Below are 56,611 nucleotides of genomic sequence, written 5' to 3'. Positions count from 1 at the left end.
CGTGGATCACCGGATTCGAGCACCGGGTGGACTCACCGTCGTTCGGCGCGCGCGACCTGCTGACGTCTCCCTCCACAGTGGCCGCGGGCAAGGCGGCCGGTGTCGACGGTGTCGAGGTGGCGGAGCTGCACGCGCCGTTCAGCCATCAGGAGATCCTGCTGCGCCAAGCACTCGGGCTCGGTGACGAGGTCGTGCTGAACCCGTCCGGTGGTGTGCTGGCCGGCCACCCGATGTTCGCGGCAGGGCTGGCGCGGATCGGCGAGGCGGCACGGCGAGTGCACGACGGATCCGCTTCGAAGGTGCTCGGTCACGCCACGAGTGGACCGTTGCTCCAACAGAACCTCGTCTGCGTCATGGAAGGACGGGAGTAGATGCGACCGGCAGCTGTGGTCGGCACCGGCCAGACGCACCACGCCGCGAAGCGCCTCGACGTGTCGATGGCGGGCCTGTGCCGCGAGGCGATCGACCGCGCGATGGCCGACGCCGGCGTGGACTGGCCGGACATCGACGCAGTGGTGCTCGGCAAGGCACCAGACCTGTTCGAGGGCGTCATGATGCCCGAACTGTTCCTCGCGGACGCGCTGGGCGCCGTCGGCAAACCGTTGCTGCGCGTGCACACCGCGGGTTCGGTCGGTGGCAGCACCGGCAACGTGGCCGCGTCGCTCGTGCAGTCCGGCGTCCACAACCGCGTGCTTGCGGTGGCGTTCGAGAAGCAGTCCGAGTCCAACGCGATGTGGGCGCTGTCCGTGCCGACGCCGTTCACGATGCCGGTGCACGCCGGTGCGGGTGGCTACTTCGCGCCGCACGTCCGCGCCTACATCCGCCGCGCGAGCGCTCCCGAACACATCGGCGCGATGGTCGCCGCCAAGGACCGCCGCAACGGAGCCCTGAACCCTTACGCCCATCTGAAGCAGCCGGACATCACCGTCGAGTCGGTGCAGGCCTCGAAGATGCTGTGGGACCCGATCCGGTACGACGAAACGTGTCCTTCCTCGGACGGCGCGTGCGCTGTGGTGATCTCCGCCGAGCCCACGTCCTCGCGGGCCGCGTGGATCCGCGCGACGGCGATGCGCACCGAGCCGACGACGTTCGCCGGACGCGACCAGGTCAACCCGCAGGCAGGCCGGGACGCCGCACGGGCGTTGTGGAAGCAGGCGGGCATCACCGACCCGCTGTCCGAAGTGGACGCCGCCGAGATCTACGTGCCGTTCTCGTGGTTCGAGCCGATGTGGCTCGAGAACCTCGGGTTCACCGACATCGGCCAGGGCTGGAAGCTCACCGAGGCGGGCGAGACCGAGATCGGCGGCCGGCTGCCGGTCAACCCCAGCGGCGGTGTGCTGTCCTCGAACCCGATCGGCGCGTCCGGCCTGCTGCGGTTCGCCGAGGCCGCCATGCAGGTCATGGGCACCGCGGGAGACCACCAGGTGGACGGCGCGCGGGTCGCTCTGGGTCACGCGTACGGCGGTGGTTCGCAGTTCTTCGCCATGTGGGTCGTCGGATCGGAGAAGCCGTGAAGTTCACCGTTGGCATCGCCATGAGCCCGCTCGACCAGCTGACCGAGTTGGCCCAGTGCGCCGAGGAGTGCGGTTACGCGTCGATCGCGCTGCCGGACTCGCTCTTCTTCTCGGAGAAGGTTTCCGCGGACTACCCCTACACGCCCGACGGCTCCCGGATGTGGAACGCCGAAACCCCGTGGGTGGACCCGTTCGTCGCCGCCGCCGCGATGGGCGCCGTGACGTCGCGGATCCACTTCTACACCCAGGTCCTGAAACTGGGCTCCCGCAACCCGTTGCTGCTCGCCCGCCAGGTCGGGTCGGTCGCACACATGACCGGCAACAGGTTCGGGCTCGGGGTGGGGCTCGGCTGGTCGCCCGAGGAGTTCGAGTGGTGCGGCGCGCCGTACAAGAACCGCGGGCCGCGCGTCGACGAGATGATCGACGTCCTCAAGCTCGTGCTCGGCGGCGGCATGGTCGAGTACCACGGCGACTACTTCGACTTCGACCGGTTGCAGATGTCGCCGGCACCCACTTCGCCGGTGCCGTTCTACGTCGGCGGTCACTCCCCCGCTGCGTTGAAGCGCGCCGCGCGGGTCGGTGACGGCTGGACGTCCGCGATGATCACGTTCGAGGACCTCAAGTCGGTGATCGCGCAGCTCACCGACCTCGGCGCGTTCGAGCGGCCGTTCGAGATCCAGGCCGTGTGCATCGACCGGTTCGGGCTGGACGGGTACAAGCAGCTCGACGAGATCGGTGTGACCGATGTGATCGTGGTGCCCTGGCTGTTCTACGGCGTGGGGTTCGACGGCGGTTTGCAGGCCAAGAAGGACGGACTTCGGCGCTTCGCCGACGAAGTGATCGGGGAATTCGCATGACAGCGGTGACCTGGAAGGCCTCCAAGACGGAGACGCCGGCGAGGGTGGCGTCGTGGCGTTCGATGGACGCCGTGACGCGCGGGGCCAAGGACGAGTGGCTGGCGTTGTTCGCCGAGGACGCCGTCGTCGAGGACCCGGTGGGGCCGTCGATGTTCGACGCCGAGGGCAAGGGACACCACGGCAAGGAGGCGATCGCCGCCTTCTGGGACCTGGCGATCGCCAACGTCGAACGCTTCGAGTTCGCGATGCACGACTCGTTCGCGGCCGGCTCGGAGTGCGCGAACGTCGGGGTGATCAGCGCGTTCCTGCCGGGCGGTGCTCGTGTCGACACCGAGGGCGTGTTCGTCTACAACGTCGGTGAGGACGGGCTGATCAAGTCGGTGCGCGCGTTCTGGGAGACCGAGCGGGCGATGGCGACCCTGCGCACGGAATGACCGGAAGCCGAGCCCTCCGCCCCTGCCCCGGGCGGAGGGCTCGGCCGTTCACGCGTACTGGACGCGGAACTCCTTGATCCCGTTCAGCCAGCCCGACCGCAGCCGCCTCGGTTCAGCGACCTGCTTGATGTTCGGCATGGCGTCGGCGATCGCGTTGAAGATCAGGTCGATCTCCAGCCGGGCGAGGTTGGCGCCGATGCAGAAGTGCGCGCCACTACCACCGAACCCGAGGTGCGGGTTGGGATCGCGGGTGATGTCGAACCGCCTGGGGTTGTCGAACACTTCCTCGTCGAAGTTCGCGGACGAGTAGAACATCCCGACCCGCTGCCCCTGCTTGATCTCCACGCCGCTCAGCACGGTGTCGGCCATCGCGGTGCGCTGGAAGGACACCACCGGCGTGGCCCACCGGACGATCTCGTCACCGGCCGTCGCGGGGCGTTGTTCCTTGTACAGCTCCCACTGCTCGGGGTGGTCCAAGAACGCCTTCATGCCGTGCGTGATGGCGTTGCGCGTGGTCTCGTTGCCGGCGACGGCGAGCAGCAGCACGAAGAAGCCGAACTCCTCCGACGCGAGCCCGGCGCCGTCCACATCGGCCTGAACGAGCTTGGTGACGATGTCCTCACGCGGGCACTTGCGGCGGTCCTCCGCCATCGTCCACGAGTAGCCGAGCAGCTCCGTCGCCGCGGCGAGCGGTTCGATCTCGAACTCGGGGTCGTCGTAGGCGATCATCTGGTTCGACCAGTCGAAGATCTTGCGCCGGTCCTCCTGCGGGATGCCGATCAGCTCCGCGATCGCCTGCAGCGGCAGCTCGCACGCCACGTCGCTGACGAAGTCGCCGCTGCCCTTGGCCAGCGCCTCCTCGACGATCCGCTCGGCGCGCGCGGTGAGCGCGGCACGCAGGGCGTTGACCGCTTTCGGCGTGAAGCCGCGGGAGACGATGCCGCGCTGCTTCGTGTGCGTCGGCGGGTCCATGTTCAGCAGCAGGAGCCGCTGCATCTCGATGTTGTCGCGCGGCATGTCGTCCTTGAACCGGATGATCGCCGTGTTCTCCCGGCTGGAGAACAGCTCGCTGTTGCGCGAGATCTCCTTGACGTCGTGGTGCCGGGTCACCACCCAGTAGCCGTCGTCGGGAAACCCGCCCTGACCGTGCGGTTTGGAGTTCCACCAGATCGGCGCGGTCTGGCGCAGTTCGGCGAACTCCTCGAACGGCAGCCGACTCGCGTACATGTCGGGGTCGGTGAAGTCGAAGCCTTCCGGGATGCGCGGCTTGCCCACAGGCACCTCCTAGGTGGAACGCGTTCTATCCGATTCAAACACGGTTGCGCCTTGTGTTGAAGCCCCCATACGACCAATCTGGTGATGTACAGGAACGTGTTCTAGTTACCAGGAGGCTCGCGTGGGCAGTCCGGTGATCGTGGGAGCGGTGCGCACGCCCATAGGCAGGCGCAACGGCCGGTTGTCCGGCCTGCACGCTGCCGAGCTCCTCGGTGCGGCACAACGGGGTCTGCTTGACAGGACCGGTCTCGATCCGTCCACTGTCGAACAAGTCATCGGCGGCACCGTCACGCAGGCGGGCGAGCAGTCGAACAACATCACCCGCACCTCCTGGCTGCACGCGGGCCTGCCGCAGACCACCGGCTGCACCACCGTCGACGCCCAGTGCGGTTCGGCCCAGCAGTCCACGCACCTCATCGCGGGTCTCATCGCGGCGGGCGCCATCGACGCCGGCATCGCGTGCGGCGTCGAGGCCATGAGCCGCGTACCGCTGCGGTCGAACATCGGCGATTCCGGCATGCCGCGCCCCGACTCGTGGACCATCGACCTGCCCAACCAGTTCGTCGCCGCCGAACGGGTCGCGGAACGGCGTGGGATCGGGCGCGAGGAGGTCGACCGGTTCGGCGTGCAGTCGCAGAACCGGGCGCGTGCGGCGTGGGCGGCGGGCCGGTTCACGGCCGAGGTCGTGCCGGTGAAGGTCGGCGAGGACCTGGTGGACACCGATCAGGGGTTGCGGGACACGTCGCTCGAGGCCCTGGCGGCGTTGAAACCCGTGGTGCCGGACGGGGTGCACACCGCAGGCACGTCGTCACAGATCTCGGACGGCGCGTCAGCCGTGATGGTCGTGGACGAGGAGTTCGCGCGGGCGCACGGGTTGCGGCCACGCGCGAGGATCGTGACGCAGTGCCTGGTCGGCTCGGACCCGTACTACCACCTGGACGGGCCGGTGGACGCCACCGCGCGGTTGCTGGAGCGCAGCGGGATGAAGATGGCGGACATCGACCTGTTCGAGGTCAACGAGGCGTTCGCGTCGGTCGTGCTGTCGTGGGCGGCGGTGCATCGGCCGAACCTGGACCGGGTCAACGTCAACGGCGGGGCGATCGCTCTCGGGCACCCGGTCGGGAGCACGGGGACGCGGCTGATCACCACGGCGCTGCACGAGTTGGAGCGGCGGGACGCGACGACGGCATTGATCACGATGTGTGCGGGCGGCGCGTTGGCCACCGGCACGATCATCGAACGGATCTGAGGTCCTCCGCCGGGTACGGGGTCCGCCGGCTCTCGTGCTGGAAGTGGCGGTAGAAGTGCAGCCGGGGTGGAGTTCATGAACTCCACCCCGGCTGCTGTCTCCCGTTCGACCATCTCGCAGACGACTTCGAGGTCGTTCTGGCCGTTCAGTCAGTCGTGCAGGTGAGCGGTTACCGGGCTCCGTAGACCGGGGTCGGGTGATCGTCGGCGACCAGCTTGCGCACGACGCTTCCCAGCTCCTCCGGAGACCACCGTTCGCCCTTGTCGATCTCCGGACCGCGCTGCCACCCGTGCACCACGCAGACCCGCCCGCCGTCCACCTCGAACATCCGCCCTGTCACGTCCCCGGCCTCTTCGCTGCCGAGCCACACCACGAGCGGTGAGATGTTCTCCGGGGCCATCGCGTCGAACCCGTCCTCCGGCGCCGCCATCGACTCGGCGAACGTCGCCTCGGTCATCCTGGTCCGCGCGGCCGGCGCGATCGCGTTGACCGTGATCCCGTACCGGGCCAGTTCGGCGGCCGCCACCAGCGTCATCGACGCGATGCCCGCCTTGGCCGCCGAGTAGTTCGCCTGCCCGACGCTGCCGAACAGCCCGGCGCCCGACGACGTGTTGATCACCCGGCCCGACACCGCGCCACCGGTCTTGTGCACGGCACGCCAATGGGCGGCGGCGTGGTGCAGAGGGGCGAAGTGGCCCTTGAGGTGGACGCGGACGACCTCGTCCCACTCGTCCTCACCGCAGCTGACGATCATGCGGTCGCGCACGATGCCGGCGTTGTTCACGAGCACGTCCAGCCCGCCGAACGTCGTCACCGCGGCTTCGATCACGCGTGCGGCGCCGGCCCAGGTGCCCACGTCATCGGTGTTCACGACGGCACGTGGCCCGATCATGTCCGCCACTTCCTCCGCCACTGCCGCGGACAGGTCGTTGACCACGACGCGTGCTCCAGCAGCAGCGAACGCCAGCGCGTGCGCACGGCCGATGCCCCGCCCTGCACCCGTGACGATGACTACCCGGTCCTCGCAAAGCGTCATGACGAACCTCCATCGGTGTCCGCGGCAGAGAGGAACGCGGGTACCTCTCCCCCGCCGTGCACGACCAAAGTCGAACCGCTGACGTAAGACGCCAGCGGTGAAGCGAGGAACACGGCACACGCACCGACCTCGTCCGGCGACGCGAGCCGACCCAACGGCACAGTCCGGGCAACGGCAGCGATGCCTTCCTCGGAGCCGTAGTGAAGGTGGGACTGTTCGGTGCGGACCATGCCCACGGCCAGCGCGTTGACCCGCACTTTCGGCGCCCACTCGACCGCCAGCGACGCGGTCAGGTTGTCCAGCCCGGCCTTCGCGGCGCCATAAGCAGCGGTTCCCGGCGACGGTCGACGCCCGCTCACGCTGCTCACGTTCACGATCGACCCGCCGGAGGGCTGCGACCGCATCACCGCGTTCGCCGCCTGCGACACCAGCAGCGGTGCCAGCAGGTTCAGTTCGACGATCTTCTGGTGGAAGCGCGGCGAGGCCTTGTCGGCCAACGCGAACGGCGCACCGCCGGCGTTGTTCACCACGACGTCCAGCCGTCCGAAACGCTCGACGATCCCGGTCACCAGCCGGGAAACCTGGTCCGCATCACGGACGTCGCACGCCACGAAGGACGCTCCTGGCGCCTCGGCAGGACGCCGGGCGCAGGTCACGACCACCGCTCCGGCCGCGAGGAACGCGCGGGTGATCCCGAGGCCGACGCCCCGGACACCGCCCGTCACGAGGACGACTGCTCCGTCGAGGTTCAGTTCCACCAGCACCTACCCCGGTCGCTCCGGCGCTGCTAAGTTACCAAGCAATCGCTTGGTTCGGAAGGCGGCGCGATGGGAATCTCCAGCAGCCACACCGAAAACGGCATCATCGAAGTCACCATCGACTATCCACCGGTCAACGCGATCCCCTCGCGCGGCTGGTTCGAGCTGGCCGGGGAGATCACCCGCGCCGGCGAGGACCGGGAAGCGCGGGTCGTGATCCTGCGGGCCGAGAACCGCGGGTTCTGCGCGGGCGTCGACATCAAGGAGATGCAGCGCTCCCCCGGTCACGAGGCGCTCATCGCCGCGAACCGGGGTTGCGCCAAGGCTTTCGCGGCCGTGTACGACTGCGAGGTGCCGGTGATCGCCGCGGTGAACGGCTTCTGCCTCGGCGGTGGTGTCGGACTGGTCGGCAACGCGGACATCATCGTCGCGTCCGACGACGCGACGTTCGGGTTGCCCGAGGTCGACCGCGGCGCGCTCGGCGCGGCCACGCACCTGGCCCGGTTGGTGCCGCAGCACCTGATGCGGACGCTGTACTACACGGCCCGCAACGTCAGCGCGCAGACGCTGCACCACCACGGCAGCGTCGTAGAGGTCGTGCCGCGCGCACAGCTCGACGACGCGGCACGCGAGATCGCCAAGGAGATCGCGAAGAAGGACACGACGGTGATCCGCGCGGCCAAGGAAGCCATCAACGGCATCGACACGCAGCGCGTGCACACCAGCTACCGCTTCGAGCAGGGCTTCACCTTCGAGCTGAACCTCACCGGGGTGTCGGACGGCGCCCGGCAGGCCTTCCTGGACGGAAACCATGCGCGACAAGCGAATGACGGCTGACGAGGTCGTCGCCGGGATCAAGGACGGGATGACCGTCGGCATCGGCGGCTGGGGCTCCCGGCGCAAACCGATGACCCTGGTCAAGGCGATCCTCCGCAGTCAGGTCGAGGACCTGACGATCGTCACGTACGGCGGCCCGGACGCCGGGCTGCTGTGCGCGGCGGGCAAGGTGCGCAAGCTGGTCTACGGATTCGTCTCACTCGACACCATCCCGTACGACCCGTGGTTCAAGCGGGCCAGGGAGACCGGCGCGATCGAGGTGCTGGAGCTGGACGAGGGCATGTTCCAGACCGGGCTCAGGGCCGCCGCGCACCGCTTGCCGTTCCTGCCGATCAGGGCAGGCCTCGGCTCGGACGTGCTCACTTACGCGCCGGAGCTCAAGACCGTCCGTTCGCCTTATGACGACGGCGAGGAGCTGGTCGCGATGCCCGCGCTGAAGCTCGACGTGGCGCTGGTGCACCTCAACCGCGCGGACAAGCACGGCAACGCCCAGTACCTCGGGCCCGACCCGTACTTCGACGACCTGTTCTGCCTGGCCGCGGACCGGCGTTACGTCTCCTGCGAACAGATCGTGGACACGTTCGACGGACCTCCGCAAACCCTGCTGCTCAACCGGATGATGGTCGACGGTGTCGTGGAAGCACCGGGTGGGGCGGGCTTCACGAGCTGCGTGCCGGACTACCCGCGCGACGAGGCCCTCCAGCGCGAGTACGCCGCGGCGGCCGGTGACCTGGAGAAATGGCCGGCCTTCTACGAGAGGTTGCTGGGATGAGCGACATCACCAGGGCCGAGATCTGCGTGACGGCCTGCGCCGACCTGTTCGCGGGCGCCGGCGAGACGCTCGCCAGCCCGATGGGGCTCATCCCGTCCCTCGGCGCGAAACTGGCCCGCCTCACCACCGAACCGGACCTGCTGTTGTCCGACGGCGAGGCGTTCCTGCTCACGCCGGACTCCACTGTGGAGGGTTGGCTTCCGTACCGGAAGGTGTTCGACGTCGTCGCGCACGGCCGCCGGCACGTCGTGATGGGCGCGAACCAGGTCGACAGGTTCGGCAACCAGAACATCTCCGCGATCGGCGACCACGCCAGGCCCACGCGGCAGCTGCTCGGCTTCCGCGGCGCGCCCGGCAACACGATCAACCACCGCACCAGCTACTGGGTGCCGAAACACAGTCCGCGCGTGCTGGTCGAGGCCGTCGACGTGATCTCCGGCGTCGGTTACGACCACGCCGTCGGGCCGTTCCACGACATCCACCGGGTCGTCACCAACCTCGCCGTGCTCGACTTCGGCACCCCGGACCACTCGATGCGCGTCCTCTCGGTGCATCCGGGCGTTTCCGTTGACGAGGTGCAGAAGCAGACGTCGTTCCCGTTGGCAGCCGACAACGTCACCGAGACCCGGCTGCCGACCGACGAGGAACTCGAGCTGATCCGCACGAAGCTCGATCCGGACAGCAAGCGGGACAGGGAAGTCCCGTCATGAGAACCGCGCTGACCGACCTGATCGGCATCAGGCATCCGGTGGTGCAGACCGGCATGGGCTGGGTCGCCGGCCCACGGCTGGTGTCCGCGACCGCCGAGGCGGGCGGGCTCGGCATCCTGGCCTCGGCCACGATGACCTACGCCGAACTCGAAGCCGCCATCGAGGAAACCCGCTCCCGCACGTCCGAACCGTTCGGCGTGAACCTGCGCGCGGACGCCCAGGACGCACCGGAACGCGTCGACCTGTTGATCCGCGAGCAGGTGAAGGTCGCTTCCTTCGCGCTGGCCCCGAAACCGGACATGATCGCGAAGCTCAGCGACGCCGGCGTCGTCGTGATCCCGTCGATCGGCGCGGCCAGGCACGCGGAGAAGGTCGCGAAGTGGGGCGCCCACGCGGTGATCGTGCAGGGCGGCGAGGGCGGCGGCCACACCGGTGGCGTGGCGACGACCCTGTTGCTCCCGAGCGTGCTCGACGCCGTGGACATCCCGGTGATCGCGGCCGGTGGGTTCTTCGACGGACGCGGCCTGGCGGCAGCACTCGCGTACGGCGCGGCCGGGATCGCGATGGGCACGAGGTTCCTGCTCACTCAGGAGAGCACGGTGCCGGACGCGGTCAAAACCGCCTACCTGCAACGAGATCTGAACGGAACGGTCGTCACGACCCGCGTCGACGGCCTGCCGCACCGGGTCCTGCGCACCGATCTCGTCAACCACCTGGAGAAGTCCGGCAGGCTCAGCAGCCTCACGAGAGCGATCACCAACGCGGCGAGGTTCCGTCAGCACACCGGCCTGTCCTGGAACCAGATGATCCGCGAGGGCCTGGCCATGAAGCACGGCAAGGACCTCACGTGGTCCCAGGTGATCATGGCCGCGAACACGCCGATGCTGCTGCGCGCCGGCCTGGTCGAGGGCAGGACCGACGCGGGCGTGCTCGCCTCCGGTCAGGTCGCCGGCCTGCTCGACGACCTGCCCACGTGCGAAGAACTGATCACCACCATCGTCACCGACGCCGAGAAGATCATCGACAGGCTCAGAGACGTTCGATGATGGTCACGTTGGCCTGACCGCCGCCCTCGCACATCGTCTGCAACCCGTACCGGCCACCGGACCGCTCCAGCTCGTGCAGCAACGTGGTGAACAACTTCGTACCGGTCGCACCGATCGGATGGCCCAGCGCCAGCGCGCCCCCGTTGACGTTGACCCGGCCCAGATCGATCTTGAGTTCCTTGGCCCAGGCCATGGCGACGGACGCGAACGCCTCGTTGATCTCGAACAGGTCGATGTCGGAGAGCGACATCCCGGCGCGCTCCAACGCATAGCGGGTGGCGCGGATCGGCGCGGTCAGCATGTAGATCGGGTCCGAGCCGCGGGCGGACATGTGGTGCACCCGAGCCCTGGGCGTCAGCTTGTGCTCGCGCACAGCCTGTTCCGACACCACCAGCACGGCCGAAGCACCATCGGAGATCTGCGACGACAGCGCGGCGGTCGTCCGTCCACCCGGCCGCAACGGTTGCAGCGCAGCCATCTTCTCGGCACTGGTGTCCGGCCGCGGGCACTCGTCGGCCGCGACTCCGTTGACCGGCGCGATCTCCCGGTCGAACCGGCCTTCCTTGATGGCGGTGATCGCCCGCAAGTGGCTCTGCAGCGCGTACTCCTCCATGTCCCGCCGCGAGAGATCCCACCGGACGGCGATCAGGTCGGCCGCGCGGAACTGGTTGACCTCCTCGTCGCCGTACCGGTGCCGCCAGCCCTCACAACCGTCGAACGGGCTCACCGTCATCGCCGATCCGATCGGCACCTGCGACATGTTCTGCACGCCACCCGCGACCACGACGTCGGCCGTGCCGCTCATGACCGCCTGCGCCGCGAAGTGCAGCGCCTGCTGACTCGACCCGCACTGCCGGTCGACGGTCACGCCCGGCACCTGCTCGGGGAAACCGGCGGCCAGCCAGGAAGTACGGGCGATGTCGCCCGCCTGCGGCCCCACGGTGTCCACGCACCCGAAGATCACGTCGTCCACGTCGGTCGGATCGACGTCCACGCGGTTGAGCAGCGCCGTGATCACGTGCGCGCCGAGATCGGCGGGATGCACGTGGCTCAGCTCACCGCCACGCCTGCCCGCCGGGGTCCGCACAGCCTCGATGATGTACGCCTCGGCCACGAGGGCCCTCCTTCTACGTCTACGACTTCGTCCGCCGCCTGCCCGTGGCGATTCCGTCGAGCAAGATCGCGAGATACTGATCGGCGACTGCCTCCGCTGACAGTCCGCCGTCCGGCCGGTACCAGCGCACGGCCACCCACACGGTGTCGCGGATGAACCGATAAGCGAGATCCACGTCGAGATCGGCGCGGAACACGCCCGCGCCCATGCCGTCCTCCAGCAGCATCGTCCACAGCTTGCGGAACTCCACGTTGCGGTCCTCGATGTAGGAGAACCGCTCCAGCGGCATGAGGTGCTTGGACTCGTTCTGGTAGATCGCGACCTCGGCGTGCCGGGTGTCGATCGCCTCGAACGACGCCACGACCAGCGCCTTCAACGTCTGCTTCGGCTCCAGGCCGGCCTCGACGATCTCCCGGTACCGCGTGAACAGCTCGTCCAGGAAGCTCCGCAGGATCTCGTCCACCATCGACTCCTTCGAGTCGAAGTGGTGGTAGAGGCTGCCGGACAGGATGCCCGCCGCGTCCGCGATGTCGCGCACGGTCGTCTGCCCGTACCCGCGTTCGGCGAACATCCGCGCCGCCAACGCGAGCAGTTCCTGCCTGCGGCCGCTCATCGGTCGGTCCTTCCTCATGGGTGCTGACTGCTCACCGAGACGACCTCACCCGTCAGGTACGACGAGTAGTCGCTGGCGAGGAACACGATCACATTCGCGACCTCCCAGGGCTCGGCGGCGCGCCCAAAGGCCTCCCTGGACGCGAGCTCGGTCAGCAACTCCTCACTGGTGACCTTGGTCAAGAACGGGTGCGCCGCCAAGCTCGGGGCGACCGCGTTCACCCGGATGCCGTGCTCGGCCACGTCCATCGCGGCGCATCTGGTGAGCGCCATGACTCCCGCTTTCGCGGCCGCGTAATGGGCTTGACCCTTCTGGGCGCGCCAGCCGATCACACTGGAGTTGTTAACGACGACACCGCTTCGTTGGACGACCATTTGGCGTAATGCGGCCCTGGTGCAGCGGAAGGTTCCGTTCAGCGTCACGTCCAGCACCCGCGACCACTCGTCGTCGGTCATGTCCAGCATCGACTTCTCGCCGCCGAGGCCGGCGTTGTTGACCATCACGTCGATCCGGCCGAAGCGCTGCACCGTCTCGTCGATGAGCGTCTGCACGTGCTGCTCGTTGGTGACGTCGCACGGGATCGCGTGATCGGTGCCGAGCGCCTCGTGGGTTTCCTTGAGGCGGCGCTCGTGCCAGTCGCTGATGATCACCGTCGCGCCCTCTTCGAGGCAGCGTTTCGCGGTGGCCGAGCCGATGCCGGTACCGGCGGCCGCGGTCACCACGACGACTTTGTCCTTCAGCAGGTCGTGGCCGTTCACCTGTGCTCACTCCCTCTGGGCAGTCCCAGGATCCGGTGGGCGATGATCTCGCGCTGGATCTCGTCCGAACCGCCGTAGATCGTCTCCGCGCGGCTGAACAGGAACATGCGCTGCCACTCGGCGCCGTCGATCATCGACTCGGGCCCGAGGGCGTCCATCGCGAGCTCACCGAGCCTGCGGTGCCAGCTTCCCCAGAACAGCTTCAGCACGGACGCCTCCGGTCCCGGCTCGTCGTTCAGCGTTCTCAGCGTGTGCGAGCGCATGACGTGCAGTTCGAGCCACGCCCTGGTGAGCCGCTCGTCGTCCGGGGCCTTCGCCACGATCGCGTCGAGCTGCCGGCGGAAGCTCACCTGGTGACCGAGCATCGCGGTGCCGCGTTCGAAGCCGAGCGTGGCCATCGCGATCTTCCAGCCCTCGCCGGGCTGCCCGACGACGTTCTCCCGTGCCGTGACCGCGCCGTCGAAGAAGACCTCGTTGAACTCGGAGGTGCCGGTGAGCTGGCGGATCGGCCGCACCTCGACGCCCGGCTGGTCCATCGGCACGAGCAGGTACGAGAGGCCCTGGTGGCGCTGGGAACCCGGTTCCGTCCGGCACAGCACGAAGATCCAGTCCGAGTAGTGCGCGTTCGACGTCCAGATCTTCTGGCCGTTGATCACCCACCGGTCGCCGTCGAGGGTCGCCTTCGTCCGCACGTTCGCCAGGTCGGAGCCCGCGCCCGGTTCCGAGTAGCCCTGGCACCACAACTCGTCGAGGCTCCGGATCTTGGGCAGGAAGCGTTCTTTCTGCTCAGGCGTGCCGAACGCGATGAGCGTCGGGCCCAGCAGTCCCTCGCCCACGATGTCGACCTTCGCGGGCGCGTCGGCCTCCGCGTACTCCTCGTGGAAGACGACCTGCTCGGAGACGCTGCGCTCGCCGGGCCAGCCGAGGCACGTCCACCCGTGTGCAGCCAGGTGCCGGTGCCACCGCAGCCGTCCCTTGAACGCCTCGTGCTCGCGGCCGGGTCCACCCAGGCCGCGCAGCTCAGCGAACTCACCGACGAGGTTGGCGGACAACCATTCCCGCACCTCGCGCCGGAAGGACTCCATGCGCCATACTCTAACCTACCAAGCACTTGCTTTGGTGGGCCCTTGGAGGCTTCTGTGGCCAACGTTCCAAGCAGGCAAACGGTTTCAGCCGTGCTCGATCGCGCTGCTGCTTCGTACATCGACGCGGATGCGTTGGTGGACGGGGAGGTTCGCCTCACCTGGACAGAGCTGCGTTCGGCGGTGCTGGACGCGGCACGCGCACTCGCGGGAATGGGTGTGCGGCCGGGAGATCGGGTGGCCTTGTGCGCGCCGAACTCCCGTCACTGGGTGGTCGCGGCCCTTGGGGCGTTGCACGCGGGCGCGGCGCTGGTGCCGATCAACACCCGGTTCACCGCGACGGAGACGTTGGACGTGTTGCGACGCGGTGCCGCTCGCGTGCTGATCGTCGAGGGCGAGTTCCTCGGGCGTGACCGGGAGGCCGAACTGCGGGCGTTGTCGCCTGATCTGCCCGTGGTGGTGCGACTACCTGCCGAATGGGTCGCCGCCGATGTCGATCTGCCCGCTCTGACTGAAGACCAGCTCTGCGACGTCATGTTCACGTCGGGCACGACCGGGCGCAGCAAGGGAGCGATGAGCGCGCACCGGCAGTCACTCGGGGTGGCCGAGGCCTGGGCCTCCTGCGGCGAGCTGACGTCCGCCGATCGCTATCTGATCGTCAACCCCTTCTTCCACACCTTTGGTTACAAGGCGGGGATTCTGGCCTGTCTGCTGACCGGGACGGCGATCGTGCCGCAGCCGGTGTTCGACGTCGTGGAGACGATGCGGCTGATCGAACGGGAACGGATCACCGTGCTGCCGGGACCACCGACGATCTTCCAGGCGTTGCTCGACCATCCCGAACGCGGCTCGTTCGACCTGTCCAGTCTGCGGCTCGCGGTGACCGGGGCGGCGGTGGTGCCGGTGGTGTTGATCGAACGGATGCGGGCGGAGCTGTCGCTGACCGTGCTCACCGCCTACGGGCTGACCGAGGCCGTCGTCGCCACCATGTGCCGGCCAGGCGACTCACCGGAGACGGTCGCGCACACGTGCGGGGCGCCGATGGCGGGGTTCGAGCTTCGGCTGGGCAAGCAGGACGAGGTGTTGCTGCGCGGGCCGAACGTGATGCTCGGCTACCTCGACGACCCGGAAGCCACCGCCGCGGCCATCGACACCGACGGCTGGCTGCACACCGGCGACGTCGGGCGGATCGACGAACGTGGTTACCTCTCGATCACCGACCGGCTCAAGGACATGTACATCTGCGGTGGTTTCAACGTCTACCCCGCCGAGATCGAGCAGGCGCTCGCCCGGCTGCCGGGAGTCGCGGAGTCCGCCGTGGTCGGGACCTTCGACGAACGGCTCGGCGAGGTCGGGGTGGCACACGTCGTCACCTCACCCGGCGTGTCGCTGACCTCGGACGAGGTGATCGCGTTCTGCCGTGAGCGGTTGGCGAACTACAAGGTGCCGCGTGCCGTCGAGTTCCACCCGGCGCTCCCCCGCAACGCCATGGGCAAGGTCCTCAAAACCCAACTGCGCAAGGAGAACGCGTGACTGTCTCGTATGAGCGGCGGGACGCGGCCGCCGTCGTGACCATGAACCGGCCGGAGTACCGCAACGCGCAGAACTCGGCGATGACCTACGCGTTGGACGAGGCCTTCACGCGCGCGGTCGACGACGACGAGGTCAAGGTGATCGTGCTGGCCGGCGCGGGCGACCACTTCTCGGCGGGCCACGACATCGGTTCACCGGGCCGGGACGTTGACATGTCGTTCGAGCGCAAGGCCGTGATGTGGTGGGACCACGTCGGTCGCGAGGGCGGTGATCTCCGGTTCGCCCGCGAGATGGAGGTCTACCTCGGGATGTGCCGGCGGTGGCGGGAGATCCCGAAGCCGACGATCGCGATGGTGCAGGGCGCGTGTGTCGCCGGTGGCCTGATGCTCGCCTGGGTGTGCGACCTGATCGTCGCCGCCGAGGACGCGTTCTTCGCCGATCCCGTGGTGCGCATGGGGATTCCGGGCGTCGAGTACTTCGCCCACCCGTGGATGCTCGGTCCGCGCGCCGCGAAGGAGGTGCTGTTCACCGGCGACCGCTTCTCGGCCCAGCGCGCCTACGAGTGGGGCATGGTCTCGCGGGTCGTCCCGCGGGCCGAGCTGGAATCCTCGACTTTCCAGCTGGCGTCGCGGATCTCGGCGATGCCGCGGTTCGGGCTGGCGCTGGCGAAGAAGGCGGTCAACCAGTCCGAGGACCTGATGGGCATGCGCGCCGGAATGGACTCCGTGTTCGGCCTGCACCACTTCGCCCACGCGCACAACGCCGAGGTGAGCACAGACGCGTTGGCCGGCATGGACGCCCGTTCGATGAAGAAGGCCTCCAGCTGATGGACCTCTCCCTGGACGCTGAGACGCTGGAGTTCCAGGCCGAGGTGCGCTCGTGGCTGGCCGCACACGTGCGGCCGCTGTCCTCAATGGACACCGAGCTGGGCTTCGAGGAGCACCGCTCGTGGGAACGCCTGCTGGCGTCTTCGAGGCTGTCGGTGGTCTCCTGGCCTCGCGAGTTCGGCGGCCGGGAAGCGTCGCTGCTGCAGTGGCTGGTGTTCGAGGAGGAGTACCACGCGGCGGGCGCACCGGGCCGCGTCTCGCAGAACGGCATCTTCCTGCTGGCGCCAACGTTGTTCGCGCACGGCACCGACGAACAACGCGCCCGGATCCTGCCCTCGATGGCCCGCGGCGACGAGGTGTGGGCGCAGGCGTGGTCCGAACCCGAAGCCGGGTCCGACCTGGCGTCGTTGCGCAGCACGGCGGTGCGGACCGACGGCGGCTGGCTGGTGCGAGGCCAGAAGACCTGGAGCTCACGGGCGGCGTTCGCGGACCGCGCGTTCGGCCTGTTCCGCACCGGCCCAGGCGAACGTCACCGCGGCCTGACCTACCTGCTGTTCGACCTGCGGTCTTCCGGCGTCACCGTCCGGCCGATCAACCAGCTCGACGGCGAGCCCGGTTTCGCGGAGATCTTCCTGGACGACGTGTTCGTGCCGGACCGCGACGTGGTGGGCGAGGTAGGCGACGGCTGGCGGGTAGCGATGAGCACGGCGGGCAACGAACGCGGCCTCACCCTGCGCAGCCCCGGCCGGTTCACCGCCGCCGCCGGCCGGTTGGTTGAGCTGTACCGCAAGAACCCCGATCCTGCCTTGCGAGACCGGGTCGTCGACGCGTGGATCGGCGCGCAGGCGTACCGGCTGCACACGTTCGGCGCCCTCGCGAACCCGCCGTCCGGGCCGGCGGCGAGCGTCACGAAGGTGTTCTGGTCCGAACTGGACGTGTCGATCCACGAGACGGCGCTCGACCTGCTCGGGGAGGTCGCCCCGGGGTGGCAGGACGGGTGGCTGTTCTCGCTCTCGGGGCCGATCTACGCGGGGACCAACGAGATCCAGCGCAACGTGATCGCCGAACGAATCCTGGGGCTGCCGAGATGATGTTCACGCTGTCGCCCGAGCAGACGGACTTCGCCGGGGTGCTGCACGGGTTTCTCGGGGCGGGGAAACGGGATCTTGCGTCGATCGGGGCCGACGAGGTGACCGACCCGGTCGATCTCGTGGTGGTGTTCGAGGAGTTGGGGCATCACGCGGTGGCGGGGCCGTTGATCGAGTCGCTGGCGGTGGTACCAGAGTTGCTGGGGAGGGCTGGAGCTGGCGGCGGTGCTGGCGCTGGCGGCGGGGCTGGAGCTGGCGGCGGGGCTGGAGCTGGCAGCGGGGCTGGAGCTGGCAGCGGGGCTGGAGCTGGCAGCGGGGCTGGACGCGGCAGCGGGGCTGGAGCGGGCGCTGGCGGCGGAATCGGCGTTGGGGCTGGGGTTGAGGTCTGCTCGGTGGCCTTCCCGCCTCTCGTCCCCCACGCCGTAGCAGCCGATCGCTACCTCCTAGTCGAGGGCGACACCCTCCGCGAGGCCTCCCCCACCGCCGAACTCACCTCGGTCGACCCCGGCCGCCGCCTCGTCGAACTCTCCGCCGGCCCGGTCATCGCCACCGACGTCCCGGCCGCCCACGCCCTCAACCTCGGCGTCCTCACCTGCTCGGCCCAACTCCTCGGCCTCGGCCGCGCGATGCTGGAGATGTCCACCGCCCACGTCCTGGCGCGCACCCAGTTCGGCAAACCGATCGGCCAGTTCCAGGCCGTGAAGCACCACCTCGCGAACGTCCTGATCGGACTGGAGATGGCCAGGCCGCTGGTGTTCGGCGCGGCCGTGACCATGACGACGCGCGACGTCTCGGCCGCCAAGGTCGCCACGTCCGACGCCGCCTGGCAGGCCGCTCGCATCGCCCTGCAGGTCCACGGCGCGATCGGTTACACCGCCGAGCACGAACTCAGCCGGTTCCTGTTGCAGACCCGAGCCCTCCGCACCGCGTGGGGCAGCCCGTCGATGCACCGAGCGCGTGTGCTGGAGGCGTTGTGACCGAGGAACAAGAAGCGCTCCGCGACGCCGTACGCAGCCTGCTGGAGAAACACTCCGACGTCCGGTCCGCGATCGAGACCCCGCACGGCTACGACAAAGCCGTGTGGGCCAGGTTGTGCGACATCGGCGTGCTCCCGATCCCCGAGCACTACGGCGGATCGGGCGCCGGCCTCGCGGAAACCGCGACAGCCCTGGAAGAGCTCGGCCGGACTCTCACCCCGGCGCCGCTGCTGTCCTCCACCCTGGCCGTCCAGGCGCTCCTGGCCAGCGGAAACGAGGAGGCGTGCGGACGGTTGCTGCCGCGGATCGCGAACGGGACGGTCGCCGCGCTCGTCTGGCCGTGGGACAACGCCGAGACCAGCCTGGACGGCACGACCCGCTACGTCGTCGACGGCGACCTCGCCGAGATCCTGCTCGTGACGGACGGCGTCTTCCTGTACGAAGTCGACCTCAACCAGCCGGGCGTCACCCGCGAACACACGCCGACCATGGACCTGACCCGCCGTCTCGCCACCATCACCCTGGCCGGCGCGTCCACCACCCGCCTCGGCCCGTGGTCGCCACAGGTCCGTGAGATCGCGCTGGCCGCGTTGAGCGCGGAACAGGTCGGTGCCGCCGCCAGAGCACTCGAACTCACCGTCGAGTACACGAAGACGAGGGTCCAGTTCGGCAAACCGCTCGCCTCGTTCCAAGCGCTGAAGCACCGCATGGCCGACATGCACGTTCTCGTGGAAACAGCCAGGTCAGCGTCGCAGGCCGCCACCGACGAGGTGTCCGCGGCGGTGGCGAAGGTCTACTGCTCCGAGGCGTTCTTCAAGGTCGCGAGCGAGATGGTGCAGTTGCACGGCGGAATCGCGATCACCTGGGAGCACGACGCGCACCTGTACTTCAAGCGGGCGCACGGCAGCGGCCAGTTGTTCGGCAGCCCGCGCGTCCACCTGGACCGACTCGCTCGTTCCAGCCGCAGTTGATCATTTCGGTGCATAGACTCCGCTCGTGGACGAGCAAATCCTGGATCCGGACGGCGCACGCGAGCGGCTGGCCGCGTGGAAGGGCCGGATCGACAAGCTGGCCTCCGACACGAAGTCGATGAGCGACCAGCTCCAGGGTGTGCGGATCGTCGCGAAGGACCCCGCTGGGCTGGCCGAGGTCACGATCGACTCGACCGGCTCGATGACGGGCCTGAAGCTCACCGACCGGATCAGCACCAGCGCGCCGGAGACGGTGGCGGCGACGATCATGTCCACGCTCGCGGACGCCCGCAAGCAGCTCGCGCAGCGGTCGAAGGAGATCGTCGCGGAGACCATCGGCACCGAGACGGCGGCCGGACGCGCCATCGTGGAGAGCGTCAGCCGGCAGCTGGGCGCCGACGAGCCGAAACCCGTTGCCCGGCGCGCGCCGGACGACGACGACAACAGCGCGGAGATCTACACCGAGGAGCGCTGGTGACCGGGTTCAACGTCGAGGCGGAGCAGCTGCGGGCACACGCGGGCAGCATCGACGCGATCAAGCAGCGGTTCGCGAAGGTCAAGTCCGCCAGCTCCCACATCACGGCGGACTCCCAGGCGTACGGCGTGCTGTGCGGGTGGATCTCCGGCGTGCTGGAGGGCAGGCACACCGACATCGACGCCGTGATCGCCACCGTCGAGAGCAACCTCGAGCTCGTCGCGAAGGAACTGCGCGCCAGCGCGGACTCCTACGCGGCGGCCGACCAGGACAACGCCGCGAAGCTCCGTGCGGCCGGAGGTGGACAGTGACCGAGGGTTCCCTGGTCGCGCCGGTCCAGTCGTCCAGGGAGGCCTGGACGGGCTCCAGCCTCGCGGACGGCATCGAGGGGCTCGTCGACGCGATCAAGAGCGAGGGCTGGGTCGACGACGCGATCGCCGGCGCGTCGCTCGGTGTCGACGTCGCGGCGAGCGTGATGGACCCGATCAGCGCGTTGCTCGCCAACGGGCTCGGCTGGGCGATCGAGTACTTCGCCCCGTTGCGCGAGATGCTCGACGAGCTGACCGGCAAGCAGGACGTGGTCAGGTCGCACGCCGCGACGTGGAACAACATGGCGACCGAGCTCGCCGACATGGCCACCGATCTGCGCGCGGACCTGGAGAGCGACCTGCTCGGCTGGGAGGGCGAGGCGTCGGAGGCCTACCAGCGGTTGATGGTCAACAACGTCAACGCCATCGGTGGCCTGTCCGCGATCGCGGCGGCGATGGCGGCCGCCACGGAGGGCGCGGGCGCCCTGGTCGAGATGACCCGCGAGATCGTCCGCGACCTGATCGCCGACCTGGTGGCCAGGGTGATCGTGTGGGCGGTCGAGGCGATCTTCCTGATCACGATCCCGGTGATCGCGACGCAGATCGTCGCGGCCGTCGTCAAGTGGGCGGGTCGCATCCTCACCTACACCACCGCCCTGATCACCAGCCTGACCAACCTCACGAAGCTGCTGAACGGATAGGGCTCGATGACCGGGAAACCCAGGACTCCGGGCGGCGGCGGCACCCCGAGCGGCACGCCGAAGAAGAAACCGTCCCAGCAACACGGCAACATCAACGCGGGCGCCGGTCTGACCAGCGCGACGAAAGCCGCCGCGCAGACCGCTCAGGCGGGCACGCCCGGCGGTGGGTCGGGCAGCACGGGCACCCCGGCGGGCAAACCGGGCAACCAGAACACCCCGCCGACCAAGAAGCCGTTGCCGGCCAGGCCGACCACGCCGCCCAAAGCCGACGACATCCACCACAGCGATGCGTCCAAAGAGCACATCATCCACGGCGACGGCGGCAAACAGGGCGGCCACCTCGCGGGTACCGGGTTCTCGAACAAGACCGAGTTCCCGAAGGGCTGGGACGAGGCCAAGATCCTCGACGCGGCCCACCAGGTCACCCAGTCCGGGCAGCCGGTGACCGGCCCGAAGCCCACCAAGGACGCCAACGGCGACCCGGCGTGGGCTTACAACTACGAGGGCATGGTCGACGGAGTCCTCGTCCGGACCACGGTGCTGTCGAACGGCGAGATCCGCACGTCGTTCCCGCCGGACGCCACGAACCCCGGCGTCATCCTCAACCCGCCCGCGCCGACCCCGGCCCCGCAGGGCATCCCACAGGGCAACCCGCCGCGCTACAGCAACCCCGCCGCCGGCGGCGACGGCAGCTGGACCTGGGAGGGACCGAAGGGCGACCGTGTCATCAGGATCGTCCAGGACGATCAGGGTAACGTCACCAAAACCGATCTCGGCCCGTACAAAAAGAAGTGAAAACCATGGATGTGAAGACCTACGCGACGGTCACCGACCTGTGCGCGCGGCTCGCGGGCCGGTTGGAAGACGACACCCTGCGTTCGGTGCGCGAGGACTACTTCGGTGGCGAGCCGGCGCAGGCCGAAGCGACCCTGCTGCTGTCCATGGCGTACGAGAACATCGGCATCACGGCCGAGGAGCGCGAGCTCATCGCGTCCACATTGGATGATCCGGACAGCCCGGACCTGGCCGCGGTGCCGGGCATCGACGAGGTACCGCCACTGCCGTACCGCTTCAGCGCCAACGCTCCCGCCTCCGCGCCGGACCCGAGCAGGGCGGACATCGTGCTGTCCGCCGACGCCGCACGCCATGGTGGACGCAGGTTGCGCCGGGCCTGGAGGGAGCCGCTGGACGGCGCGCCCGACGTGGCGAAGTGGGTGTACGTGTTGCAGGCGCACGAGAACGCGAACCTGCTGGGTGCGTTCGCCGGGCTGTCCGGACGGTTGTGGGTGGTGCTGCAGGAGAAGTGGCCGCTGGAGGTCGTGGTCGAGGGCAGGCTGCTGCCGCCGTACCAGGCCGCCGCGGTGACCGTGGCGCCGCAGATCTGGAGCCTCTAAGCCTGCCCGAGCACTCGTCGGAAGGTTGGGCACTCCATGTGTGACGGCGCCGGGCAGGCCGCCGCGTGGCGCAGGTCGTCGCGCATGGACGTGAGCTTGCGGATCGTCGCGTCCAGCTCGTCCGCCTTCGCCGCGAGCATCGCGCGGTTCGGGCTCGGGCGACCGTCCGGCGCGAACATCAGCAGGACCTCTTCCAGCGAGAACCCGGCCGACCTGCACACCGCGATCAACGCCAGCTGTTCCAGCACCGAGGTCGAGAACACGCGTGCCAGCCCCCGGCGGCGCACCGAGGTGATCAGGCCGCGTTCCTCGTAGTAGCGCAGAGTGGACGCCGGCACGCCGGAGCGCCGCACCACCTCGCCGATCCCGATTTCATCCACGACACTTGACCTCAAGCCGACTTGAAGTAGGACGGTACGAGCATGACATCAGAGGTCAACAGCGCCCAGGCCGAGTGGTGGAACGCCGCCGGACGGGGCTGGGCCCAGGCACAGGACATCGTGGACCTGGTTCTCAAGCCGTTCCAGGACCTGCTCGTGGAAGCCGCACGGCAGCGGCCGCGCGAGCGGGTGCTCGACGTCGGCTGTGGCACCGGCGGTGTGACACGGGCGATCGCGGACGCTCTCGACGGGACGAGGTGCGTCGGCCTCGACATCTCCGAGTCGATGCTGGCCGCGGCGCGAGAGCACGGGCAAGCGGAGTTCCTGCTGGCCGACGCGCAGGTCCACGTGTTCGAGGAGCGCTTCGACCTGATCGTCTCGCGGTTCGGGGTCATGTTCTTCGACGATCCGGCCGCCGCGTTCCGCAACCTGCTGCACGCCTCGGCGCCGGACGGTGAGCTGTGCTTCATCACGTGGCGCACGCCCGAGGAGAACCCGTTCATGACGGCCGCCTCCCGGGCCGCCGCGTCGTTGCTGCCCGACGCGCCGGCTCCTGATCCGGACGGACCGGGGCCGTTCTCGCTCGCGGACGCCGCCAAGACCCGGAAGATCCTCGAAGAGGCCGGCTGGAGTGGGATCGGCATCAGCGCGGTGGACCGGATCTGCACGATGCCCGAGTCGCTGCTGGTCCCGTACCTGAGCAATCTCGGACCGATCTCCCGTGCGCTCAAGGAGGCCGACGAGTCCGTGCGGCCGCAGCTGATGGCGCAGGTCCGGAGCGCGTTCGACGAGTTCGTGCACGGCGACGAAGTGCGGGTTCCCGGTGCGTGCTGGCAGGTCACCGCGTCAGCTCCACTCTGACTGGCGCTGCCAGGTCATCAGGTTGTCCAGCACCTCGCCGGACCATCCGCGGGTGTCGAGCTCGGCGTGTGAGGCGTAGCGGCCGCGGTAGAACAGCAGCGGCTGCGCGTCCCGCGTCGGGCCGAGTTCGACGACCTCGCCGACGACCACGTGGTGGTCGCCGGCGTCGTGCACCACCGTGACCTGGCAGTCGATCCACGTCAGAGCGCCGTCGAGCACGGGAGCACCGGTGCTCGACGGCGTCCAGGCCACGCCCGCGAACTTGTCCGCGCCGGCCCTCCCGAACACCGTCGACACCTCACGCTGGTCCTCCGCCAGCACGTTCACGCAGAACGAGCCCGTCGACGCCATCGCCGCCCAGCTGCGCGAAGTCCGTTGTGGACAGAACAGCACCAGCGGCGGGTCCAGCGACAGGGCCGCGAACGACTGGCAGGCGAACCCGACCGGCCCGTCCGCGGACATGCCGGTCACCACGGTCACCCCGGTGCAGAAGTGACCGAGTACGGAACGGTACTGGGCTGCTATTTCTGACTGCATTACTTCTGGTGGCCAACGCTGAAGTCGTGTCCCCACAGGCTCACCGCCGTGCTTTCGCGTGCGATCCAATCCTCATCGGACACCTGCCGTCCCTCACAGCCGAACTCGACGTCGAACCCGCCTGGTGTCTTCATGTAGAACGACAGCATCAGGTCGTTGACGTGCCTGCCGAGCGTTGCCGACATCGGCACCTTCTTGCGCATCGCGCGGTCCAGCGTCAGGCCCACATCGTCGGTGTTCTCGACCTCGACCATGAGGTGCACGATCCCGCTCGGCGTCGGCATCGGCAGGAACGCGAGGCTGTGGTGGCGCGGGTTGCAGCCGAAGAACCGCAGCCACGCGGGCGGTCCGTCGGCGGGCCTGCCGACGAACTGCGGCGGCAGCCGCATCGAGTCGCGCAACCGGAAGCCCAGCACGTCGCGGTAGAAGTGCAGCGCGGCCTCATCGTCCGATGTGGACAGCACGACGTGCCCGAGGCCCTGCTCCTCGGTCACGAACCGGTGCCCGTACGGCGACACCACGCGCCGGTGTTCCAAAGCCGCGCCGTGGAAGACTTCGAGGGTGTTGCCGGACGGGTCCTCGAACCTGATCAGCCCGTTCACCCGCCGCTCAGCGAGGTCTTCGGCGCTGCCCTCGACGTACGCGACACCGGCAGAGGCCAGCCGCTTCGCCACCTCGTCGAGTTCCGCCTCGGTCGCCGCCTCCCAGCCCGACGCCTGCAGCTTGTCGGACTCACCGGGCACGATCACCAATCGCGCCGGGAAGTCGTCCATCCGCAGGTACAAAGCACCTTCGGTGGAGCCCTTGCCCTCGACCATGCCGAGGACCTTCAGTCCGAACTCGCGCCACCTGGCCATGTCGGTGGCCTCGATCCGGAGATATCCCAGCGAACGGATCCCCATCACGCCTCCGTCAAGAAATCAGTGGCCAGCCGGTTGAACTCGTCGAACTTCTCCAGCTGGGCCCAGTGCCCACACCCGCCGAACACGTGCAGCTGTGCACGCGGAATCAGCTTCATCGCCAGCAGAGCGCCGTCCAGCGGGTTGACGCGGTCTTCGCGGCCCCAGACGAGCAGCACCCGTTGGCGCAGCTTGTAAGCCTCCCGCCAGAGCATGCCCTGCTCGAAGTCCGGTCCGGCGAACGACTTGCCCAACGCGGCCATGGCGCGCAACGACTCCGGCTTCGACGCGGCCTCGAACCGTTCGTCGATCAGCTCGTCGGTGACCAGCGACTGGTCGAACACCATGATCCGCAAGAACTCCGCAATTCTCTCTCGCGTTGGATCCTTCGCGAACGCGCTGAGCTTGCGCACACCTTCGGTCGGGTCCGGCGAGAACACGTTTAGCGACAACCCACCCGGTCCCATGAGCACGAGCCTGCCCGCTCGTTTGCCGTAGTCCAGGGCGAACCGGACCGCGGTGCCGCCGCCGAGCGAGTTGCCGAGGATGTGTGCCTGCTCGACCCCCAGCTCGTCGAGCAGGTCGTTCAAAGCCCTTGCCGCGAAGGTGAAGTACTGGTCGTGCTCGGCGGGCTTGTCGGACTGGCCGTAACCGGGCAGGTCCACGGCCAGCACGCGGAACGACTTCGCGAACACCGGGATGTTGCGGCCGAAGTTGCTCAACGACGACGCGCCTGGTCCGCCGCCGTGCAGCAGGACCAGCGTCTCGGCGTGGTCCGCACCGGCTTCGTGGTAGTGCAACCGAACCTTCACAGCACTCTCCTCAGAACAGCCCGTCGCGGACCTGGATGCCGAGCTCGTTCTTGCCGTACAGGACAAGCACGCGCTCCGGGTCGTTGGCCGCGTGCACGCGTGCGGCGTGCGCGTCCCGCCAGAACCGGGGCAGCGGCGAGCCCTGGTTGATCGCCTTGCCGCCCGCGCTCTCGAAGAGCCGGTCGATCGCGGAGATCGCCCGCGCGCTGCCGAGCACCTGGTCCCGCCGGGCCCGCAGCCGCAGATCGATCGGGATCTTCGTGCCGGCGACGGCGTGTTCCCACTCGTCGTTGATGTCCTTCTCCAGCTGCCACCACGCGGTGTCGATGTCGTTGGCCGCCGTGGCGATCCGCACCTGCGCGAACGGGTCCTCGACCGACTTCTCGCCCAGGTAGGCGGCCCGGACGCGCTCACGGGTCGCGCCGACGTGCAGGTCGTACGCTCCGGTCGCCATGCCGATCATCGGCGCGGTGATCGCGTAGGGGTGGATCGTCCCGTACGGCATGCGGAACAGCGGACCGGGATTGACGTCCTGGCCGGGACAGATGCACCGCGCGGTGTGCAGCATGCTCAGCGCACGGTGCTCCGGCACGAACACGTCCTCGACCACGATGTCGTTGCTGCCGGTGCCGCGCAGGCCGACGGTGTCCCAGACGTCGTTGATCGTGTAGTCGGCGATCGGCAGCAGGAACGTGCGGAAGTCGACGGGCTTGCCCTCGTCGTTCATCACCAGGCCGCCGAGCAGCACCCAGGTGGCGTGGTCGCAGCCGGACGAGAAGCTCCACTTCCCGCTGAACCGGAACCCGCCCTCGACCGCCGTCGCACGACCCGTCGGCGCGTAGGACGACGAGATCCGGGTGTCCTGGTCCTCCCCGAACACCTCTTCCTGCGCCTGCACGTCGAACAACCCGACGTGCCACGGGTGCACACCCAGCACGGACGCGACCCAGCCCGTCGAGCCGCACGCGCTCGCGATCAGCTTCACGGCCGTGTAGAACTCCAGTGGATGCGACTCGAAGCCGCCGTACCGCACCGGTTGCAGCATCCGGAAGAAACCGGTCTCCTGCAACGCCTTCACCGACTCCGGCGGCACCTTGCGCAGCTCCTCCGCCTCCTGCGCGCGTTCCCGCAGAGCAGGCAGCAGCTCCCGCACCTTGCCGAGGATTTCCTCGCTCATCGGACTTTCTCCCTGCTCAGCTCCAGTGCGATGTCGATCAGCTGGTCCTCTTGCCCGCCCACGAGCCGGCGTTCGCCCGCGCGGATGAGGATCTGCGCGCCGGACACGCCGTAGCGTTTCGCCTGTGTGTAGGCGTGTTTGAGGAAGCTGGAGTAGACGCCCGCGTACCCCATCATCAGCGCCATCCGGTCGAGCAGGCACTCCTCGGGCATGACGGGCCGGACCACGTCCTCGGCCGCGTCCACGATCTTGAAGAAGTCCACGCCGGTGGAGAATCCGAGCTTGTCGCACACCCCGACGAACGCCTCCAGCGGCGTGTTCCCCGCGCCCGCCCCGAATCCGCGCACGCTGCCGTCGATCTGCTGTGCACCGGCCCTGGCAGCGGCGACCGAGTTCGCGACGCTCAGCCCGAGGTTCTCGTGTCCGTGGAACCCGACCTGTGCGTCCGTGCCCAGCTCCGCGACCAGCGCGGACACCCGGTCGGAAACCTGTTCCAGCACAAGGGCTCCGGCCGAGTCGACGACGTACACGCACTGACAGCCCGCGTCGGCCATGATCCGCGCCTGCTTCGCCAACGTCTCAGGCGGTTGCGAGTGCGCCATCATCAGAAATCCGACGGTCTCCAGGCCACGTTCTCGAGCGAGCTGGAAGTGCTGCACGGAGACGTCGGCTTCGGTGCAGTGCGTGGCGATGCGGACGATCGATGCGCCGTTGTCCTGGGAGATGAGGATGTCGTCCTTGACCCCGACACCGGGCAGCATCAGCACGGCGATCTTGGCCTGCTGCGCCGTCTCGGCCGCGACCTTGATCAGTTCCTGTTCCGGGGTGAGGCTGAAGCCGTAGTTGAACGACGACCCGCCGAGCCCGTCGCCGTGCGTCACCTCGATCACCGGCACCCCGGCGCCGTCCAGTGCCGCGACGATCGAACGAACGTCCTCGACCGTGAACTGGTGCCGCTTGTGGTGCGAGCCGTCACGCAGTGACGTGTCGGTCAGCCGCAGCTGCATGTGCGATCTCCTCCCCCACCTTGGTCGCGGCGGCGGTCATGATGTCGAGGTTCCCGGCGTACGCGGGCAGGAAGTCACCCGCACCCGCGACCTCGACGAAGATCGACACACGACCGGCGTCGAACTGCGGTTCGCTCAGCAACCGGAATCCCGGTACGTACGAACGGATGTCGGTCTCCATCCGAGCGATCGAGTCCGTGATCGGATCCGGGTCGGCGTCCTCGGGGATCGCGCAGAAGATCGTGTCGCGCATGATCATCGGCGGGTCCGCCGGGTTCAGCACGATGATCGCCTTGCCGCGTTCCGCTCCCCCGATGGCCTCGATGCCGTGGCTGGTGGTGCGGGTGAACTCGTCGATGTTGGCCCGCGTGCCCGGTCCCGCCGACACCGACGCCACACTCGCGACGATCTCCGCGTACGACACCGGAACCACCCGCGAAACGGCGTACACCATGGGAATCGTGGCCTGGCCGCCGCACGTGATCAGGTTGATGTTGGGCGCGTCCTTGTGCTCACCGAGGTTCACCGGCGGCACGACGTACGGCCCGACCGCCGCCGGGGTCAGGTCGATCGCCCGGATCCCGGCCTCCGCGTAGCGCGGCGCGTTCGCCCGGTGCACCGCCGCGGACGTCGCCTCGAACACGACGTCCGGCAGCTCGTCCTGACGCAGCAACCACTCCGCGCCGTCGACCGAGACCTCCAGGCCCAGCGACGCCGCGCGCCTGAGGCCCTCGCTGGCCGGGTCGATGCCGACCATCCAGCGAGGTTCCAGCACTTCGGAGCGCAGGAGCTTGTAGAGCAGGTCGGTGCCGATGTTGCCGGAGCCGACGATGGCCGCCTTCACCCAGTCACCTCACTCGAATTTCAGGTCGACAGAACCAAGTCCGGCGAACTCGGCGTGGAACTCGTCACCCGGCCGCGCGTCGATCGCCCGCGTGCACGACCCCGGCAGCACGATGTCGCCGGCCAGCAACCGGACGCCGAAGCTCGCGACCTTCTCCGCCAGCCACGCCACCGCGATCGCCGGGTCGCCCAGCACCGCGTCACCACGTCCTTCGGCGACGATCTCGCCGTTGCGGCGCAGGGTGGCCGCCACCGCGCCGATGTCCAGTTCGGACGGACGCACCCGCTCGGAGCCCAGCATGAACCCGGCCGACGACGCGTTGTCCGCGATGGTGTCCTGCAGACCGATCTTCCAGTCGATGATCCGGCTGTCGATCAGTTCGATGGCCGGCGCGACGAACTCGGTGGCGGCCAGCACGTCCTCTACCGTGCAGCCCTCCCCCGGCAGGTCGCGGGCCAGCAGGAACGCGATCTCCACCTCGACCCGCGGATACAGGTAGGCCGAGGCGTCCGCGGTCCCTGCGAGTTGCATGTCGTCGAGCAGGTGGCCGTAGTCGGGTTCGTCGACGCCCATCATCTGCTGCATCGCCAACGACGACAGGCCGACCTTGTGGCCGATCACGTCACGGTTGCGGTGCCGGACGTTGAGCAACTGGATCTCGTACGCGTCGACCACGTCGATGTCGGGATACAGCTCGACCAGCGGCTTGATCGGCACGCGGTCGCGTTCCGCCACGCGCAGCAACTCGGCGGCCGCTTCCCTGTTCTGGATCGTCAGCACCTGGCCTCCCCCGCACCCGTTGATTTGGCAGCGTGTTGCCCCGCACGGCGGCCCGAGAAGACGCAGTCGGCGAGCGCGAGCCCGCTGACATAGGACTCCGAGCACACGCCGACGGCCGACCGGCCCGCCGCGTACAGGCCGGGAACTCCTTGCACCTGACCGGTTTCCTCGTCCACGACGAGTCCGCCGAGGGTCAGCATCGGGCACGGGTAACCGAATCCCGCGCGCACGGACACGTTGATCAGCGAATACGGCGGCTTGCCGACGGGTTCGGGCACGCCGATTCCGGCCTTGGCCGCGACTTCCTCGACGGTCGGCGCGGTGACCAGGCCGCGACCCAACAGGTAGCGGACCTGCCAGCGCTGGAACGGCGCGGTCTGCGTCTTCACCTGGGCCCGCGCGACGCGCAGCACGTCGTCGTCGATCAGCAGCCACGCCTTGCCGCCGCGTTCGACGATCTCGCTGCCGATCGCCGCGCCGTACCGGGTCGCGTCACCGAACCTGCGCCCGTCCGAGTCCACCAGGACACCGCGTTGCAACGCGCTGGGCGGCGTGACGAACCGCCACACCGAGATCTTGTCCATCCGCGCGGTCTTCCCACCGGCGGCGACGCCGAGCCGGATCCCGCCGCCGTCGTCGCCAGGCGTACCGAGAGCGAGCCCGCCGCGGTGAGCAGGAGCGTTCTCGTGCACCATCGCCCGGTCCGCGATGAAACCGCCGGCGGAGATGATCACGCCCTGTCGCGCGGTCACCGTCACCGGGTGGGCGAATCGTTCCAGCCACCCGGCCAGGCCGAACAGCCTCCTGCCGAGCGGCGGGTAGTAGAGCCACGGCTTGGCGCCCGCCCTGGACAACGTCCCGTGCAGCGCCTTCGCGATCCCGGACAACGCGCGACACCGCACACCGGTCACCCGGCCGTCCGTCGTGATCAGCTCGACCGCGCGGGTCTGCGGCATGATCCGCACGCCCGCCCGCCGGGTCGCTTCCGCCAGCCGGGTGAAGAACGCCTTGCCCGAAGTTCCCTTCGCCCTGGTCCGATGTCCGCGCGGAGCCGGGTCGGGCCAGGCGTCCTCACTGCCGGACTGGTACAGGTAGTAGTCGTCGGTCGGGTACGAGGTCTTGAACGGGGACACGCGGGCGTCGAACGGCACGCCCTGGTCCTCCAGCCAGGCCAGCATCTTCGCGCTGTCCTCGCAGAACCGCCGCAGGGTCGCCTCGGAGACCGCGTCCCGGACCTCGGTGCGCAGATAGGCCACCATCGCCTCGACCGAATCGGTGACACCGGCTTCGACCTGCTGCCGCGTTCCACCGCCCGCGTACACGACGCCACCGGACAAGGCGGTCGCGCCACCACCGGCGAACCGGTCCAGGACCACCACGGACGCACCGGCCGCCGCGGCCTCGACGGCGGCGCACGCGCCGGCCGCACCGAAGCCGATGACGACCACGTCAGCGGTGACCTCCACGCAACCCTCCTGGAACAGGTTCTTGGCCAGAAACAGGTTCTTGGTGAGTCGACTTGCCTGGAACTCCTACACCATAGCGCCAAAGCACCCCGAAACTATAACCTGTTCTAGTCCGACTTCCGGGGAGGTGCGATGTACGACGTGATCGTCGTCGGCAGCGGTGCGGCAGGTATGACAGCCGCCCTCTGCACCGCTCAACAAGGCCTGCGCACCCTGATCATCGAGAAGGCCGAGCACTACGGCGGCTCGACCGCGAGGTCCGGCGGCGGCATCTGGGTGCCGAACAACGCGGTGGTCGCCGCCAACGGCGTGCCCGACTCGCCGGAGCAGGCCAGCACCTACCTGGGGCACATCGCCGGAGACGTACCCGCCGAGCTGCGAGAGGCGTTCCTGGACGCCGGACCCGCCATGCTGGCGTTCGTCGTCGCGCACACACCGCTGAAGTTCCGCTGGGTCCGCGACTACTCCGACTACTACCCGGAGGCACCCGGAGGCCAGCCCCGCGGCCGATCCGTCGAGCCGCTGCCGTTCAACACGAAACTCCTCGGCGAGGAGATCAAGGACCTCGAACCGCCGTACGTGCCGACACCGGCGGGCATCGTGATCACCCAGACCGACTACAAGTGGCTGACGCTGATCGGCCGCCACCCGCGCGGCATCATCACCGCCGCCAAGGTCTTCGCCCGCCGGTTCCTGCCGGGCCGGCGTCTGACCATGGGCCAGGCGCTGTCCGCCGGACTCAGGGCGGGACTCAAAGCACTGAACGTCGAGGTGAGGCTCAACACCGCCATGACCGACCTGCACCACGAGAACGGCCGCGTCGCCGGAGTCCTCGTCGGCGACCGCCTGATCACCGCCAAGCACGTCGTCCTGGCCGCGGGCGGGTTCGAGCACAACGAACGCCTGCGCAAACAACACCAGGACATCGGTACGGAGTGGACGGTCGGCGCGAAGGCCAACACCGGCGACGGCATCGAGGCCGGCATGCGGGCCGGCGCCGCCGTCGGGCTGATGGACGACGCCTGGTGGGGCCCGTCGGTCCCGTTGCCGCGCGGCCCGTTCTTCCTGCTCGCCGAACGCTCGCTACCCGGTTCCGTGCTGGTCGACAAGACCGGCCGCCGGTTCGTCAACGAGGCGGCGCCCTACATCGACGTGGTCAACGCGATGACCGGCGACACCTGGCTCGTCTTCGACCACACCTACCGCGGCCGCTACCCGTTCTGCGGCATCCCGCCGCGCCGCCCGCTCCCCCGCCGCTGGAAGGAATCCGTGCTCACGGCACCCAGCCTCGAAGAACTCGCGCAGGAAGCCGACCTGCCGGAACTCATCGACACCGTCCGGCGCTTCAACACCCTGGCCGTGGACGGCAAGGACGAGGACTTCCACCGCGGCGACAGCGCGTACGACCGCTACTACGGCGACCCGCGCAACCACCCGAACCCCAACCTGGCACCGCTGACGACCGGCCCGTTCTACGCGGTCAGGATCGTGCCCGGCGATCTCGGCACCAAGGGCGGCCTGCGCACCGACACCCGCGCACGGGTGCTGCGCGAGGACGGGTCGGTGATCGACGGCCTGTACGCGGCCGGAAACACCAGCGCCTCGGTCATGGGCCACACGTACGCGGGCGCGGGCGCCACCCTCGGACCGGCCATGACGTTCGGTTATCTCGCCGGCCTCGACATCTCTGGAGGAGAGTCATGACGCAGGACGCCGTACGCACGATCGACACCGGCGCACCTCCAGCGCGGTTCGCTCGCGGCTGGCACTGCCTCGGACTGGCCAGCACCTTCCGCGACGGCAAACCCCATGCCGTGGAGGCGTTCGGCACCAAGCTCGTGGTGTTCGCGAGCGAGGACGGCAAGATCAACGTGCTCGACGGGTACTGCCGGCACATGGGCGGGGACCTCACCCAGGGCACGGTCAAGGGCGACAACATCGCCTGCCCGTTCCACGACTGGCGCTGGGCGGGCAACGGCAAGTGCGTCGACATCCCTTACGCCAAGCGGGTTCCGCTGCGGGCACGCACCAGGTCGTGGATCACGCTGGAGGAGAACAAGCAGCTCTTCGTGTGGAACGACCCGCAGGGCAACCCGCCGCCGGAGAACGTGACGATCCCGCGCATCGAGTCGGCGTTCAGCGACGAGTGGAGCAACTGGACGTGGGACTCGGTGGTGATCGAGGGCGCGAACTGCCGCGAGATCATCGACAACGTCGTCGACATGGCCCACTTCTTCTACATCCACTTCGCGTTCCCGACCTACTTCAAGAACGTGATGGAGGGCCACGTCGCCTCGCAGTACCTCACGACGCGGGGACGGCCGGACGTCGCGATGGGCTCGAACTACACGGGTGACGTGGAAGTTCGTTCGGAGGCCGCGTACTACGGGCCGTCGTACATGATCGACTACCTGTGGAACGACTACAAGGGCCTCGAGATCGAAACCGTGCTGATCAACTGCCACTACCCGATCACGCCGAACTCGTTCCGGCTGCAGTGGGGCGCGATCGTGAAGAAGCTGCCGGGTGTCGACGACGTGCACGCCGACAAGATCGCGGCCAAGTTCGCGCGCGGCATCGGTGTCGGGTTCCTGCAGGACGTGGAGATCTGGCGGAACAAGACGCGGATCGACAACCCGTTGCTGTGCGAGGAGGACGGGCCGGTCTACCAGCTGCGGCGCTGGTACGAGCAGTTCTACGTCGACGTCGAGGACGTCAGCGACGACATGGTGCGGCGCTTCGAGTTCGAGGTCGACACGAGCAGGGCGATCGAGGTGTGGGAGAAGGAGGTCGCCGAGAACCTGGCCAAGCGGGAACCAGCGGCTCAGGAGTCGGCGACGTGAGCGAGCGGGACGAGTTCCTCGTCGGTGGCATGGGGCCGGTGAGGTGCGACTGCGGAAACCGGGTGCTGGTCAAGAAGAACAGCCCGCAGCACACGAGCGTGCAGTGGCTTTCCGACACTCGCGACTGCCCTGAGCTGTGCGGGCCGCGGTCGGCGTTCGTGCCGACGTGCCTTCGGCTGCGGGACAGCATCGAGAAGGCCGTGCGCGATGGCACGCTGGAGGTCGCCGATGGCTGAGGTGCACCGGGTCCGGGTCGACGCCGTGATCGAGGAGACGGCCGACGCGCGCTCGTTCGTGTTGTCAGGAGCGGATTTCACGCCGCGGCCCGGCCAGTTCCTGACCGTGCGGGCGGGCGAGGTCGCTCGGTGCTACTCCCTGTCCAGCGCGCCGGGCGAGCCGTTGAAGATCACGGTCAAGCGGACGCCGGACGGGTACGGTTCGGCGTGGATGTGCTCCGAGGTGCGCGCGGGCATGGAGCTGGACGTGCTGGCGCCGGCCGGCGTGTTCACGCCTTCGTCGTTGGACGGGTCGTTGCTCGCGTTCGCAGCCGGCAGCGGGATCACGCCGGTGATGTCGATCATCAAGACTGTGCTCGCGCAGGGGTCGGGGAAGGTTTTTCTCTTCTACGCCAACCGGGACGAGGGCTCCGTGATCTTCGCCCGCGAACTGGACGAGCTGGCGCGCTCCTGTCCGGATCGGCTGGTGGTCGTGCACTGGCTGGAGTCGGTGCAGGGGTTGCCGCACCTCGGCGCGTTGCGGGCGTTCGTCCGGGACTGCGACGAGGCGTTCGTGTGCGGGCCGGGGCCGTTCATGGAGGCCGCCCGCAAGGCGTTGCGGGACATCAAGGTCGTGCACATCGAGAAGTTCGTGTCGCTGTCCAGTGATCCGTTCGCCGAGGTCGTGCCGGTGGCAGATGATCGGCCGGACGCGGTGGTCGAGGTTTCTCTGGACGGTGAGGAGCACCGGTTTCCGTGGCCGGCGCGGCAGAAGCTGCTCGACCTGTTGCTGGAGAAGGGACTCGACGCGCCGTACTCGTGCCGCGAGGGTGCGTGCAGCGCGTGCGCGTGCCGGTTGGTCGAGGGCGAGGTCAAGATGCTCAACAACGACGTGCTCGACTCCGAGGACATCGCCGAGGGCATCGTGCTGGCGTGCCAGTCGGTTCCGGTCACCGACACGGTGAAGATCACCTACGAGTGAGGAGCGCTTGATGCCGATCGATCCGGACGTCGCGATCGGGGCGGAACTTCCCGAGATCAAGTTCTCCTGGACGCACTCGGACGTGCTGCTCTACCACCTGGCGCTGGGGGCCACCGAACTCCGCTACGTCTACGAGCAGGGCCTGCGGGTGCTGCCGACGTTCGGCGTGGTCGCGCCCAGGTTCCACGAGACCGCGCCACCCGCCGTGTCGTTCCCCGGCGTCGACGTCGACCTGGCCCGCGTTCTGCACGGCACGCAGGAGATCACCGTGCACGCCGCCCTCCCCGCTGAGGGCGAGGCGGTGCTGCGGACGCGGATCGCGGACGTGTGGGACAAGGGCAAGGCCGCGGTCATCGTGCAGGAGTCCACGGCTCTCACCCCGGACGGGACAGCCCTCTACACGACCAGGTCCAGCATCTTCGCTCGCGGCGAGGGCGGGTTCGGCGGCGAGCGCGGGCCGTCCGGCAGGGTCGAGGTGCCCGAGCGCGAACCTGACGTCGTGATCGAGACTCCGACGTTGCCGCAGCAGGCCTACCTGTACCGGCTTTGCGGTGACCGGAATCCGTTGCACGCCGATCCGGGCTTCGCCAGGGCAGCGGGGTTCGACCAGCCGATCCTGCACGGGCTGTGCACCTACGGCGTGGTGTGCAAGGCGGTGATCGACGCGCTGCTCGACGGGCCGGAGCAGGTGTTGTCGTTCGGGGCGAAGTTCGCGGGCGTGGTGTTCCCCGGCGAAACCCTGACCACACGGGTGTGGCGGGACGGTTCGCAGCTGGTGCTGACGACGTTCGCCGCGGACCGTCCTGTGCTCACCGATGCTGTGCTCAGCCTTCGCGACGTGCCGTGACAAGTAGCGTGCCCGGTTTGCCCTGCATCGGCGCGGGAACGACGTCTGTGGTCACGGCGCCGAACCCGGCATCGGACAGCATCGCCTTCCACCGCTCGGCAGACAGGTTCACCTTCGTGATCAACCGGCCAGGTTTCGGCGGGGGGCGATGTCGACGCCGACGCAGTGAGCGCCGAGCGTTGCCAGATGCGCGAGGTTGCAGATGTTCGCTTCTTCGTGCACCTGACGAACTTGCGTGGAGAGCGGGGCGAACCAGTGACGGCGACGGGCCGGGTCATTTCATCGCCGCTTCGCGACGATTGCGATTGGGGCTTGACTTCGAGGCCCTTGCGAGGCACATATCGGTAGCACCTCACACCCAAAGTCAAGCCCCAATCGCGCTGTGGTCACCTTGATACCGCTTCCCGGAGTGGGATTAGGCCTTTGCGGCTCGCCTTCGGCTTCGCGACAGAGTTTACTGGGCGATTCACTCTATTGTGTTTACGCCAGCCCGTTATCTTTTCGTGATCTTGCGGTAGAGTGGAACGCGTGATCGAAACCCGACTCCTCCCCACCGACGAGCTGCTGCGCAGTCTCGTCGACGAGGTGACGGAGATTCGGGTCCGCGAGAATGCCGTCCTGCAGAAGATCGCCGAGTTGGATCGGCGTGGAGCCGCGGGCGAGCTCGGTTACAAGAATTTGCCGCAGGTGTTGCGGCACGCGGTCCGATGGGATCTCACCACGGCCAAGAAATGGGTCACGAACGCCGGGTTGCTGGGCAGAGAGATTACCCCGACCGGCAGCGAGCTCGCCCCCGAACTTCCCGTGACCGCCGAGGCCGCGGCAGAGGGGGCGCTGTCGATCGAGCACGTCGCGGTGGTCGCCGAGATCATGAAGGCTCTGCCCGCCGCAGCCGAGGACCCTGTCGTCAGCTTCGCTCGTGAGCATGAGCCCAGTGCGGTGCGCGCGTTCGGCAAGGAACTGGCCTACCGGCTCCATCAGGACGACCCCGAACCTCGCGACCCCGAACCCGAGCCACAGGTCAACCAGCACGTCATGCGCTGGAAGAACGGCCAGCTGGAGATCAGGGCGCTCCTGGACACGGTCACCGGCGCGAAGTACGAGGCGCTGCTCGACCCCCTGGCCAAGCCCCGCCCCGAGACCGCCGAGAACGGCCCCGACCTGCGCTCCCGCGCCGAACGCGAAGGCGACGCGCTGGCCGAGCTGGTCGACCTGATGCTGCGCGCCGACCAACTGCCCGACCACGGCGGCGAACCGGTCACGCTCACTGTGACCATGCGCTATGACGACCTCGCCGAGCAGGTCGGCCAGGCGACGCTGGACAACGGCGAGCGCGTGCCCGCCGACCAGGTCCGTCAGTTGGCGTGCGACGCGGGCATCATCCCGCTGGTCCTGGGCGAGAAGTCCCAGCCGATGAACATCGGCCGCAAAACCCGCACCTTCCCCGCCGGAATCCGCCGAATCCTCGTCGCCCGCGACCGCGGCTGCGCATTTCCCGGATGCGGCCGACCACCCAAACAATGCGACTCCCACCACATTCACCACTGGGCGGACGGCGGTGAAACTTCAGTCGACAACGCCGTCCTGCTCTGCCGTCATCACCACACGCTCATCCATCAAAGCGAATGGGACGTGACAATGGTGCACGGCATGCCGACTTTCTATCCGCCGAAGTGGCTCGACGCGCAACGCAAACCCAGGCGCAATCTTCTTCATGTCGCCGCCTGATTGCCCCGGCAAAGCCGTGCGAAGCGAGCCGGACAGCCGGGATTCCGCGATGGGCGAGCCCGCTACCTGTGCGCCGCTGAGCAGCGGAAATAACGCAAGCCCCAATCGCAATCGTCGTGAAGCGGCGATGAAATGACCCAGCTCGTCACGAACTCGCGCCCGATCTCCTCGGCCATGTCGGCCGTTCACCATCCTGGCTCCTCAACACCCGCCCCCACCAGACCTTCGACTGGCACAATCCAGCCCGAACCCTGAACAACCGAGTTCCTCCTGGGTGCCGCTATCGGAACAGAGCGCGGGCTACCGCGAGCACAACTGGCGGGTTCACCAAGACTGACCGAGGACCAGCCCGCTGGTAGGGACGCCCGTGCCGGCGGTGACCAGGACGTGCTCGACATTCGCGACCTGGTTCACAGCGGTGCCGCGCACCTGCCGGACGCCCTCCGCGATGCCGTTCATGCCGTGCAGGTAGGCCTCGCCGAGCTGGCCGCCGTGCGGGTTGAGCGGGAGTGAACCGTCCAGTTCCAGGGCGCCGGACGCCACGAAGTCCTTCGCCTCGCCCTTCGCGCAGAAGCCCAGCTCTTCCAGCTGGACCAGCACGAATGGCGTGAAGTGGTCGTAGAGCACGGCGACGTCCACATCGGACGGACCGATGCCCGACTTCTCCCAGAGTCCTCGCGCCACCACGCCCATCTCCGGGAGGCCGGTCAGGTCGTCGCGGTAGTAGCTGGTCATCGTGAACTGGTCGACGCCGCTGCCCTGCGTGGCGGCCTTGACGTGCGCGGGCTTGTTCGGCAGGTCGCGGGCGCGTTCCGCCGAGGTGACGACCAGCGCGACGCCGCCGTCGCTCTCCTGGCAGCAGTCGAGCAGCCGCAGCGGTTCGGCGATCCACCGGGACGCCTGGTGATCTTCGAGCGTGATCGGCCGTCCGTGGAACCACGCGTGCGGGTTCGTGGCGGCGTGCTTGCGGTCGATCACCGCGATCCGGCCGAAGTCCTCGGAAGTCGCGCCGTACTCGTGCATGTACCGGCGGGCGAACATCGCGACCATCGCGCCCGGCGTGCCCAGGCCCATCGGGTACGACCAGCTGTTGTCGATGTTCGCGGCGGCCGCGGTCTGGACCTGGCCGAACCGGTGGCCCGAGCGTTCGTTGAACGCCCGATAGCAGACCACGACCTTCGCCGCGCCGGTCTCGACCGCCATCGCGGCCTGTTGCACGGTCGCGCACGCCGCCCCGCCGCCGTAGTGGACGCGGCTGAAGAACGTCAGCTCCGGGATGCCCAGCTCGCGCGCGACCGCGATCTCGGCGTTGGTGTCCATGGTGAAGCTGACCAGACCGTCCACATCGGATGGTTCGAGTCCTGCGTCTTCCAGTGCGGCTCGTACCGCTTCGGCGGCCAATTGGAGTTCGCTGCGCCCGGAGTCCTTCGAGAAGTCCGTCGCGCCGATGCCCGCGATCGCGGCGTTCATGCCGGCACCTCGATCTTCACGGTGCCGGTGACGTGGTCGCCGTGCCCGGTCCGGCCGACGACCTCGATGGTCAGGTCCTGGTCCTCGCGTCCGATGACCTGGCCGAAGAACTTCAGCGTGTCGTAGGCGTAGCAGGGTGCGCCGAGGCGGATGTTCACCTGACGCACCAACGCTTCCGGTCCGGCCCAGTCCGTGACGTACCGCTGCACCAGGCCGGTCGTGGTGAGGATGTTGATGAAGATGTCCTTCGAGCCGCGCTGGACCGCCAGGTCGCGGTCGTGGTGGACGTCCTGGAAGTCACGCGTGGCCAGCGCGGTGCTGATCACGAACGTGGGCGTGGCCTCGACGTGCCACTCGGGCAGGGAATCACCGATCCGCACGGGGCCTCCAGCTCGGCATCGTCAGCTCGTCGTCGACCTTGGTGAACACGACCTCGACCGGTAGTCCGATGCTGGGCTCGCCGGCCAGTTCGCCCAGCATCCGCACGCCCTCGTCCAGTTCGATCAGGGCGATCACGAACGGGGTCTGCTTGCCGGGCACCTGCGGGTGGTGGTGCACGACGTAGCTGTAGACCACGCCGTACCCGTCCGAGACGAGGTACTTCGGTTTGGTGGCACCGCATTCCGGGCACATCGGGCCTGGTGGGTGCCGCAGCAGCCCGCAGCCGCCGCAGCGCTGGATGCGCAGCTCGCCCTGCCGGCACCCTTCCCAGAAGTACTCGGTGTCGCGGTTGACGGCAGGCCGGATCGCCTGCGCTTTCGGAGGTTCCGGTGCTGCCGCCGGTTTCTCCGCCGGCCGGAACTTCAGCACGCGGAACCGCATCTCCGCCACCGGTTCGTCGCCGACCCACCAGGTGCTCCTGGTCGTGACGAACCAGCCCTCGCCCAGCCCCGTCTTCTTCGGGCCGGTGACGTCCTCCAGGCTCGTCGTCACCGAGAGGTGCTCGCCGACCTTGAGGTAGCGGTGGTAGGTCTGGTCGCTGTTGGTGGCGACCACGGACGTGAACCCGGCCTCGTCCAGGATCTTCATCATCGCGCCGAGCGGGTCGTCCAGGGTGCGCTGGCCGTGCAGTCCGGCCATCGTCCACACCTGGACCATCGCGGGCGGTGCGACCTCGGTGTAGCCGGGGTGCCGGTCGCCGATGGCCTCCAGCCAGTTGTTGATCATCGGCAGGTTGACCGGGTCGCGTGCCAGCCGTGGCGCGCATTCGCCCTTTTCGGCGATGCGCGCGGCCTCTTTCTCGATGTCGATCATCGCACCACCCGAGGCAGGCCGAGCCCGATGCTGGTGATGAGCTCGCGCTGGATCTCCTGCACTCCGCCGCCGAAGGTCAGCACGAGGTTGCGCCGTGCCTGCACGTCCAGCCACCGCACCAGTTCCGCGCCGGCGCCGTGCCGTCCGACGAGTTCTTCGAGCAGCCTGCCGATGCGCTGGGTCCGGTCGGCGGCGAACACCTTGGTGGCGCTGGCGTCCGCTACCTCGACCTCGCCGGCCGCGACCTGCCAGTTCAGCAGCTCGTTCACCCGGTGCACCGCTCGTGCTTCGGCCAACGCCCGTTGGACGTCCGGCAGGTCGAGGAGCTCTCGTTCGGCAGCCCAGCTGTGCACTCGTTCGATCAGCGCGCCGATCCGCCCGGACGGGCCGAGCATCACGCGTTCGTGGTTGAGCTGGGTGGTGATCAGCCGCCAGCCCTTGTTCTCCTCGCCGACCCGCATGTTCTCGGCCACACGGACGTCGTTGTAGTAGGTGGCGTTGACGTGGTGCGCGCCGTCGCAGGTGATGATCGGCGTCCAGGAGTAGCCGGGATCCTCGGTGTCGACGATCAGGATCGTGATGCCCTTGTGCCGCGAGTCCGGCGCTCCGGTGCGGCAGGCCAGCCACACGTAGTCCGCGTCGTGGCCGCCGGTCGTGAACGTCTTCTGCCCGTTGACGATGTAGTGATCACCTTCGCGCACGGCCTTGGTGCGCAACGAGGCCAGGTCGGTGCCGGCGTCCGGCTCGGTGTAGCCGATGGCGAAGTGGATGTCGCCCTTGAGGATGCGCGGCAGGAAGAAGTCCTTCTGCTCCTGCGTGCCGAACGCCTGCAGCGTCGGCCCGACCGTCTGCAGCGTCACGTACGGCAGCGGGACGTCCGCGCGGGCGGCCTCGTTGACGAAGATCTGCTGCTCGATCGGCCCGAAACCCTTGCCGCCGTACTCCTGCGGCCACCCGACGCCGAGCCTGCCGTCGTTGCCGAGCCTGCGCACCAACGCGCGGTAGGTCTCGCCATGCCGTTCGGTGAGCATCGCCTCGCGTTCCCCAGCGGACATGAGGTTCGCGAAGTACTCACGCAGCTCGTCCCGGAGCTTCAGCTGCTCGGCGCTGAGGTCAATGAACATCGATGGCTCCCAAGCGGTGCTCCACTCCGCCGACGAACCGCGTCAGCTCCTTGGCCATGCCGTAGTACCGGTGCATCGGGTAGGTGATGTCGAGGCCGAGACCGCCGTGCAGGTGGTGGCAGGTGTGCACGGCCGGCATCGCCTCGGCCGCGAGCCAGTAGGCGGCGGTGCCGAGGTCGTGGTCGTCGAGGCTCCAACACGCCGTCAGCGCGGCCAGGTGCAGCGTGCGGGCGGCGATGTAGACGTCCGCGACCTGGCACGCCGCCGCCTGGAAGGTCGACAGCGGTTTGCCGAACTGGTGGCGGGTGCCGACGTGCTTGACGGTGAGGTCCAGGGCTCCTGCCAGGACACCGTCCGCGACCGCGACCGCTCCCATCAACGCGAACCGCCGCAGATCCTCGGCCGCGCCCGCCAACTCCTGGCCCTGGGCACCGTCGAGGTGCACTGTTCCGTCCGATGTGGACACGCCGGGTTGCGCGGGATCGACGATGAAGACACCCGCGTCGGTGCTCACGAGGATCCGTTGCGCCTCCCCGGCGTGCGGCACGTTGATCTTCACGCCGAAGATCCCGTCAGGACCCGCGGTGGTGCTCGGCACGGCGGGCAGCGGCGCGGAGGGCTCGCTCAACGCCGCCGTCAGCACCCCGTGTTGCTGAGTGACCAACGGGAGCAGCTCGTCCTGCTGTTCCGGGGTGCCGTGCCTGACGATCGGCAGCACGCCCAGCGCCAGCGTGGCCAGCGCCGGAACGTCCGCCGCCCGGCGTCCGACCTCGGTGAGCAGGACGGCCGTCTCCAGGGCGCCGAGCCCGTCGCCGCCGAGCCGTTCCGGAACGGCCAGGGCCAGCAACCCCGCCTCCCCCAGGGCTTTCCAGGGCGTGTCGCTCTCCCTGCCCAGCACGTCGGCCGCCAGCGCGGCGATCTCCTGCTGGGCCTCGTCGAGGCTGAAATCCATCAAGGCTCCCTCGGTAGACCGAGAATCCGTTCGCCAGCCAGGTTCATCAGCACCTGCGTCGTGCCACCCGCGATGCTCAGGCACCGCGTCAGCAGGAACTCGTGGATCAGCTCGTTGTCGGCGGCCGCGCCCGGTCCGAGCAGCTCGACCGCGAACTCCGCGACGTCCTGCCGTTGCCGCACGCCGACCAGCTTGCGCACGCTGGACTCCGCGCCCGGCTCCTGCCCGCTGAGCACGCGCAGACTCGCCCGCAGGTCCAGCACCGACACCGCGAGTCCCTGGGCCACCAGCTCACCGAGTCGTTCGGGACGTTCAGCGGCCGCCGGTTGCCGCAGAACCTGTTCCAGTGCGTCACCGAGCGACGAACCGCGGCCCATCGCGACGCGTTCGTTCGCGAGGGTCGTGCGCGCCAGCCGCCAGCCGTCGTCGACCGCGCCGACCACGCAGTCGTCCGGCACGAACACGTCGTCCAGGAAGACCTCGTTGAACCGCGCGTCGCCGGTGATCTCCCGCAACGGCCGCACGTCGACACCTTCGGAGCGCATGTCGACCAGGAAGTACGTGATGCCCTTGTGCTTCGGCACCTCGGAGTCCGTGCGGGCCAGGCAGATCGCCCAGTCGGCCTGGTGCGCGAGCGACGTCCACACCTTCTGCCCGGTGAGCCGCCAGCCGCCGTCCACCTTCAGCGCCTTGGTGCGCAACGACGCCAGGTCCGACCCGGCCTCCGGTTCGCTGAACAGCTGGCACCAGGTGAGCTCGCCGCGCAACGTCGGCCGCACGAACCGTTCCTGCTGCTCGGGCGTGCCGTGGCGGAGGATCGTCGGCCCCGCCCAGGCCCCGATGATCAGGTCCGGCCTGCGCACCCCCGCTCGCGCGAACTCGTCGTCGATCACCATCTGCCGGGCCGGTCCGGCGTCCTGCCCGAACGGACGCGGCCAGTGCGGCACCAGGAACCCGCTGTCCGCCAGCCGTTCCCGCTGCTGCGCGGCGTCCAGTCCGGCGATCTCCTCGGCGAACGCCCGCACCTCCTGGTCGCGTTCGATCTCGACGGAGTGGGACCTGCGCACACCTTGGAGCGCCAGTTCGGCGACCCGCCGGCGCCAGTGCGCGACCCCACCCGCGAGCTGCTGCAACGCCAACGACCGGCGCAGGTAGCGATGCGCGTCGTGCTCCCAGGTGAACCCGATGCCACCGAGCACCTGGATGCAGTCCTTGGCGTTGCGCACCGCGGCGTCCAGCGCCACCGCCGCCGCGACCGCGGCCGCCAGCGGATGTTCGTCCTCGCCGACCGAACTCGCCGCGTCCCACGCGACCGAACTCGCCTGCTCGGCCCGGCACAGCATCTCGACGCACAGGTGCTTGACCGCCTGGAACGACCCGATGACACGCCCGAACTGCTGACGCTGTTTCGCGTACTCGACGGCGGTGTTCAGACACCACGCCGCCACCCCGCTCGCCTCGGCGGCCATCAACGTCACCGCGAGGTCCGTCGGATCAGCCACTTCGAGACCAGGCGCGTCGACCACCACCGACCCGAGCGAACGCGACAGGTCGACGGCTTCTAGACCGGTCACCGTCACCTGCTCGGCCGGCACGAGCATCCACGTGTCCGCCTTGAGCAGCAGATGTGTTGCCTCAGCAGCACCGACGACGTGGTGTGGCGAAAATCCCAACCCGGCGATCCCGTCAAACTCCGGAAACAGCACCGAAACCAGCGCCGTGGGCAGCAACGGCCCCGGCACGAGGTTCTCCGCCGCCCGCTCCAGCATCACCGCGAGATCGGCGACCGTGCCGCCCTCCCGCGTCACCTCGAAGAACCCGACCCGGACGAGATCAGCCCACTCGCCCTTGGCCGCGTCCACACTGTCCCGCAACGCTCGTTGTTCACCGGTCGTGGCGATCGGCATGCGGCCTCCTCCAGTACGTGAAGAAGTTTATAGAACGTGTTCTAATTCGAGCAACAGATCATGGCCGCGAAACCGATCGAGTACGATGAGAGGGCAGCTGCAACACGTTCCAGGAGGATCATCTCCGTGTCACCTTCGAAGTCGCGCACGGACGCGCTCATGGCGGGCGAGGAGCTCAGCTCCGCGGCCCAGCGCGAGCGCCGCAAGCGGATCGTCGACGCGACCATCGCGCTGGCGTCCAAGGGCGGGTTCGACGCCGTCCAGATGCGCGCCGTGGCCGACCGGGCGGACGTCGCCCTGGGCACGTTGTACCGCTACTTCCCGTCGAAGGTCCACCTGCTCGTGTCGAGCCTCGCGGTGGAACTCGAACGCGCCCAGGAGAAGATGGACCGCACCACGGTCCCCGGCGACAGCCCCTACGAACGCGTGCTGTTCGTGCTCGGCCGCATCACCAGGGGCCTGCAGCGCAACCCGCACCTCACCGAGGCGATGACGCGCGCCTTCACCTTCGCGGACGCCTCCGCGGGCGCCGAGATCGACCGCGTCTCTTTGCTCATGGAGTCGATGTTCACCCGCGCGATGAGCGCCGAGGAACCGACCGAGGAGCAGAAGGCGATCGCCCGCGTCATCGGCGACGTGTGGCTGTCCAACCTGGTCGCCTGGGTCACCCGCCGCGCCACGGCCACCGACGTCGCGAACCGCCTCGAACTCACGGTCCGCCTGCTGCTCAAGTGATCGGCCTACGCTGCTGATCGGCCTCCCCTGCTGATCGGCCTACTCTGGGCGGGTGCAGCGCATCCGCGTGTTCCTGTCCTCGCCCGGCGACGTCGCCGACGAGCGGGCGATCGCGCTCGAGGTGCTGGACCGGCTGCAGTACGAACCGGTGTTGCGCGGGCGGGTGACGATCGAGCCGGTCGCGTGGGACAAGCCCGGTGCGGGCACACCGATCCTCGCGTCGGACACTCCCCAGGCGTCGATCAACCGCGGGCTGCCGCGGCCACGGGACTGCGACGTGGTCGTCGTGCTCTTCTGGGCCCGGATGGGCACTCCCTTGCCGTATCCCGAGTACACGCGTTCGGACGGCGAGCCCTACTCGTCGGGCACGGAGTGGGAGTTCGAGGACGGCATCAGCGGCAGCGGGCAGGTGCTGCTCTACCGGCGCACCGCCGGCGTGACGATCAGCCTCGACGATCCGCGGCTCGCGGAGAAGCACCTGCAGTACGAACGGGTCAAGGACTTCTTCGCGCGCCTGCGCGACCCGTCCACCGGCGCGATCCTGCGGGGACACAAGGAGTACACGGCTCCTGAGCACTTCCGCGAAGAGCTCACCACCGACCTGCGCGAGGTGCTGCACCGGCTGGTCGTCGGCGAGGCCGGACAGGACACCGGCCCGCGGTGGCAGGGCTCGCCGTTCCCCGGACTTCGGTCCTTCACGCCGAGCGACGCGCCGATCTACTTCGGACGCGGGCGGGAGACCGACGAACTGGTCAGCCGGGTGGACGCCAGCCGGTTCGTCGCGGTGGTCGGCGCCAGCGGCTCGGGCAAGTCCTCACTGGTCGGCGCCGGACTGATCCCCCGGCTGGCCGCGCGTGGGTGGACCGTGCCCTCGCACAACGGGAACCAGTGGATCGGGCCGCGCTTCACCCCGGCAGAACTGGGCGACGACCCGTTCCTCGCACTCGCGGTGAAGCTCGGCGGGATTCCACGTGAGGTCGTGCGCGACCTGCGGGCAGGCCACCTCGCCCAGCACGTCACCGACGAAACGCTGATCTTCGTCGACCAGTTCGAGGAACTCTTCACGACCGTCGCCCCGGAGCACGTCGAGCCGTTCGTCGCACTGCTCGCGAACCCCGGCCCCGCCCACGTCGTGGCCACCGTCCGATCCGACTTCTACCACCGCTGCGTGGAGATCCCCGCACTGGCGAAGCTGCTGGAGGCCGGCCAGTTCCCGCTGTCGACCCCCACCGACACGCTGATCGACATGATCGCCAGGCCCGCCGCGTGCGCGGGCCTCGACTTCGACGAGGGCCTGCCCGGCCGGATCCTGGACGACGCCGGCAAACAACCCGGCACCCTCCCCCTGCTCGCCTACACCCTCGACGAACTGCACCGAGTCTGCCCCGGCACGCTCACCCACCACGCCTACGACCGGCTCGGCGGCGTGGCGGGCGCGATCGGCACCCGAGCCGAAGACGTGTTCCAGCGCAAACTCGACGACGCCACCCGCGCCACCTTCGACGCGGTGTTCCGCGAACTCGTCGACATCGACGAACACGGCCACGTCGCCCGCCGCCGCGCCGCACTGTCCACAGTGGCCAGTTCACCCGCCGCGGAACGGCTGATCGACGTCTTCGTCGACGCCCGCCTGCTCGTCCGCAGTGCCGAACCCGGCCAGGAACCCGTGGTGTCCGCGGCACACGAGGCGTTGTTCGGCAGCTGGGACCGCCTGCGCGAGTGGATCGAACTGGGCCAGGACGACCTCGTCCTGCTGCGCCGCGTCCGTGCCGCCGCACGGGAATGGGACGAGGCGGGCCGCGCGGGCGCCTACCTCTGGCAACACGAACGCCTCGAACCGGTCTACGAGATGATCACCCGCCTGGCTCCCGCGATCGACCCGGTGCTGCGCGACTTCATCGAGTTCGAACACGTACGCCTGCTGACCGAGTTCACCTCCCCCGCGCTGGAGGGCTACCGGCGCCAAAGCATCGCCGACCGCCTGTGCGTGATCGGCCTGCAGGCCGTGCCGGAACTGCTCGACGCCATGCTCGACGGCGCCCCGGCGGTCCGGACCGCCGCCGCGGCCGCCCTCGCCCGGCTCGCTCCCGCATCGATCCTCGGCCTGGTCGAGGCAGCGGCCCACCACCCCGACGCCGACGTCCGCCTCGCCGCGCTGAGTGCGTTGCGCCAGACCACAGACCCGCACGTGGTGCCGGCACTCGGCCACGCCCTGCACGACCAGGACGACCGCGTGCGTTCCCTCGCCAGCGGTGCCCTGCGCGCCATCGGCGGCGCCGAGGCGCAGTCGATCCTCGCGGCCGCCGCGGGCGACGCCGACGTCGACGTCCGGTGGCAGGCCGTCGGCACGCTCGGCGCGTTCGGCGAAGCCGCGGTCAACCCGTTGCTGCTCGCCATGCGCGACAACGACGTCCGGGTGCGCACCGACGCTCTCCGTGCCCTGCAAGCGATCTGCGCCGACGCTCCCGAACCGTTGATCAGCGCCCTGCACGACCAGAACGCCAGCATGCGCGCGGCCGCCACCGAAGTCCTGGGCACACTCGACGAACGCGCGATCCCGGCGTTGCTGGCCGCCCGCCACGACCTCGACGACGACGTGGCCTGGCGGGTGCGCGACGCACTCGACGCCTTGGGCCACACCGATCCGGTGGAGGAGCTGATCGGCAACCTGCCGGACAGCGCCGACGCGCTGGTGCGATGCGGCGAGGAAGCGGTGGCCCCGCTGCACGCCGTCCTCACGTCGCCGCGGCCGAGTGAAGTGCGTGTCGCCGCAGCCCACGCACTGAGCAAACTCGGGCGCACAGGCACCAACGCACTGGTGGCGGCATTGCAGGACGAACGCCCGCAGGTCTGGCTCAGGGCGATGGACGCGTTGGGAACTTGGCCGGGGTCGTTCAACGACGTACTCGCGCTCGAAGGGCGACCGCATGAGGCCGCCGTCGCCTTGTTGCTGGCCGACGAACGCGGTTACGGCGCGACGTGGCTGGGGGACGCGGACTTGCCCACTCGCCAGTTGTTCGCGGTGACGCTCCCGGCCTGGCCTTCTCACTACGTGAACAGCAAGTTGGTAGAGCTGATGCAAGACGAGGACAGGGCCGTTCCTCCCCTGGCCGCGCGGGGGGCCGGGAAGATCGGCGCGGAGATGCTGCCGCTACTCGCCCCGCTGGTGAACGACCCGAACTTGCAGTATCCGCTCAGCATCGCGCTGCGAACGATCGGAGCCGAAGCCGTGCCGTGGCTGCTCGACCTCGCATCCGGACCCGACGAGCAGGCACGAGAGCTGGCCATCGACGTGCTGACCAACATCGGCGGCCAGGCGGCCGTCTTCGGACTGGTCGAACGTGGCATCGAGCTTCAGCCGAGGAAGTAGACCACCCGGAAGAACGACTGCCCTCGCCCCACGGTGATCCCGCACTCGGCGATGAGCTGGTTCGCGTCCCGGCTCTCCGGCGGGTTCGCCGCGTCGTCGCAGCGCACGGAGTAGGCCTCGGCCGAAGTCTCGCCCTCCAGCACCCCTGCGCGCCACAACAGTCCGAGGAACTCGTCCAACGCACTTTCGATCCGTTGGAACAGGCCCTCGTCGTAGGAGTCCTCGAAGATCACCCAGCTCGTACCCGCGACGATGTTGCGGCCGATGAAGTTCATCAACCTCCGCCGGTTCAGGTACCGCCACGCCGGATCGCTCGACATCGTGCGCGAACCCCACACCCGGATGCCGCTCGCCATGGACACCAGACAGTTGATGCCCCACGGATGGAGCAACTCCTGTTCGGTCTTCATCAGGTCCTGTTCGAGCCCGAGCACACCCTGAAGTTCGATGTTCGCTGCCTGGCGCTGCGGTCCGCGCAGCAGATCGGACCGCGCGTAGGCACCTGCCACGTGCCCACATGGAGGCACGGACACGATGCCGGTGTGATCGATGACGCGCAGCCACGGGAAGTACAGCGCCGCGTACGTCGAGTCGTAGCCGCGCGTAGTTCGCCAGTCCCTGACCTGCTGTGCGCTGAGCCCCTGTGGCGGGTCGATGATCGCGATGCGGTCGCCCATCATCTCGCAGTGGGAGAGGAGGCCGAGCCGTGCGCGGTGCGCCGCGTCGTCATCCCCTGGCAGATCAGGCATGCAGACCGTCGAGACGTCATCGATCCGCGCCAACATGGTGAAGGCCTCATCGAGGTCGTCGGTCGGGATGATCCAGCACCCCGTGCCGCCGTTCTGAAAGAAGCCCTGCACTGCGCGTGGCAGGTGCAAGGTTTCATGGGACTCAGCCCAGAACTGGCGGCGATACGCGTCCCAGCTCGTCACGTAGACCGGTTCGGTGTGCTCATCTCGGCCTATGAACGCGGCGATCGAGTGCTCGGCCAGCCACTTGGCCGGGATGCCCGGTTTCAACGGACGCGACGGCTCGTAGGGGCGACGCAGCTGCGGGTTCGTCCAGGAGCCAACCTCCACCTCTTCGATGTAGACGCCGGGACGCAAGTAGACAGCCACGCGCACATCGTGACAGTTCGGCAGCCGGCGCGTCATGATCTCGGGCGTGCGCGTGTTCCTGAGCCATCGGACCGAGAGCGAAGGACCGCTCGCCCAGCGGTTGTCCGCCGACCTGGAGCGGCACGGCGTCGTGGCGGTGCATCCCGACCCGCTGAAGTGCCCACTGCTCGTCCGCCGCGACATCGGTGGCGACGTCCACGACGTCAGTCAGCTCAATTCCACCCACCGAGGCCATGAAACCCTCGTCACGGGTCACCCGCGCCCACGCCCCGGCGACGTGCCCGCACGGCGGAACCCACCCGTCGCCCGCCCGGATCCACGGGTAGTACAGGACGGCGTTCGGGCTGTCGATCATCAGCACGTGCGACCGCCAGTCCAGCGCCTGCCACGGGTCGAGACCGGGTGGGCTGTCGAGCACCGCGATGCTGCCCCGCCGCTCACACTCCGCGACAACCTGCGGTTGAGCATCAAGCCAGTACTGCGCGTCCTCGTTCATCCCCGGCTCGGCCAGGCCTGGGAAGCACACCACGTCGGCGTCCGGCATCCCCTCCAGCGCCGCGGGCAGGTCGTCCGGTCCGTCCAGGCGAACGAGCTCAGCCGCGCCGCCACCGTTCGCGAACCAATCCCGCAGCACGCCTTCCAGCACCTCAGTGCCGCTGAACGACCACATCTCGTAGGCGTTCCGCACCCGGCCGTGCGGGCCGCTGAAGGTCAGGAAGACTGCGCGCATGACGTCATTGTCGACGCAGAATCGGGTCGTCCTCGGGAATGACCCGCGCGTCACCCCGGCGAATGACGCGAGCGCATTGTCCGCCGCAATAGCGTCTGTCCGGTGAAGACGCTCATCGTCCTGGCCGTGCTGGCCGTCATCGGTGGCGGAACCGTGTTCCTGGTGAACCAGTCCGGCGGCTGGTCGACGCTGACCGGCAAGGCCTGGGCCATCACCTACGAGGTCGAGGCCCAGCCCGCCGACACGGCCGTGGACCTGACCTACACCGAATCACCGGACCGGTACCGCAAGGAGACGCCGCGGACCGTCACGGTCTCGAAGCCGCTGCCGTGGCAGTTCGAGGTCGTGATCAACGCCGGCGAGCAGGCGAAGGTCGAGGCCACGCCGAAGGGTGACCAGGTGCTCAGCTGCCGCATCCTGCTCGACGGGATCAAGGAGCTGGCGACCTCGACCGCGAAGCCCGGCCAGAAGGTCACCTGCGAAACGGTGACCACAAGCTGATCACTTGGTAGCGGGCGGCTCGTCCTCCTCGCCTGACTCCAGCTGCGCTGGCGGCTCCTGCGTGATGTTCGCCAGCGTCTGGTTGATCATCTGCTGCCCCACCACCAGCGGCAGTGCGCCGTTGGCCGTGGCGCCGTCGGTGACGATGCTCGGGGTGCTGAAGCCCTTGAGCTGCTCCAGCGACTGGATCAGCACCTCCGACTGCACGCCCAGCACCTTCGCCCTGGCCTCGGTCTTCGCCACCGAGACGGTCTCCCGCTCCTTCTCCGTGTCGATCTTGGTGCTCTCGATCGCCTTCGCGAGCTTCGCGTTCTCCAGCTCGTGCACGAGGGTGTCCCGCTTGTCACGTTCCTCGGCCTTCCTGCGGCGCCGCGCGTCGAGCTTCGGGTCCTCCGACTCGAAGTCGCTCAGCGTCGTCCGCCCGGCCTCCACGCCCCACTCGGTGAGCGCCTCGGCGACCTTGGACTCCAGCTCCATCCGGACCTCGTTGAGGCCCTCGATGAACTGCAGCACCTCGTACTCCGAGGCACAGCTTTCGAAGTAGCCCTTCACGGTGCGGCCGAGCACGCGTTCCACGAACCGCTGCACGGGCGCGGGGCTCTGCACGTCGCCGAGGCCCGTCATGTCGCGGTCCTCGCCGAAGCGGCGCACCAACAGCGGTGCCGCCTTCGCCGGAATGCGGATGATCTGGGTCATCGTGAACAGCAGCCGGTTGCCCTCGACGTTGGCCACGATCTGGTCCAGCGCGGCGTCGTAGCGGTCGGCGGACTTGGTGTCCCTGCGCTGCCAGTCCAGCGTCAGCTCGCGCGTCGGGATGATCACGACGCGGGCGAACCACGGGTTGATGCGGTAGACGCCGCCGTGGGGCAGCGTTTCGGCCTGCGCGCCGCGGCGGCCACCGTTGGCCAGGAACTCCCAGGGCTTCTGGAAGTTCGCGTGGCCCGCCACCACCGGACCGACGGTGTTGTCGTCCTCGTCCGGCGACTCGCCCACCTTGGCGATGACGACACCGGTGGCGCCCTCCGGGATGCTGATGTCCATCAGGTCGTAGCGGGTGAGCTCGTCCTTCTCGTCATCACCCAGCGTTTCGGTGGTGATGACGTCGAACAGCGCCGGGTTGATGTCGTAGTAGGCACCACCAGGCAGCACCATCGACTGCTTGCCCATCTGGCCGCCGCGCAGAAGGAACTCGCGGCCGTCCTGGAAGTAGTCGCAGTCGACGTGCCGGCACAGCGTGAACTCGACCGGCGGCACCGCACCGACCTTCGCGATCACCAGTCCGATCGTGCCGGTGGGTACGTAGGTCCTCTCGACGTTCCGCACCCGGAACAGCAATGGCGGCAGCAGGTAGCGGCGATCGGCCTGCAGCGTGCCGGCCTGCACGCCTTGGCCGCCGTGCACGCGCACCGGGTACTTCTCGCCCTTCAGACCGCCGAACCGCTTGTACACCAGGCCGATCTTCCCGGTCGGCACCGACTGGTAGCCGGTCAGCGCCACCGCCACCACTGCGACGAGGACGAGCACCAGAACGAGGATGAGGATCGTCATCGGACACCGCTGTTCCGCAGTCGTGTGTGCACGGCCATGACCGTGTCGGTCCATTTGTCGTGCCAGCTCTCGAACCGTTCGAGCTGGGGGTTGCGCATCGTCGGGAAGAAGCCCGGTGGGAAGAAGTCCGCGGCGACGAGTTCCTCGTACACCGGGGACACCTCGCCCCGCAGGCCCTTCCACCCCACCGACAACGCCAGCGCGAGGAAGTCCCGGTGGCGGCCGGGTGGTGCGCCCGGCGGCGGTCCGGGATGCCTGGCCTGCTGCACCGCGAACCCCTGCTGGGCGAACTTCGACCAGAGCGCGTCGATGTCGGCGAGCAGTCCGGTGGGCAAGTTCGCGCCGTCGGTCCGGCGCAGCCATCCCTTGTCCAGTCGTCGCGCGGCGTCCAGAAGCAGCGACGTCGTCAGGATGTCGGCGTGCGCGAGCTGACCTTCTTCCAGCGCGTGCCGCAACTTCCGCAACGAGGTCTCCGCCGGCACCGACGCCACCGGGACGGCCGGGCTCGGCCTCGCCACCTGCGGTCCGCCCTCCAGCAGCTCCCGCAGGTCGCAGATCTCCCGCGCTCCCGGCAGCCGCCCGTCCCTGGCATCGAAGAAACTGGTGGAGGCCAACAGGAAGTGCCGCTGCCCGCGCAGCAGGATCGGCAGGAACGGCCGCCCGTACCGCTGCCCTTCGAGGATCTCCCGCTCGACCCACTCCGAGCGTTCGGACGCGGGCGACATGATCACGATGATCCCCGGCGCGGCGGACAGCCTGTCCCGGATCTCGACGGGAACCCGTGCGCCCCAGCGAAGTTTGGCGTCGAGCCAGACCGGTAGCGCGGAGGCCTCCAGGTGCTCCGCGAGCCGCTGCACGTAGGCCGCGTCAGCCTGCGTGTAGGAGAGGAAGAATCCGGGTGGTCCAAACGACATGCGCGCAAGCTAGTCACGACGCGGCCAGTTGAGACAGACGCGGCAACTCATTGTCCATCAATTGGCCAGTCCGGCTCACCCGCTCGGAGCAGTCCGGTCCGGGGCGCGGTTCAGCCTGTTGAACGTTGTACCGGAATTTCCGCGCGCATTGACCCTGCAACGGCGCCACCCCGATCGGCGACGCCAACTGACGTGCCGATCGTGCCTGGGCCTGCCACGGGCCCATGCACGATCGTTGCTCACACGTTGTCGACGTGCTCCACACCGGAGCTGCGGTAGCCCTGCACCGCCGTCTTCACCTGAGCCGGGCTCAACACCTGGTCCTTGGCGAAGTACACGTAGTCGACCTCCTGCTGGTAGGCCCGCTCGGCGCTGCCGCCCTGCAGGCCGCCCGAGATGAACCACAGGTTGAAGTTGATCGACATCGGCGTCTCCGGGTAGTACTTGTCGCCGTGGTCGGCGACCAGCGTGCCGTCGATGTAGTACTTCACCCGGCCGTTCGCGACCTGGAAGACCAGGTCGTGCCAGCCGTTGTAGCTCGCGCGCTGCTCGTTGTGGATGTTGTCGGCGACCCACGGCTCGTTCTGGTAGGTCTCCCAGGTCGTCTCGTACATGATGTTCGCCGGCTCGCCCCAGCCGCCGTTGGGCAGGTACTCGAAGTCGATCTCGCCGTAGTTCGGCGCCATCGGGGCGTCGAGCGGGGTGATAGTGAAGAACGTCTGCACGACGTGGTCGCCGTCCGGGCCGAAGACCGGCGCGTCGCTGAACTTCACCCTGGACGCGTAGGTGCCCTCGAAGAACTTGCGCTGGTGGAACATCTCGGTCTGCCTCGCCGCGGAACCGTTGTTCCACGAGTCGAGGCGCATGACCTTCTGGCCGTCGACGGTCGGGAACGTCACCCGCGACGGATCCCACGTCGCGCCGGGCACACCGGGGCCGCCGCCGCCCGACCGGACCGTCCAGCCGCGCTGGCCGATCCGCGAGTCGCTCGAGCTGGTGTAGCTGAAGTCGTCGAACATCTTGGGGCCGTTGGGGTTCGGCGGCGTCGTGGTCGTCGTCGTGGTGGGCGGGCTGCCACCGGGCGGGGTGCCCCACAGCAGGGTGCTGCCGCGGTGGACGGTCACCTTCGACGACGGCGAGTACGTGCTGTCGCCGCGGAACGAGTAGTCGTCGGACTGGTTGATCTGGCTCCAGTTCGTCCGGTAGAAGCGCAGCTGCAGGTCGCCGGAGTCCTGGTTGGGCGCCAGGGTTCCGGCGCCGCTCGTGAACCCGACCTCCAGGTAGCGGTCGGCCGAGCCACCGGTCAGCGTGCCGAACTGGCCGGTGACGTTGCCGCAGCCGCGAACCGCCCACGAGCAGGCGAACCGGTAGCCGACGTCAGGGGTCTCGCTGCGGAAGTAGTAGCGGATCTTGACGTCGGACAGCGGCACGCTCGTGGTGCCGGAGTTGACCAGCTTGAACCACGGCTCGACCTGGTCGGTGGTCGCACCGGACGCGCTGGTCCGGTACTGGGCGGTGATCGCGTCGGCCGCGAAGGCGTTCGGCGCCACCGCTGTCGCGGCCACTGTCAGGGCCGCGCAGGAAACGGCTATGAGTGCTCGCAAGGTTCTCTCCTCACTTCGGCAGGGATGGACAGTGCGGCGAGCCTTGATGCGTGGTAGCGCATCCGTGTGGTGAAGCCGTCCCAGTCCGGTCGCTGCGACCAGAGGGTGTCGGCCAGTGCGACGAGACGCGGGAAGGCCAGGTATTCCAGGTGTTCCCTGGTGCGGACGTGTTCGGTCCAGAGCTGGCACTGGGCACCGAGCACGCCGTCGGGCAGCGGAACCTGGTAGACGTCCCGGGAGGTCACGACGAAACCGGGCTGGCCGGGTGGTTCGTGTCCCGCGTCCGACTGCGGGTAGTCGAGGTAGGTGGAGGTGTGCGGGGCCATCACGACGCCTTGGCCCTGTTCCAGCGCTTTCGCCGCCTGGGTTTCGTCCTTCCACGGCATCACGACGGAACGCGGGTCACCCGTCGGTTCCCACGCCGCGGGGACGCGGCCGCGGTCCAGCAGGTACTTGGCGGCCTGCCTGAGGAACCGGCCGTGCACGTCTTCTGGCAGCAGACATTCGTCGCCGCCGAGGTGGACGTGCTCGCCGGGGAACACCTCCAGCACCTCCGCCAGCACCTCGCGGACGAACCCGATCGCGTGCGGGCCGAACGCGGCATCGCTGATGCCCCACCGGGTCCAGACCGGCAACGGTTCCAGGGCGATGCCGAGGTCCGGGTAGGCGGCCAGCGCCGCGCGGGCGTGGCCGGGCATCTCGATCTCCGGCATGATCCGGATGCCGCGCTCGGCCGCGTGCGCGACGAGCCCTTCCAGTTCGCTGCGGGTGTAGACGCCGCCGTGGGGCACGCCGTCGCCGTTGGTCTCGTCGCGCCAGCCGCCGATCGAGGTCAGCAGCGGGTGGCTCGTCACCGGCATGCGCCAGCCCTGGTCGTCGGTCAGGTGCAGGTGCAGGACGTTGAGCTTGTGCAGGGCCATCAGGTCGACGAACCTGCGCAGCACGTGGACCGGCTGGAAGTGCCGTGCGACGTCCAGCATGAACCCGCGCCAAGGCAATCTCGGCACGTCCCTGATGTCGACGCCGGGCAACGTCCAGTCCACTTCGGACACGCGGCTCGACCGAAGTGCCTCGACGGGCAGGAGTTGGCGGATCGTCTGCACGCCGTGTGCCAGACCGGCCGCGGTGCCGGCGCGCAACAGGACGCCGTGTTCGTTCACGGTCAGCGCGTAGCCTTCCGCGCCGAGCCCGACGAGCTTGGCGTCGAGCGCGATGACGATCTGGCCGTAGTCGGCGATCGGCAACGGCAGTCCGGTGGCCGGCCGCAGGGACGTGCGGAGGAGTCTGGCCGCGTGCTCAGCGCCCGGCGTGACGCGCACGCTCGTGCCGCAGCCGAACGTGAAGCCCTTGCCGCGCCGCACGACCCTGGTGGGAAGCGGAACGATCATCCCTTCACCGCCCCTCCGACGATCCCCGTGGTGACCCGGCCCTGCAGCACGACGAAGATCAGCAGCACCGGCAGCATGAACAGCGTCGAGGCGGCCATCGTGGCGCCCCAGTCGGTGCCGAACGTGTTGTTGAACGACGACAGCCAGACCGGCAGCGTGCGGTCGTCCTGGTCCTTGATGATCAGCACGTTGGCGAAGGCGAACTCGTTCCAGGCGGTGATGAAGCCGAACAGCGACGTCGCCAGCAACCCTGGAGCCAGCAACGGGAACACCACCCGCCGGAACGCCT

At 68.7% G+C, this 56,611-nt stretch carries 59 protein-coding genes (2 of these 59 only partly in view); 29 read left to right on the top strand and 30 right to left on the bottom strand.

Features of this window, described 5'->3' with window-relative positions; genetic code table 11:
* The 4 genes in view from SK803_RS03900 to SK803_RS03885 are tightly spaced (each overlapping or abutting the next) and all read left to right on the top strand, a layout consistent with a single transcriptional unit that may run on beyond the window.
* Positions 1–371, top strand: the end of a protein-coding gene (locus SK803_RS03900) for a thiolase domain-containing protein (protein WP_319964334.1). 685 nt of this gene lie to the left of the window's left edge; the window shows 371 of its 1,056 coding nt (coding positions 686–1,056); the start codon falls outside the window, past its left edge; the stop codon is at positions 369–371.
* Positions 372–1,514 (top strand): thiolase domain-containing protein, encoded by a 1,143-nt coding sequence (locus SK803_RS03895; RefSeq protein ID WP_319964333.1) that lies wholly within the window; start codon positions 372–374, stop codon positions 1,512–1,514.
* Positions 1,511–2,371 carry a TIGR03619 family F420-dependent LLM class oxidoreductase gene (locus SK803_RS03890; RefSeq protein ID WP_319964332.1) on the top strand — a complete coding sequence of 287 codons (861 nt, stop codon included), beginning with the start codon at positions 1,511–1,513 and terminating at the stop codon, positions 2,369–2,371. Before SK803_RS03895 ends, SK803_RS03890 begins: the two co-directional genes overlap by 4 nt.
* Complete coding sequence (locus SK803_RS03885; protein WP_319964331.1) at positions 2,368–2,805, top strand: nuclear transport factor 2 family protein; 438 nt, start codon at positions 2,368–2,370, stop codon at positions 2,803–2,805. The genes SK803_RS03890 and SK803_RS03885 overlap by 4 nt, the downstream gene beginning before the upstream one ends.
* A 48-nt stretch (positions 2,806–2,853) precedes the next feature.
* Here SK803_RS03885 and SK803_RS03880 read toward each other — a convergent pair whose 3' ends face one another.
* Positions 2,854–4,080 carry a cytochrome P450 gene (locus SK803_RS03880; RefSeq protein WP_319964330.1) on the bottom strand — a complete coding sequence of 409 codons (1,227 nt, stop codon included), beginning with the start codon at positions 4,078–4,080 and terminating at the stop codon, positions 2,854–2,856.
* A 121-nt stretch (positions 4,081–4,201) separates the two neighbouring features.
* Between SK803_RS03880 and SK803_RS03875 the strand changes: the two genes are divergently transcribed.
* A complete protein-coding gene (locus SK803_RS03875) occupies positions 4,202–5,329 on the top strand; it encodes a steroid 3-ketoacyl-CoA thiolase (RefSeq protein WP_319964329.1) in 1,128 nt (375 codons plus the stop codon).
* Positions 5,330–5,498: 169 nt separating this feature from the next.
* Here SK803_RS03875 and SK803_RS03870 read toward each other — a convergent pair whose 3' ends face one another.
* Complete coding sequence (locus SK803_RS03870; RefSeq protein ID WP_319964328.1) at positions 5,499–6,365, bottom strand: SDR family oxidoreductase; 867 nt, start codon at positions 6,363–6,365, stop codon at positions 5,499–5,501.
* The gene (locus SK803_RS03865) at positions 6,362–7,129 is read right to left on the bottom strand and encodes an SDR family oxidoreductase (protein WP_319964327.1); all 768 of its coding nucleotides are present in this window, start codon (positions 7,127–7,129) and stop codon (positions 6,362–6,364) included. Before SK803_RS03865 ends, SK803_RS03870 begins: the two co-directional genes overlap by 4 nt.
* A 63-nt stretch (positions 7,130–7,192) precedes the next feature.
* On the opposite strand from SK803_RS03865, the gene SK803_RS03860 reads away from it, so the two are divergent.
* The 4 genes from SK803_RS03860 to SK803_RS03845 are packed head-to-tail and all read left to right on the top strand — an operon-like array spanning position 7,193 to position 10,488.
* A complete protein-coding gene (locus SK803_RS03860) occupies positions 7,193–7,960 on the top strand; it encodes an enoyl-CoA hydratase family protein (RefSeq protein ID WP_319964326.1) in 768 nt (255 codons plus the stop codon).
* Positions 7,935–8,732, top strand: coding sequence for a CoA transferase subunit A (locus SK803_RS03855; protein ID WP_319964325.1), 798 nt, complete (start codon positions 7,935–7,937; stop codon positions 8,730–8,732). The genes SK803_RS03860 and SK803_RS03855 overlap by 26 nt, the downstream gene beginning before the upstream one ends.
* Positions 8,729–9,442, top strand: a complete 714-nt coding sequence (locus SK803_RS03850) for a CoA-transferase subunit beta (RefSeq protein ID WP_319964324.1) — start codon at positions 8,729–8,731, stop codon at positions 9,440–9,442. The genes SK803_RS03855 and SK803_RS03850 overlap by 4 nt, the downstream gene beginning before the upstream one ends.
* Entirely contained in the window at positions 9,439–10,488 is a 1,050-nt protein-coding gene (locus tag SK803_RS03845; protein WP_319964323.1) for an NAD(P)H-dependent flavin oxidoreductase, read from the top strand. Before SK803_RS03850 ends, SK803_RS03845 begins: the two co-directional genes overlap by 4 nt.
* Here the strand turns inward: SK803_RS03845 and SK803_RS03840 are convergent.
* Genes SK803_RS03840 through SK803_RS03825 form a run of 4 tightly spaced genes read right to left on the bottom strand, consistent with a single transcriptional unit; the run spans position 10,472 to position 14,058 of the window.
* Positions 10,472–11,602 (bottom strand): acetyl-CoA C-acetyltransferase, encoded by a 1,131-nt coding sequence (locus SK803_RS03840; protein ID WP_319964322.1) that lies wholly within the window; start codon positions 11,600–11,602, stop codon positions 10,472–10,474. The genes SK803_RS03845 and SK803_RS03840 overlap by 17 nt on opposite strands.
* 19 nt (positions 11,603–11,621) lie before the next feature.
* Positions 11,622–12,215 carry a TetR/AcrR family transcriptional regulator gene (locus SK803_RS03835; RefSeq protein WP_319964321.1) on the bottom strand — a complete coding sequence of 198 codons (594 nt, stop codon included), beginning with the start codon at positions 12,213–12,215 and terminating at the stop codon, positions 11,622–11,624.
* A 14-nt stretch (positions 12,216–12,229) separates the two neighbouring features.
* Positions 12,230–12,973: an SDR family oxidoreductase gene (locus SK803_RS03830; RefSeq protein WP_319964320.1), complete on the bottom strand. Its 744-nt coding sequence runs from the start codon at positions 12,971–12,973 to the stop codon at positions 12,230–12,232.
* Positions 12,970–14,058: an acyl-CoA dehydrogenase family protein gene (locus SK803_RS03825; protein WP_319964319.1), complete on the bottom strand. Its 1,089-nt coding sequence runs from the start codon at positions 14,056–14,058 to the stop codon at positions 12,970–12,972. Before SK803_RS03825 ends, SK803_RS03830 begins: the two co-directional genes overlap by 4 nt.
* A 42-nt stretch (positions 14,059–14,100) precedes the next feature.
* On the opposite strand from SK803_RS03825, the gene SK803_RS03820 reads away from it, so the two are divergent.
* From SK803_RS03820 to SK803_RS03775, 10 genes are all read left to right on the top strand, one after another.
* Positions 14,101–15,588, top strand: a complete 1,488-nt coding sequence (locus SK803_RS03820) for a FadD3 family acyl-CoA ligase (RefSeq protein WP_406601477.1) — start codon at positions 14,101–14,103, stop codon at positions 15,586–15,588.
* Positions 15,585–16,415, top strand: a complete 831-nt coding sequence (locus SK803_RS03815; RefSeq protein ID WP_319964317.1) for an enoyl-CoA hydratase — start codon at positions 15,585–15,587, stop codon at positions 16,413–16,415. Before SK803_RS03820 ends, SK803_RS03815 begins: the two co-directional genes overlap by 4 nt.
* Positions 16,415–17,506 carry an acyl-CoA dehydrogenase family protein gene (locus SK803_RS03810; protein ID WP_319964316.1) on the top strand — a complete coding sequence of 364 codons (1,092 nt, stop codon included), beginning with the start codon at positions 16,415–16,417 and terminating at the stop codon, positions 17,504–17,506. The genes SK803_RS03815 and SK803_RS03810 overlap by 1 nt, the downstream gene beginning before the upstream one ends.
* Positions 17,507–17,895: 389 nt before the next feature.
* Entirely contained in the window at positions 17,896–18,480 is a 585-nt protein-coding gene (locus tag SK803_RS03805; RefSeq protein WP_319964315.1) for an acyl-CoA dehydrogenase family protein, read from the top strand.
* A complete protein-coding gene (locus SK803_RS03800) occupies positions 18,477–19,451 on the top strand; it encodes an acyl-CoA dehydrogenase family protein (protein WP_319964314.1) in 975 nt (324 codons plus the stop codon). Before SK803_RS03805 ends, SK803_RS03800 begins: the two co-directional genes overlap by 4 nt.
* Before the next feature lie 25 nt (positions 19,452–19,476).
* A complete protein-coding gene (locus SK803_RS03795) occupies positions 19,477–19,929 on the top strand; it encodes a YbaB/EbfC family nucleoid-associated protein (RefSeq protein ID WP_319964313.1) in 453 nt (150 codons plus the stop codon).
* On the top strand, positions 19,926–20,237 hold the full coding sequence (locus SK803_RS03790; protein ID WP_319964312.1) for a type VII secretion target: 312 nt from the start codon (positions 19,926–19,928) through the stop codon (positions 20,235–20,237). The genes SK803_RS03795 and SK803_RS03790 overlap by 4 nt, the downstream gene beginning before the upstream one ends.
* Positions 20,234–20,935: a WXG100 family type VII secretion target gene (locus SK803_RS03785; RefSeq protein WP_319964311.1), complete on the top strand. Its 702-nt coding sequence runs from the start codon at positions 20,234–20,236 to the stop codon at positions 20,933–20,935. Before SK803_RS03790 ends, SK803_RS03785 begins: the two co-directional genes overlap by 4 nt.
* 6 nt (positions 20,936–20,941) lie before the next feature.
* Positions 20,942–21,730 (top strand): EndoU domain-containing protein, encoded by a 789-nt coding sequence (locus tag SK803_RS03780; protein ID WP_319964310.1) that lies wholly within the window; start codon positions 20,942–20,944, stop codon positions 21,728–21,730.
* Between the two features lie 5 nt (positions 21,731–21,735).
* A complete protein-coding gene (locus SK803_RS03775; RefSeq protein WP_319964309.1) occupies positions 21,736–22,329 on the top strand; it encodes a hypothetical protein in 594 nt (197 codons plus the stop codon).
* On the opposite strand, the gene SK803_RS03770 is transcribed toward SK803_RS03775, so the two are convergent.
* The gene (locus SK803_RS03770; protein WP_319964308.1) at positions 22,326–22,709 is read right to left on the bottom strand and encodes a helix-turn-helix domain-containing protein; all 384 of its coding nucleotides are present in this window, start codon (positions 22,707–22,709) and stop codon (positions 22,326–22,328) included. The two genes, SK803_RS03775 and SK803_RS03770, sit on opposite strands and share 4 nt — an antisense overlap.
* Before the next feature lie 42 nt (positions 22,710–22,751).
* Here SK803_RS03770 and SK803_RS03765 point away from each other — a divergent pair, with 42 nt between their 5' ends.
* On the top strand, positions 22,752–23,570 hold the full coding sequence (locus SK803_RS03765) for a class I SAM-dependent methyltransferase (protein ID WP_319964307.1): 819 nt from the start codon (positions 22,752–22,754) through the stop codon (positions 23,568–23,570).
* Here SK803_RS03765 and hsaB read toward each other — a convergent pair.
* Genes hsaB through SK803_RS03725 form a run of 8 tightly spaced genes read right to left on the bottom strand, consistent with a single transcriptional unit; the run spans position 23,556 to position 31,092 of the window.
* Positions 23,556–24,107, bottom strand: a complete 552-nt coding sequence (hsaB, locus tag SK803_RS03760) for a 3-hydroxy-9,10-secoandrosta-1,3,5(10)-triene-9,17-dione monooxygenase reductase subunit (RefSeq protein WP_319964306.1) — start codon at positions 24,105–24,107, stop codon at positions 23,556–23,558. The two genes, SK803_RS03765 and hsaB, sit on opposite strands and share 15 nt — an antisense overlap.
* A complete protein-coding gene (gene hsaC, locus SK803_RS03755; protein WP_319964305.1) occupies positions 24,107–25,009 on the bottom strand; it encodes an iron-dependent extradiol dioxygenase HsaC in 903 nt (300 codons plus the stop codon). The genes hsaB and hsaC overlap by 1 nt, the downstream gene beginning before the upstream one ends.
* Positions 25,009–25,818, bottom strand: coding sequence for a 4,5:9,10-diseco-3-hydroxy-5,9,17-trioxoandrosta-1(10),2-diene-4-oate hydrolase (gene hsaD / locus SK803_RS03750; RefSeq protein WP_319964304.1), 810 nt, complete (start codon positions 25,816–25,818; stop codon positions 25,009–25,011). The genes hsaC and hsaD overlap by 1 nt, the downstream gene beginning before the upstream one ends.
* A 10-nt stretch (positions 25,819–25,828) precedes the next feature.
* Positions 25,829–26,995 (bottom strand): 3-hydroxy-9,10-secoandrosta-1,3,5(10)-triene-9,17-dione monooxygenase oxygenase subunit, encoded by a 1,167-nt coding sequence (hsaA, locus tag SK803_RS03745; protein WP_319964303.1) that lies wholly within the window; start codon positions 26,993–26,995, stop codon positions 25,829–25,831.
* Positions 26,992–28,002, bottom strand: coding sequence for a 4-hydroxy-2-oxovalerate aldolase (gene dmpG / locus SK803_RS03740; protein WP_319964302.1), 1,011 nt, complete (start codon positions 28,000–28,002; stop codon positions 26,992–26,994). Before dmpG ends, hsaA begins: the two co-directional genes overlap by 4 nt.
* Positions 27,968–28,846: an acetaldehyde dehydrogenase (acetylating) gene (locus tag SK803_RS03735; RefSeq protein ID WP_319964301.1), complete on the bottom strand. Its 879-nt coding sequence runs from the start codon at positions 28,844–28,846 to the stop codon at positions 27,968–27,970. The genes dmpG and SK803_RS03735 overlap by 35 nt, the downstream gene beginning before the upstream one ends.
* 9 nt (positions 28,847–28,855) lie before the next feature.
* Positions 28,856–29,626 carry a 2-keto-4-pentenoate hydratase gene (locus tag SK803_RS03730; protein ID WP_319964300.1) on the bottom strand — a complete coding sequence of 257 codons (771 nt, stop codon included), beginning with the start codon at positions 29,624–29,626 and terminating at the stop codon, positions 28,856–28,858.
* Positions 29,620–31,092, bottom strand: coding sequence for an FAD-binding protein (locus SK803_RS03725; RefSeq protein WP_319964299.1), 1,473 nt, complete (start codon positions 31,090–31,092; stop codon positions 29,620–29,622). Before SK803_RS03725 ends, SK803_RS03730 begins: the two co-directional genes overlap by 7 nt.
* Before the next feature lie 132 nt (positions 31,093–31,224).
* Between SK803_RS03725 and SK803_RS03720 the strand changes: the two genes are divergently transcribed.
* The 5 genes from SK803_RS03720 to SK803_RS03700 are packed head-to-tail and all read left to right on the top strand — an operon-like array spanning position 31,225 to position 35,979.
* Positions 31,225–32,796, top strand: coding sequence for an FAD-dependent oxidoreductase (locus SK803_RS03720; protein WP_319964298.1), 1,572 nt, complete (start codon positions 31,225–31,227; stop codon positions 32,794–32,796).
* The gene (locus SK803_RS03715) at positions 32,793–33,935 is read left to right on the top strand and encodes a Rieske 2Fe-2S domain-containing protein (protein ID WP_319964297.1); all 1,143 of its coding nucleotides are present in this window, start codon (positions 32,793–32,795) and stop codon (positions 33,933–33,935) included. Before SK803_RS03720 ends, SK803_RS03715 begins: the two co-directional genes overlap by 4 nt.
* A complete protein-coding gene (locus tag SK803_RS03710; protein WP_319964296.1) occupies positions 33,932–34,171 on the top strand; it encodes a hypothetical protein in 240 nt (79 codons plus the stop codon). The genes SK803_RS03715 and SK803_RS03710 overlap by 4 nt, the downstream gene beginning before the upstream one ends.
* Positions 34,164–35,132: a ferredoxin--NADP reductase gene (locus tag SK803_RS03705; RefSeq protein WP_319964295.1), complete on the top strand. Its 969-nt coding sequence runs from the start codon at positions 34,164–34,166 to the stop codon at positions 35,130–35,132. Before SK803_RS03710 ends, SK803_RS03705 begins: the two co-directional genes overlap by 8 nt.
* 10 nt (positions 35,133–35,142) lie before the next feature.
* Complete coding sequence (locus SK803_RS03700) at positions 35,143–35,979, top strand: MaoC/PaaZ C-terminal domain-containing protein (RefSeq protein WP_319964294.1); 837 nt, start codon at positions 35,143–35,145, stop codon at positions 35,977–35,979.
* Here the strand turns inward: SK803_RS03700 and SK803_RS03695 are convergent.
* Positions 35,957–36,103 carry a hypothetical protein gene (locus SK803_RS03695; RefSeq protein WP_319964293.1) on the bottom strand — a complete coding sequence of 49 codons (147 nt, stop codon included), beginning with the start codon at positions 36,101–36,103 and terminating at the stop codon, positions 35,957–35,959. The two genes, SK803_RS03700 and SK803_RS03695, sit on opposite strands and share 23 nt — an antisense overlap.
* 404 nt (positions 36,104–36,507) lie before the next feature.
* Here SK803_RS03695 and SK803_RS03690 point away from each other — a divergent pair, with 404 nt between their 5' ends.
* Positions 36,508–37,707: an HNH endonuclease signature motif containing protein gene (locus SK803_RS03690; protein WP_319964292.1), complete on the top strand. Its 1,200-nt coding sequence runs from the start codon at positions 36,508–36,510 to the stop codon at positions 37,705–37,707.
* A gap of 324 nt (positions 37,708–38,031) precedes the next feature.
* On the opposite strand, the gene SK803_RS03685 is transcribed toward SK803_RS03690, so the two are convergent.
* The 6 genes from SK803_RS03685 to SK803_RS03660 are packed head-to-tail and all read right to left on the bottom strand — an operon-like array spanning position 38,032 to position 44,414.
* Positions 38,032–39,177 carry a lipid-transfer protein gene (locus tag SK803_RS03685; RefSeq protein ID WP_319964291.1) on the bottom strand — a complete coding sequence of 382 codons (1,146 nt, stop codon included), beginning with the start codon at positions 39,175–39,177 and terminating at the stop codon, positions 38,032–38,034.
* Entirely contained in the window at positions 39,174–39,557 is a 384-nt protein-coding gene (locus tag SK803_RS03680; protein WP_319964290.1) for a MaoC family dehydratase, read from the bottom strand. The genes SK803_RS03685 and SK803_RS03680 overlap by 4 nt, the downstream gene beginning before the upstream one ends.
* A complete protein-coding gene (locus SK803_RS03675; RefSeq protein ID WP_319964370.1) occupies positions 39,544–40,428 on the bottom strand; it encodes a bifunctional MaoC family dehydratase N-terminal/OB-fold nucleic acid binding domain-containing protein in 885 nt (294 codons plus the stop codon). Before SK803_RS03675 ends, SK803_RS03680 begins: the two co-directional genes overlap by 14 nt.
* Entirely contained in the window at positions 40,428–41,555 is a 1,128-nt protein-coding gene (locus tag SK803_RS03670; protein ID WP_319964289.1) for an acyl-CoA dehydrogenase family protein, read from the bottom strand. The genes SK803_RS03675 and SK803_RS03670 overlap by 1 nt, the downstream gene beginning before the upstream one ends.
* Positions 41,545–42,507, bottom strand: coding sequence for an acyl-CoA dehydrogenase family protein (locus tag SK803_RS03665; protein ID WP_319964288.1), 963 nt, complete (start codon positions 42,505–42,507; stop codon positions 41,545–41,547). The genes SK803_RS03670 and SK803_RS03665 overlap by 11 nt, the downstream gene beginning before the upstream one ends.
* Positions 42,507–44,414 (bottom strand): acyl-CoA dehydrogenase family protein, encoded by a 1,908-nt coding sequence (locus SK803_RS03660; RefSeq protein WP_319964287.1) that lies wholly within the window; start codon positions 44,412–44,414, stop codon positions 42,507–42,509. Before SK803_RS03660 ends, SK803_RS03665 begins: the two co-directional genes overlap by 1 nt.
* A gap of 159 nt (positions 44,415–44,573) precedes the next feature.
* Here SK803_RS03660 and kstR point away from each other — a divergent pair, with 159 nt between their 5' ends.
* On the top strand, positions 44,574–45,149 hold the full coding sequence (kstR, locus tag SK803_RS03655; RefSeq protein ID WP_319964369.1) for a cholesterol catabolism transcriptional regulator KstR: 576 nt from the start codon (positions 44,574–44,576) through the stop codon (positions 45,147–45,149).
* Positions 45,150–45,201: 52 nt separating this feature from the next.
* Complete coding sequence (locus tag SK803_RS03650; protein ID WP_319964286.1) at positions 45,202–48,519, top strand: nSTAND1 domain-containing NTPase; 3,318 nt, start codon at positions 45,202–45,204, stop codon at positions 48,517–48,519.
* Here SK803_RS03650 and SK803_RS03645 read toward each other — a convergent pair.
* Together SK803_RS03645 and SK803_RS03640 are read right to left on the bottom strand one after the other, a co-directional pair.
* On the bottom strand, positions 48,504–49,304 hold the full coding sequence (locus SK803_RS03645) for a phage tail sheath family protein (protein WP_319964368.1): 801 nt from the start codon (positions 49,302–49,304) through the stop codon (positions 48,504–48,506). The genes SK803_RS03650 and SK803_RS03645 overlap by 16 nt on opposite strands.
* A 166-nt stretch (positions 49,305–49,470) precedes the next feature.
* On the bottom strand, positions 49,471–50,367 hold the full coding sequence (locus SK803_RS03640; protein WP_319964285.1) for a phage tail sheath subtilisin-like domain-containing protein: 897 nt from the start codon (positions 50,365–50,367) through the stop codon (positions 49,471–49,473).
* 102 nt (positions 50,368–50,469) lie between these two features.
* Here SK803_RS03640 and SK803_RS03635 point away from each other — a divergent pair, with 102 nt between their 5' ends.
* Positions 50,470–50,868, top strand: a complete 399-nt coding sequence (locus tag SK803_RS03635) for a hypothetical protein (RefSeq protein ID WP_319964284.1) — start codon at positions 50,470–50,472, stop codon at positions 50,866–50,868.
* Here the strand turns inward: SK803_RS03635 and SK803_RS03630 are convergent, their stop codons facing one another.
* The 5 genes from SK803_RS03630 to SK803_RS03610 all read right to left on the bottom strand — a co-directional run.
* The gene (locus SK803_RS03630) at positions 50,869–52,416 is read right to left on the bottom strand and encodes an SPFH domain-containing protein (RefSeq protein ID WP_319964283.1); all 1,548 of its coding nucleotides are present in this window, start codon (positions 52,414–52,416) and stop codon (positions 50,869–50,871) included.
* Positions 52,413–53,330: a TIR domain-containing protein gene (locus SK803_RS03625; RefSeq protein WP_319964282.1), complete on the bottom strand. Its 918-nt coding sequence runs from the start codon at positions 53,328–53,330 to the stop codon at positions 52,413–52,415. Before SK803_RS03625 ends, SK803_RS03630 begins: the two co-directional genes overlap by 4 nt.
* A 239-nt stretch (positions 53,331–53,569) precedes the next feature.
* Positions 53,570–54,934, bottom strand: a complete 1,365-nt coding sequence (locus SK803_RS03620) for a cellulose binding domain-containing protein (RefSeq protein ID WP_319964281.1) — start codon at positions 54,932–54,934, stop codon at positions 53,570–53,572.
* The gene (locus SK803_RS03615; protein WP_319964280.1) at positions 54,919–56,322 is read right to left on the bottom strand and encodes a beta-N-acetylhexosaminidase; all 1,404 of its coding nucleotides are present in this window, start codon (positions 56,320–56,322) and stop codon (positions 54,919–54,921) included. The genes SK803_RS03620 and SK803_RS03615 overlap by 16 nt, the downstream gene beginning before the upstream one ends.
* Positions 56,319–56,611 carry the 3' portion of a carbohydrate ABC transporter permease gene (locus tag SK803_RS03610; protein WP_319964279.1) on the bottom strand. 529 nt of this gene lie beyond the right edge of the window, so 293 of the gene's 822 nt are visible here — the last part of the coding sequence; its start codon lies beyond the right edge, outside the window; its stop codon occupies positions 56,319–56,321. Before SK803_RS03610 ends, SK803_RS03615 begins: the two co-directional genes overlap by 4 nt.

Origin of the sequence: Lentzea miocenica, from assembly GCF_033949945.1 — a bacterium.
Taxonomy (GTDB): Bacteria; Actinomycetota; Actinomycetes; order Mycobacteriales; family Pseudonocardiaceae; genus Lentzea; species Lentzea miocenica.
This window is presented reverse-complemented; position numbering and strand designations above follow the sequence as displayed.

Coding starts and splice junctions, on each gene's coding strand:
- SK803_RS03775 (WP_319964309.1), top strand. CDS start 21,736: ATGGATGTGAAGACCTACGCGACGGTCACCGACCTGTGCGCGCGGCTC.
- hsaB (WP_319964306.1), bottom strand. CDS start 24,107: ATGCAGTCAGAAATAGCAGCCCAGTACCGTTCCGTACTCGGTCACTTC.
- SK803_RS03630 (WP_319964283.1), bottom strand. CDS start 52,416: ATGACGATCCTCATCCTCGTTCTGGTGCTCGTCCTCGTCGCAGTGGTG.
- SK803_RS03670 (WP_319964289.1), bottom strand. CDS start 41,555: ATGTTCATTGACCTCAGCGCCGAGCAGCTGAAGCTCCGGGACGAGCTG.
- SK803_RS03715 (WP_319964297.1), top strand. CDS start 32,793: ATGACGCAGGACGCCGTACGCACGATCGACACCGGCGCACCTCCAGCG.
- SK803_RS03855 (WP_319964325.1), top strand. CDS start 7,935: ATGCGCGACAAGCGAATGACGGCTGACGAGGTCGTCGCCGGGATCAAG.
- SK803_RS03705 (WP_319964295.1), top strand. CDS start 34,164: ATGGCTGAGGTGCACCGGGTCCGGGTCGACGCCGTGATCGAGGAGACG.
- SK803_RS03860 (WP_319964326.1), top strand. CDS start 7,193: ATGGGAATCTCCAGCAGCCACACCGAAAACGGCATCATCGAAGTCACC.
- SK803_RS03720 (WP_319964298.1), top strand. CDS start 31,225: ATGTACGACGTGATCGTCGTCGGCAGCGGTGCGGCAGGTATGACAGCC.
- SK803_RS03885 (WP_319964331.1), top strand. CDS start 2,368: ATGACAGCGGTGACCTGGAAGGCCTCCAAGACGGAGACGCCGGCGAGG.
- SK803_RS03665 (WP_319964288.1), bottom strand. CDS start 42,507: ATGGATTTCAGCCTCGACGAGGCCCAGCAGGAGATCGCCGCGCTGGCG.
- dmpG (WP_319964302.1), bottom strand. CDS start 28,002: ATGCAGCTGCGGCTGACCGACACGTCACTGCGTGACGGCTCGCACCAC.
- hsaA (WP_319964303.1), bottom strand. CDS start 26,995: ATGAGCGAGGAAATCCTCGGCAAGGTGCGGGAGCTGCTGCCTGCTCTG.
- SK803_RS03835 (WP_319964321.1), bottom strand. CDS start 12,215: ATGAGCGGCCGCAGGCAGGAACTGCTCGCGTTGGCGGCGCGGATGTTC.
- SK803_RS03615 (WP_319964280.1), bottom strand. CDS start 56,322: ATGATCGTTCCGCTTCCCACCAGGGTCGTGCGGCGCGGCAAGGGCTTC.
- SK803_RS03640 (WP_319964285.1), bottom strand. CDS start 50,367: ATGCGCGCAGTCTTCCTGACCTTCAGCGGCCCGCACGGCCGGGTGCGG.
- SK803_RS03765 (WP_319964307.1), top strand. CDS start 22,752: ATGACATCAGAGGTCAACAGCGCCCAGGCCGAGTGGTGGAACGCCGCC.
- SK803_RS03660 (WP_319964287.1), bottom strand. CDS start 44,414: ATGCCGATCGCCACGACCGGTGAACAACGAGCGTTGCGGGACAGTGTG.
- SK803_RS03700 (WP_319964294.1), top strand. CDS start 35,143: ATGCCGATCGATCCGGACGTCGCGATCGGGGCGGAACTTCCCGAGATC.
- SK803_RS03845 (WP_319964323.1), top strand. CDS start 9,439: ATGAGAACCGCGCTGACCGACCTGATCGGCATCAGGCATCCGGTGGTG.
- SK803_RS03780 (WP_319964310.1), top strand. CDS start 20,942: ATGACCGGGAAACCCAGGACTCCGGGCGGCGGCGGCACCCCGAGCGGC.
- SK803_RS03895 (WP_319964333.1), top strand. CDS start 372: ATGCGACCGGCAGCTGTGGTCGGCACCGGCCAGACGCACCACGCCGCG.
- SK803_RS03870 (WP_319964328.1), bottom strand. CDS start 6,365: ATGACGCTTTGCGAGGACCGGGTAGTCATCGTCACGGGTGCAGGGCGG.
- SK803_RS03825 (WP_319964319.1), bottom strand. CDS start 14,058: ATGGAGTCCTTCCGGCGCGAGGTGCGGGAATGGTTGTCCGCCAACCTC.
- SK803_RS03685 (WP_319964291.1), bottom strand. CDS start 39,177: ATGAACGCCGCGATCGCGGGCATCGGCGCGACGGACTTCTCGAAGGAC.
- SK803_RS03810 (WP_319964316.1), top strand. CDS start 16,415: ATGGACCTCTCCCTGGACGCTGAGACGCTGGAGTTCCAGGCCGAGGTG.
- SK803_RS03625 (WP_319964282.1), bottom strand. CDS start 53,330: ATGTCGTTTGGACCACCCGGATTCTTCCTCTCCTACACGCAGGCTGAC.
- kstR (WP_319964369.1), top strand. CDS start 44,574: ATGGCGGGCGAGGAGCTCAGCTCCGCGGCCCAGCGCGAGCGCCGCAAG.
- hsaC (WP_319964305.1), bottom strand. CDS start 25,009: ATGGGGATCCGTTCGCTGGGATATCTCCGGATCGAGGCCACCGACATG.
- SK803_RS03850 (WP_319964324.1), top strand. CDS start 8,729: ATGAGCGACATCACCAGGGCCGAGATCTGCGTGACGGCCTGCGCCGAC.
- SK803_RS03645 (WP_319964368.1), bottom strand. CDS start 49,304: ATGTTGGCGCGGATCGATGACGTCTCGACGGTCTGCATGCCTGATCTG.